The following is a 47,296-nucleotide window of genomic DNA, read 5'->3' as shown; positions in this document are numbered from 1 at the left end:
GTCCGTCCGGGCTGGACACGGACGTCTCCGCGGAGGACGTGCAGCTGTTCCTTCAACGCTCCCAGGCCGGGGATGTCGGGCTCGGGGACTGGGACCTCGGCCCGGCCGCCGATGCCGCCGGTGCCGTACCGTCCGGGCTGGACACGGACGTCTCCGCGGAGGACGTGCAGCTGTTCCTTCAACGCTCCCAGGCCGGGGATGTCGGGCTCGGGGACTGGGACCTCGCCCCGGCCGCCGATGCCGCCAGTGCCGTAGCGCAGACGGCGTTCGGCCAGGGGCGTGATCAGATGTCCTGGCAGGATGGCCTGTGGTCCGGGTACGGTCAGGACGGGCTGCCGGCAGGTTCGGGAGTGCAGCAGGCAACGGACCTGACGGGTGCCGGGCAGTGGTCATCGGGGGTTTTTCCCGACCCGGTGACCGTCACCACGGACGGTTTCGGATCCCTGTCGCTCACCAGCGGGCCGTACAGCGGCGGCGGACACGGCACGGCAGCAGAGCCGCTGCCGGTGATGCAGCCGACCGGCACACAGCAGACACAGGCGCAGCATGCCTTCTTCCAGGCAATGCCGGCCGGGGCCGCAGGGCAGGTTCCGCCGGCCTACGATCAGGCATTCCTCCCGTACCCGGCCAACCCGGCGACCTCACACACCCCGTCGGCGGCCTTCCAGCCCAACCAGTTTTCCGGCTGGGACCCCCGCGGTTCCCTCGCCAATCCCATCGCCACCCACGCCTGGAACCTGAGCGCAACCGACCCCTCCCGAACAAGTGGAGCAGGCAAGAGGAGAACAACACCACCAGCCCCTACATCCTCCAAACACCCCAAAAACCACAAACGGAAGTGACATAGACCCCCCGGACAGCGAGCGTTTTGAGCGGCACTGAGTGGGCGTTAAGTCCGATCTTCCTCGGTTCGTGATCGCTCGATCGTGGTACTGATCGCCGTACGAGCCGCCTGGTGGGCATGTCCATGTTGAGATGCGGGGTGTGAAGAGAGAGCCGTACCTCAGCGACTTATCGGACGGGCAGTGGCTGTTGATCGAGCCGATGATCACTGCCTGGAAGCAGGACCGGGTGGCGCGGTCGGCGACCGGCGATCCCGGGTCCTGTGACCTGAGGGAGGTCGTGAATGCGATCTTCTACCAGAACCGGACGGGCTGCCAGTGGCGCTGCCTGCCGCACGATCTACCGGCCTGGTCGGCGGTGTTCTACTGCTTCAGACTGTGGCGCGAGGACGGCCTCGACCAACGGATCCAGGAACTCCTGCGCTGCCAGGTGCGCGAGAGAGCCCGGCGATGAGAGGACCCGTCCCTCGTGATCCTCGACACCCGGTCCGTTCGCGCGGCCGCGGGTGTCCCGAAGACCACGACGGGGCTGGACGCCAGCAAGAAGGTGTCGGGGCGCAAGCGGGGACTGGCCGTCGACGTTCTGGGGCTGATCATCGGCGTCGTCGTTCTGGCTGCGTCTGCCCATGACAACGCCGCCGGCACCGCCCTGCTCGACCAGGCCGCCGAGCGGTGCGGGATGCGGCTGGAGAAGGCCCTGGTGGACCAGGGCTTCAAGGACGAAGTCGTCATCCACGGCGCGTTGATGGACATCGACGTCGAGGTCGTCCGCCGTAAACCCGGCCGACCAGGGCAAAGGCTTTGTCCCGCAGCCGAAGCGGTGGGTGGTGGAGCAGACGAACGGCACGCTGCTGCTGCACCGGCGTCTGGCCCGTGAGTACGACCACCGGCCCGACACCTCCGTCTCACGCGTCTGCCGGGCCTCCACCGCGAACATGACCCGCCGCCTCACCACACCGAGTCCCGCCTGGCGCGACACCCTCGGGCTGGCCGCGTGAACGTCGCCGAACTCCTCGCCGGCCTCCAGGCCCAGCACGACGAGGTCACCGCCCGAGCCGCAGAACTACGCGGTCAGATCGAACACTTGACCGCCGCCCTGGGTGAGACCGAGGCCCGGCTCGCGGACCTGGACACCGCCCGGAAGGTCATCGCGGAGGCCGCGCCGGCAGGAGCCGAACCCGACCCGCCCGAGACGAGCACCGCATACCAGACCATCGTCAACGCCTTCAACCAGCACCCCGGCCAGGTATTCAGAGCCCGTGAGCTGCACGAACTCCTCGGCATGCCCACCGACGAGGCAACCGTCAACGTCACCCGCAGCCGCCTCGGACGCCTCGTCCGCCAAGGCCTCCTCACCCAACCCGGACGAGGCCGCTACCAGAAACGGACTTAACGCCCACTCAGGCGATCTGGCTCGGTCCGATGCGGCGTCGGTAGGGTGTCAATGTGCCGTATCCGCATGCCGCTTCAAGTCAAAACCGCCCGGCTGACGCTGCGTCCGTGGACTGCTGCCGACGCCGACGACCATCGCGCGCTCGTTGCCGAACGGGGCGCTGGGATGCCGTCCATCGAGGACAACCGGCGGGTGATCGAGGCTCAGGTCGCTGCGCCGACGCTGACGGGGCTTTCCCGGCTGGTCATCAACCGTCACGACGTGGGCGATTTCATCGGGTAGTACGGGCTCACCGTGGGGCGGGCTTCCCTCGACGAGCCTGAGATTGCGTACGAGTTGTTCCGGCGTGCGCACGGACAGGGCTATGCGGCCGAGGCGGCCTCCGCGGTGCTCGACGCCGCGATCACGACCGGGCGTACGCGGCTCTGGGCGACGGTGCGTTCCTGGAACGCGCCGTCGTTTCGCGCCTCGTGGATCTCACACCAGCCGAAATCCGTCGTCTGCTGGCAGCTCAACCCCGCCGCAATGCTGCACGCCGCGACCACGCGGTGAACTGGTCCCGGCGGAGGCGTCGCCACCAGGCACGTGCCCGACGATGTCATTGCATGCGGCTCGGGTACCCGTTGGTGGGGCGGCCTGCCCAAGGCCGCCCCACCCATGTCCAACTCCCGCTGCGCTCCCCACCGCCAGGCCGTTGACCAGCAGAAATACAGAAGTCCGGCTGGATTACCAAGCAAGTTGGGGGTTAGCGCTTTTTTTGTTGTTTGGCGGGTCGGTGGGGTGGGCTTGAGGTTCGGGTGGTCGGTCGTGGGAGGGAGGCCGGTTGTCGGGATGTCGTCCAGGTGGGGGGCAGGTACTGGTCGGCGCCGGTGAGGACGGTGGGACGGTCGTCCTGGGAGGGCATGGGCGGGTTCGCTGTCGCGGGGGCGGGCCACATCACGACTTGCGTGTTCTGCCCCATCGGCGCCAGCGTGTCCCAGGGCCCCCAGCCGCTGAGCGCGTCCGTACCGGCATACACGTCAGCACCGGTACCGGTGGGAGGGGGCGGTGCTGATGTGTATGCCGTGGTCGCCGGTGGTGCCGAGGCGAGGGCATCAGCCGCAGCCGGCTGCCCGGACCGCAGGACCGGAACCGTATCCCCATTCTTCCAACTGCTCTCCCGCGGCACCGCCGGGTCGATGTGGGAACCGCCGCCCTGCGGCCGCGACCGCAAGGGAATCCCCGCATCCCTCAGGACCTTCTCCTCCGCAGCACTCGCCAGGTAACTAGGATTGCGGAGATCGTGCATCCGCCTCCGGGCTGAGTTCTCCCAGGCCTCCGCGCCCTTCCTGGATCGTGTTGGCAGCATGCCGCGAGGGACGAGGGGTGAGCTGCCCGGGACCAGGCCGTACAGCCTCGCGATGCTGGTCGCGACCTCAACCCGCGCGAACGCGGCAGCCTCACCAGCCTCCCGCGGCACCGCCGGGTCGATGTGGGAACCGCCGCCCTGCGGCCGCGACCGCAAGGGAATCCCCGCAGCCATCAGGACCTCCACATCCGCAGCACTCGCCAGGTTCTCAGGATCGAGGAGATGGTGCATCCGCTGCCGGGCTGAGTTCTCCCAGGCCTCCGCGCCCTTCCTGGATGATGTTGGCAGCATGCCGAGGGGGACGAGGGGTGAGCTGCCCGGGACCAGGCCGTACAGCCTCGCGATGCTGGTCGCGACCTCAACCCGCGCGAACGCGGCAGCCTTATTACTCACTCGCGGCACCGCCGGGTCGATGTGGGAACCGCCGCCCTGCGGCCGCGACCGCAAGGGAATCCCCGCAGCCATCAGGACCTCCACCTCAGCAGCACTCGCCAGGTTCCTAGGATCGAGGAGATCGTGCATCCGCCTCCGGGCTGAGTTCTCCCAGGCCTCCGCGCCCTTCCTGAATGATGTTGGCAGCATGCCGTAGGGGACCAGAGGGGGTGAATCTTCCGCCGGCCGCCTGTACAGGGCCCGGATCCTGTCCGCGGACAGGTCCGCACCAGTCTGCTGATCCATAGACTTCTACCTCACCTGGCTCCGGAACCGCACCGGACAACATCACGCCCAGCACTCCCCAGCCCACCCAACGCACCACACAACCCAACGGTTCACACGGACCGCACGACATTCGGGCTGTCGAACCGACGGGCCCCCACTCCGGTAGCCCCCGCCCGCCCGGCATTCGTGCCGCCGCCTCCTCTGCCACGGCAGCCGCAAACCTTGATCATTGAGAAGCCGTATCTCAACCGATCATGGAACGTGCAGATCGAACAGGTTTCCCGCCTGGGTGATCTTCCCGTTGTGCGTGAATGAAGGCAGGACCTCGCGGTAGCTCGGGGATGCGAATCGAACCGAGTACTGCCGAGAGGCCCTGGTGTCGTTGTTGTACGCGTCCGAGCCTGTCCAGTTCAACTCGGCTGCTCCATCGTGTGATTGCCTCGCGCATGTGTACGGTAATGCGGCCGATCATCCCGATCGGGTGCGCCGGCATCCGTCGGACATGACGGATGCGGAGTGGGCGGCCATCCGGCCGTTGCTGCCGGTGCCGGCCTGGCTTCAGGGGCGGGGCGGACAGCCCGGGGGCTACTGCCACCGGCAGATGCCGGACGCGATCCGGTATCTGGTCGCGGGCGGGATCTCGTGGCGGGCGATGCCCGTGGACTTCCCCGCCTGGGCCCGGGTTTACGCCTTTTTCCGCCGCTGGCGCGAGCACGGGCTGATCACCGAGTTCCACGACCGGCTACGCGGTCGGGTGCGTGAGCGCCAGGGCCGTGAGGCCGAGCCCACCGCGGGGATCATCGACGCGCAGTCGGTGCGGGCTGCGGCGACAGTCCCGGCCGCCTCACGTGGTTACGACGGCGGGAAGAAGGTGCCGGGCCGCAAACGGCACATCGTGACCGACACGCTTGGTCTGCTGCTGGTCGTCGCGGTCACCGCCGCGAACATCGCCGACCGGGACGCGGCGGCGGGCCTGCTGGAGCGGCTGCGCCGTCTGCACCGTGACATCACCCTCATCTGGGCCGACGGCGGTTGCACCGGCGACCTGGTCGACTGGTGCCGCCAGAAACTCGCCCTCTGCGGAGGGGCCGGCGTCTGGCACGGGCCGCCGGCCGACGCTGAACATTCCCGACGTCTCCTGCACGAGCCACCCGCGCTCCGCCAGACGCCTGGCCTTCGAGCGCGCCCCCTCGACCTTTGCCGGCACCGTCTCCAGACCCAGCTCCACCGCGATCTCCCGGGCCTTCAGCGGTCCCCTGCCCGCTGACTGCGCCTCCTCCAGCACCCCCAGAAGCCGCTGGCAGTCCGGCGCCGGCACCGTCACCGGCAGCCCGTCCCGCCAAGGCGGCACCGTCGAACCCGGCACGGGCGAGGGCGCGGGCTCCCGCCCCGCCCCGGCCTCGCTCACGGCAGTCGACCCGGCCGCGGAGACAGCCAGGGCCTCGACCAGCTCCTCCCTCGCGATCACCCGCCGGTCCAGCTTGATCTCCGCGGCCTCCAGGACCCCGGTCAGCCGCGCGACTTCCTCCCGCAGCCCTTCCACCCGCAGACGGCCGCGCAGGCACACACCAGCAAGAGCGCTGTCAGCGAGTACCACCGGCCCCGGCGTGAGCGCGGATCCGGAACCGATTCAAGGTAGGGGCGCAGGTCAGCGATCCGGTCCGCATCCAGCGGCCCCGGTTTCTCCAGCACGGCTGGGATAGAGGAAGATTCAACGGCAGGCACGGGACATCCTCGTAATCATCTGGCTTCGACACCACAATGATCACGAACCCCCGTGCCTGCTCTGCTATCCGCCCCTACCGCCCCGCAGGGACAGCTTTCGACGCCCTTGGCAGCCCCAACCCTCATGGGTGCAGCGATGCATAAAGTCCGGCTGTAGTACTGGGGCCCTGTTACAGGGATCGCGCCCGAGGGCGGCCAGGAACGCTAGCGCTGGTACGCGGCCCATACGACGAACTTGGAGTAGCCCCTCGTATTGCCGATTCCCTGGACCCGGGATACATTGCGGCCGCTCTAGCCACCACAAGACTTCCAAGAACATTTACGGGTTCAAGCTCTCCCGATCTTTTACCGACACTAATCTGGCGAACAGTCGGCAATCGAGGGTCCCGAGCCTCCCCTCGCATGGGATCAAGAGCAAGAGCTCCAACCTGTCGGTTATGCATAGGCAAGGCAGGGATGTAAGTGCCTACGTCTTGTGGGAGAAGTTCGGTTACGCCGACAGCGGCGCCTTGAATCAGCGAGCCAACCCCACCTGCCATGACAGCCGCCTCGGGACCCAGGGTATTGTCCAGCCAGCCGCCATCCGCAAGACCGTAGAGCGCCCCGCCAAGTACATTGACGGCTCCACCGGCAATTTTATACATGTTTGGCTTTTGATGAACCTTGTCCGGGTGTCGGTAGACCTGAATCCAGCGCCAGCCCTCCGTGCCGATGTGGTTAACCCCGGCTGCGGCTGCCGCCGCGCACCCGAATCCATAAAGCCCATTGAATTTGGCGAGTATACCGATTCCTTCACAGGTGCCGGACATTCCTTGAAGGATACCTTTCATTATTCGCTCGCGGTAAGAAGGTTCGCTCGTCACGTCTTTCACTCACTCCCTCTGTTGTGTTTCCATCTTTGATGACGTGAAGGAAGCCCATTCGGGTCTACATATTGACACCTTACGTACGGCTCAGGGGGTTTCCTTGACGGATTCCAAACCCTTGACCTCGATTCTTCCGAGGGCTGGCGGCGACGTGGCGGGCGGCTGGCTGCCCCATATGTCCCGTGCCGTGTCGGGGCGGGGCCGTCGCGTGACGCTGCGGGGGCGTCGGGTTCCACGGGCCCGAGGGTGTTGCGTCCTGTCCTTTCGGTGTCGTCGGGGTGGTGGCCGGCCGTCAGGTGCGGGTCGGAAGGTCGGTGGCCCGCTGCCGGGCGGTGGTGAACGCTGCCACCCAGGGCCAGGTCCGGTCCAGGTACAGAGCGCGCGTGCGGGCGTGGGCGGTGAGCCGGGCGGGCAGGTGGTACAGCTTCATCCGGATCGTCTCCGGATCGTCTCCGGATCGTCTCCGGATCGTCTCCGGTTCGGCGGCGGCGAGTGAGGGCTCGTCGTGCAGGAGGAGGAGCCGGGTCCAGGCGTCGAGGTCAGCGGCGAGGGTGGCGGCCAGCACCCAGGCGGCATTGAGTTGCCAGGACTTCGAAGGCAGCAGCCCCAGGCTGATCCGCTTGGCCGCTCTGACGCGCTCCTCGACCTCAGCGTGATCGCGGTGGAGGGCGTCGACGAACCACACGACCACAAGACGGTCTTGGCCGCCGCGCTGCGTGCCTGCACCTGTTGGATGCCTCTCCTCTGCAACGGTTTTGATCTAGGCAATCCAGATCATCGTTGGTGAGAGGCCCCTTCTTCTGTCGGTTCGTCAGGTCAACGCGGTAGCTGAATACATGAGGCTTGATCGACAGGCTTTGAAACCGGCCTGGCTCCTACCGGCTGATCGCCAACTCTCCACGCAATCAGGGACCTTGACGGAGCCCTGGCCCCGCGCAGCGTGCGGCTCCTGCGGCGCTATTCGGCGAGCATCGATCTTCGGGGCGCACAATTCGGCTCTGAAATCCCATGAATTCATTCCCGGCAAATGTACATCCAGTCCTCGAATTCCGCTGGGATTGCAAATGACAAGCAGGAAAGATATCCTTAATTCGGTGAAGGGAAAGAGGGTTTAGATAATGGGGAAATCGCGACTGGACTGGGGCCTGGCATCGGCCCGTCCTGGCATCCGGCAACTCGCCGCCGGGACCGGCGACAGCACCCCCGGATCATCAAGGACAGGGGCAAGGAGTCATACCGGCCCCGAAGGCCACGAACCCAAACCGGGCTCTACGAAGAAGATGATGGGCGCGAGCGATGGGACCGCTCGCGGTCGCCTGGCCAGTGCCCTGTAGGGGAGGGGTGGTCCTTGTGTTTCGGTAGTCGGGGAGTAGCTGCGCTACGCTACTGCCACGCGGCTGACCTGCGGCAACGGTCGCAGACTCCCCCCCGGGTGCAGGGGATGCGAAGCCCGACCCGCCTCAATGGACGTACGTAGCTCCAAGGTTCGTATTCCCCGCTTTCGCCGGCGAATCTGCTGCCGACGCCTGTCGCGGCTGCTCTGTGCGGGGCCGATTGCGGAACCAAGGGGAACGCCGGGGGAACAGAAGGACCGGGAAGGATCGAGAAGGACCCAGCAAGGGTGAGACGGCACACGCTTTCTGACCTGCTGAAACGTCATGGATCAAGCAGGATTGAGGAAGATCGTCAAGGGGCTCTTTCGACTTGTAATGCGTAGGTCTCGGGTTCGAATCCCGAAGGCGGCTCCGATCAAAACCCAGCTCAGACAGTGAGGTCTTTCAGCCGGGCCACTGAACGGGTGACGGAGTCGATGCCCGCAACGCACGAGGCTCCCGTGCCGTTGGGGGAGGTGTTCGAAGTCTCAGCCCACAGGCACAGGAGCCGCGTTGGTTCTGTATTCTGCCGCACTCGATCTGCCTCACGGCCTGGTCGAGTGGGTAACCATGCTCATCGTCACCCGCGAGGGTGACCGCCGCTGCAAACTACCACCGCACCAGCGTGCGCTCGTCGGCCTGGTGTACCTGCGCCGGCACGACACCCTCGCGCAGATCGCCGTCGGTTTCGGAATCTCCGTCGGCACCGCCCACGCTTACGCGGCGGCCATCATCGACCTGCTCGCCGACCGCGCACCCGGCCTATTGCGTGCCTTGCGCGAGGCGGATCCGGACTACGTCCTGCTGGACGGCACCCTGGCGGAGTGCGACAGGGTCGGCGACAGCCGGGCCGACTTCTCCCACAAGCACCGCCGGCACGGAGTGAACGTGCAGGTGGTGACCGACCCAGTCGGGCGGCTGCTGTGGATCTCGCCGACGCTGCTCGGCCGCGCCCACGATCTGACTGCGGCCCGCACCCACCGCATCATCCGGATCTGCGAACGCCAGGGCGTCCCCGTACTCGCCGACCGCGCCTACATGGGAGCCGGCCCATGGGTGACGACACCCCTCAGACGCCCACCAGGCCGCGACCTCACTCCGACCCAGCAGACCGTCAACCGCGGGCTGTCCGCGGCACGGGCGCCGGTCGAGCGTGGCGTCGCACGGCTCAAGTCATGGCGGATCTTCCGCAGGTCCCGGTGCAGCCCGAATCGAATGACGTCATCCATGAAGGGGCGGGGCCGGTCAAGTGCGGTGCTTGTCCGGGTTCTTCCTGCTGCTCGTTGGGATGAGGGCGTACTCGGCCAGGGGGACGGGCTGTTCCCGTTCCCCCGGGGGCGGGCTGTGGGCCCGCCCGGGGGCGGGCTGTTGTAGGGGTGTGCTCTTCACCAGTGTGATGCTGAGGTGGCGGCGCTCCGGCTGCCGGTCATCCATCCGCCGCGCCCGCGTCACGCATGGCGTGCGGGGCGGCATGGTGTGGTTCGGCACACGGCCGGCGGGATCAATCAATCGCGCGGCCTCGCCGCGGTGCGGGGGCCAGACGTCATAGCGATCGCGCGCCGGTCGTGGGTCCGGATGCTGCTCACACCGGGTCCCGGCGGGTCAGGCAGCGGACCTCGCCGTCGCGCAGCCCGTAGTAGACCAGGGTGAGCAGCTTGCGGGCCGCGGCAGCCTTGGCGATATTGCGTGCCCCGGCGCCGCGGCGGGCCTCGATGCGGTCCCTGTGGGCACGCATCGGGGTGCTCTCGGGGGCGTGCTGGACGGCCTCGACGGCCGCCCAGCGCACCAGCTTGGAGCCCTGCTTGGTCAGATGCCCGCGTCGGACCACCGTGTCCGACTCCCGGTGGCGCGGAGTGAGCCCGGCCCATGAGCACAGATGCTGCGGGTCGGGGAAACGGGTAACGTCGGCGATCTCGACGGTGAAGACCGCGGCCAGGACCGGACCGATACCGCCGATCTTCTGGATCGCGCGGTAGCCGGTGTCGCTGGCCGGGCGGGCGGCGATCTCCTTGTCCAGCATCCCGATCTGCTGGCCGAGTTCGTGCATCACCGCGCACAGCGCGCGCACCCGGGCCGCGTACCCGGCGGGCAGCGGCAGCTCGTCGAGGAACGCGGTGCCCGTGGTGCCGAACAGGTCGCTCATCGGCACCGCGATGCCCAGCTTGCCCATCACGCCGTGAGCCTGGTTGCGGCAGCTGGTCCGCAGACTGACCAGCTTGTGCCGGCCGCGCACCAGCTCCCGCAGTTCGCGGGTCTCGGGCGGGGCCAGCCAGGCTTCCGGCAGCCGTCCCAGCCGCAGCAGGTCGGCCAGGTCGGCGGCGTCCCTCTCGTCGTTCTTCACCCGCCGGTAGCTGAACGCCTTCACCCCCAGCGGATGGGCCAGGTGCACCTCGGCCCCGGCCTCGGCCAGCGCGTCGGCGGCCCAGTACCAGCCGAGCGTGGCCTCCAGCACCACCTTCGGCTGCGGCCCGGCCTTGGCAATCTCCCGCTTGAGCCGGGCCGGATCGTTGTTGAAGCGGACCATCTTGCCCAGCCGCTGCCCGTCCGCCGCCATCCGCACCAGGACCGAGCGGCGCCGGTGCAGGTCCATTCCCACCCACTGCACACCGTCATACGGTGAACTCATCGAGGGCCTCCCCGAGTTCGGAATCTCTGCCTGAGCCGAGCATCCTGCGCACCCGGCGGGAGCGGGAGGCCCCGCCCCTTCATCGCATCAATTGCCAAGGCCGTCCTCACTCTGGAGCGGCAACGCTGAAAAGGCTCAGTGTCTGAGCTGGGTTTTCTCGTTCAGCTGAAGCGGGGTCCCCCTTCCGCCGGTGGCTGCGGGCGGTCCCTGCCAGATGGTGATGTCGGCCTGTCTGGAGCTCCACCAGGTGCTGGACGAACTGGACCGTGCGGCAGGTCTGTTGACGGTGCCGTTGGTGAGGTCCCTGACGGCGATGCTGACGTGGGGAGTCCCTTCGCCGTCGTGCAGGGTGGCGCCCCTCGTTCGGTCCCATGTCGAACGTCTCCTCCCCTTGGCGGCCGACCGGTCCGGCGGGACGTTCCGGACACCAGGGGCGGCGTGACGGCCCGCACTTCCCGGACCGCGCCGGGGAAAAACTCCGGGGTGCGGCGCCGTCCGAACATACGGGCGGGTCTCGGGTTCGTCCGGCTCAGGGAAAAACCCTGTAAAAGGGCTGCAAACTAAATCGAAGTCAGGACTGCGGGGGCATCCGGGGCAACATCTTGGTGAACGGCGAGTGTCGCGCGGTCAGGGCGCGGGCGCCGCCGTCGGCCGGATGGGGTGAGGGGCATGGCGGAGCCGAGGCTCGCGGTTGCCGTGGTGACCATGGGGAACCGGCCCGACGAAGTCGACGCGCTGCTCAGGTCCGTCGCGAAGCAGGACCTCGCCCCGGCCCGCATCGTGATCGTCGGCAACGGCTGCCGGCTGCCCGAGTTCGCCCGCCGCCTCGACCTGCCCGGCGAGGTCACCACCGTCGACGTCGAGGAGAACCTCGGCTGCCCCGGCGGCCGCAACGTCGCCCTCGCCAGGCTGCGCGAGTACGGCGACGTGGACGTCGTCGTCGAACTGGACGACGACGGGCTGCTCGTCGACGTCGAGGTGCTCCGTCAGGTACGCGACCTGTTCGCCGCCGAACCCCGTCTCGGCATCGTCGGCTTCCGGATCGCGGACGAGCACGGCGAGACCCAGCGGCGGCACGTACCGCGCGTCGGCAACGCCGACCCGATGCGCGGGGGTTACGTCACCGGCTTCCTCGGCGGCGGGCACGCCCTGCGCATGGCCATGCTCGCGGAGACCGGCGACTGGCCCGCCGAGTTCTTCTTCGCCCACGAGGAGACCGACCTCGCCTGGCGGGCCGCCGACGCCGGCTGGCGGATCCGCTACGCGCCCGAGCTGCTCCTCCAGCACCCCCGGACCTCGCCCGCGCGGCACGCCGTCTACTTCCGGGTGACCGCCCGCAACCGGGTCTGGCTGACCCGCCGTCGGCTGCCCCTGTCGCTGATCCCGGTCCATCTGGCGGTGTGGACGCTGATCACCCTGCTGCGCACCCGTTCCACGGGCGGATTGCGGGCCTGGTTCGGAGGCTTCGCGGAGGGGATGCGCGAACCGGCGGGCGAGCGCAGGCCCATGCGCTGGCGCACGGTCTGGCGGCTCACCCGGCTCGGACGCCCGCCTGTCATCTGACCTGCGATCGTCGGATCCACGGGAAACGGGACGAGGGTTCCGGTCGTTCACCTCCGCCGACCGGAACCCTCTAGCGTCCCCGGATCCAGGCCTACGGCGACACTCCCCCGAGTTACGCGACACGCGCGCGCCGTCGGGCCCGATCCGATGCGAAGATCACATCAAGGCTCGCCAACGGATCGCTAACATGTGGCCAGTGGTTCTCCCGGAGGTTGCGAACCGGTTGGCGTGAAGCCGTCGTACGGTTCCGGGAACAGGCCGGAAACCCAGCGGATTCCGGCCCCGGCCGGCACAGAGAAGGTGGCGGGAATTCGTCCCCGGCAGGGCGGGATTCCGCCAGAAGCCAGGGACCGGCGGGACGCACCCGCCGTACGGCACGGCCCGTCACGGCCGTGCGGGGAGACGGTGGGCGGAGAGATGCGGCGGCACGAGCTGCGGTTCGGACTGCTGGGACCTCCGGTGCTGTATCTCCCCGGGGGCGAGGTCCGGCCCATCGGCAGCCCCAAGGTCCGCACGCTGCTCGCCGCGCTGCTCCTGGACGCCGGGCGGGTCGTCCCCGTCGCGTCGCTCAAGGACGCGCTGTGGGGCGGGGCGCCCCCGGTCTCCGCACAGGCCTCGCTGCACAACCATGTCACCCGGCTGCGCCGGCTCCTCGACGCCCCGGAGCGGCTTCGGGCCGTACCGCCGGGATATCTGCTGCGCGTCCACGACGGTGAGTTGGACGTCGACGTGTTCGACACCCGGGTGACGGAGGCGCGCGCGGCGCACGGGCGGCGGGAGTGGGCGCCGGTGCTGCGCGCCTGCGCCGACGCGCTCGCGCTCTGGCGCGGCACCCCGCTCGGCGGCCTCCCCGCCGACTTCGGCGGCTACGCATTCGTGCAGCGCCTGGAGGAGGCCCGGCTGTCCCTGCTCGAATGGCGCTACGACGCCGAACTGACCCTCGACGGAAACCGACTGGGCGGTGTCGTACCGGAACTCGCCGCGCTCGTCGCCGAGTACCCGCTCCGTGAGGCCTACCACCGCCAGTTGATGCTCGCGCTGCACCGGACGGGGCGGCAGGCGGAGGCGCTCGCCGTCCACCGGGATCTGCGCAACCGGCTGGTCGAGGAACTCGGTGTCGAGCCGGGGGCGGCGGTGCGCCTGGCCCATGTGGAGGTGCTGCGGGGGAGTGGCGCGGGTGGGGCGGACGGAACCGGGGCTGAAGGCGGTGGGGCGGGTGCGGGTTCGTCGGGGCTGGTCGCGCCCACGCGGCAGAGCCGCACAGGTGACAGCCCCGCGCCCCTCCGGGGCGCGTCAGCCGGCCGCCGGTCGACGGCCGAAGACGTCGATGCTCCGGCGGAGACCGCCCCGGTCGCAGGCCAACCCGTCGGTCCTGGTTCTACGCGCGACGACCCCCGTACCCCCCGCCCCGCCCAGCTCCCCCCACCTCCCGCCCACTTCACCGGCCGTACCGCCGTCCGTGGAGAGCTGGGCCGCGCGCTCACCCCGGCGGTTCCCGCCCCGGCCGTCGCCGTCGTCAGCGGGATGGCCGGGGTCGGCAAGAGCGCGCTCGCGCTGCACGTCGCCCATCAGCTGAGGGAACGTTTCCCCGACGGTCAGCTCCACGTCCACCTGCACGGCGCCACCCCCGGCGTACCCCCGCTCGCCCCCGCCCAGGCGCTCGCCGCGCTGCTGCGGGACCTCGGTGCCGACCCCCGGCACATCCCCGAACACCCGGACGCGGCCGCCGCGTTGCTGCGCTCCCTGCTCGCCCCCACCCGCACCCTGCTGCTGCTCGACGACGCCGAGAGCGCCGCCCAGGTACGGCCGTTGCTCCCCGGCGGGCCCGGCTGCGCGGTGATCGTCACCAGCCGTTCGCCGCTCACCGCGCTCGACGGCGCCCACCGTTTCCCGCTCGGGCCGCTGACCGGCGAGGACAGCGCGGCGCTGCTGCGTGCGGTCAGCGGGCGGGAGGAGATCGGCGCCGGTCACCCGCTCGTCGGCCTCACCGGCCGGCTTCCGCTCGCCCTGCGCGTGGTCGCCGCCCGGCTGGCCGCCCGCCGCGCGCTCACCCCCGAGACGCTGGCCGGTCAACTGGCCGCCGCGGCCAACAGACTGGACCACCTCGAATACGACGACCTGAGCGTCGGCCGATCCCTCGCCGTCGCCCATGACGCCCTCGCCGCCTCCGCCCGCGCCCCCGACCGGGACGCCGCCCTCGCCCTGCGCCACCTCGGCGCCCTCGACCTGCCCGCCTACGGCGCCCCGCTGATCGCCCGGCTCACCGGTACCGACGAGCGCCGCGCCGAGGCCGCCCTGGACCGGCTCGTCGACGTGGCCCTCCTGGAGGAGACCGCGTACGGCCGCTACACCCCCCACGACCTGGTACGGGACTTCGCCCGGGAGCTGGCCGAGCGGACGGACCCCATGGGCCGCAAAGAGGCCGCCCTCACCGCCCTGCGCTGGTTCGCCGCCAGCGCCGAACGCGCCCTCGTCGCCATCGTCGAACCCGGCCTCGACCGGGGCGACCGCCGCCGCCCCACCACCGCCCAGCCCCCGGAACACCAGCCGTACGCGGCCTCGTTGACGCCCTTCGAGCGGGTCGAGCACGCCTTCGCCTGGGGCGATCGGGAGCTGGAGAACATCGTCGCCCTGGTGGAGCGGTACGCCGACACGGCCGATCCGCTGATCAGCGCGTATGTGTCCACCCTCGTCCGGCTCCTCTTCCCGTACGTCCTGCGCAGGGGCCGGGTCGCCGAGATGGAGGTGCTCGGCACGGCCGCCCTGGCCGCCGCCCGGCGCCTCGGCGACGAGCCCGCCGAGGCCTACGCCCTGGGCGACCTCGCCGGGCTGCGCTTCCTCACCGGCCGCCAGCGGGAGGCCCTCGCCCTGACCGACCGGGCCCTCGCCATCTGGCGGCGGCTGGACGTGGCGTCCTGGATCCGGCGCAGCCTGAACAACCGGGGTCTGCTCCTTGAAGGCCTCGGGCGGTACGACGAGTCGGGCGAGGCACTGCGGCAGAGCCTGGACTACTCCCGCCAGCTGAACGACCCCTACGGCGAGGCCGTCACCCACAGCCACCTCGGCAACCTGTACGAGCACACCGACCCGCGCGCCGCCATCGAGCAGCACCGGCGCTCACTGGCGATCGGGGACGCGATCGGCGCCGTCATCGTGCAGCACTCGGCGCACTGCAACATCGGCTACGCCCATCTCACCCTCGGCGAACCGACTGCCGCCGCCGGGCACTTCGAGGAGAGCCTGCGCATCCTCGGCCGCCACGGCGACTGGCACGGCGAGTCCCAGACCCGGCTCGGTCTGGTCCGTGCCCTGCGCGGCCTCGGCCGCACCGAGCGCGCCCACCACGAGTGCACCGAGCTGCTGCGCCGGGCGGACACCCGCGCCGACCGCTACAGCGGCGGTCTCGCCCGCCACCAACTCGGTCTGCTCCTGCGGGAACAGGGGCGTACGAGCGAGGCGTACGACGTCTGGCGCGCGGCCCTGGCCGCTCTGGACGGCACGGACGAGCCGGACGTCCTCGCGGAGTTGCGCGAGCTGCTGGCACCCGGTGACTGATCACTTCGCGTCGGCATAGCACTCCACCACCGCCGTCGTGAACGGGAATCTGACCGGCGTCTCCCCGAACGTCAGCCGTCCCGCCAGGTCGGCCGCCTCCCGTATCGCCGCCACGACCGTCTCGGCCTCCTCCTCCGGACAGTGCACGATCACCTCGTCGTGCTGGAAGAAGACGAGCTCGGCCGCCATGTCCGCGCAGGTCCGGCGGAGCGCCGCGAGCATCAGCAGGGCCCAGTCGGCGGCGCTGCCCTGGACGACGAAGTTGCGTGCGAAGCGGCCTCTGGCACGGGAGTTGGTGGAGGCGTACCCCGGCACCCACCCGTCGTCGGCCGGCCCCTCCGGCTCGTCCTGGGGCATGCCCGCCTCCTCCGTGCCGTCGCCGGCCCCGGCCGCCGGCGGACAGGTCCGGCCCAGCCAGGTCCGCACCAGCCGGCCCTCCTCGCCCGCGCGGGCCGCGTCGTCGACGTACGCCACCGCCTTGGGGAAGCGGCGTCTGAGCGCGGCCAGGTTCTTCAGTCCGTCGCCGGAGGTCTGGCCGTAGACCGCGCCGAGGACGGCGATCTTGGCCTGCTGGCGGTCGCCGGAGAAGGCGCGGTCGGAGACCGACTGGTAGAGGTCGGTCTCCCGGCCCGCGACCTCCATCAGCCCGGGGTCGCGGGAGATCGCCGCGAGCACACGCGGCTCCATCTGGTCGGCGTCGGCGACGACCAGCCGCCAGCCGGGGTCGGCGACCGCGGCCCGCCGGATCACCTTGGGGATCTGCAGGGCGCCTCCGCCGTTGGTCACCCAGCGCCCGGTGACCGTGCCGCCCGCGTGGAACTCGGGCCGGAACCGGCCGTCGCGCACCCAGTCCTGGAGCCAGGTCCAGCCGTGGGCCACCCAGATCCGGTACAGCTTCTTGTATTCGAGGAGCGGTTCCACGGCCGGGTGGTCGACGGACGAGATCTCCCAGCGGCGGGTGGACTTCACCTTGATCCCGGCCTGGGTGAAGGCCTTGATCACATCGGCCGGCAGGTCCGGGCGCACCCGCCTGCCGAACGCGGCCGACACCTCGTCCGCCAGCTCGGCCAGCCGGCGCGGCTCGCCGCCGCCCGCGTACCGCTCGCCGAGCAGTTCGCGCAGCATCTCGCGGTGGACCTCGGCGCTCCAGGGCAGGCCCGCGCGGTTCATCTCGGCGGCGATCAGCATCCCCGCCGACTCGGAGGCGGTCAGCAGCCGCATCCGCTCCGGGTGTTCGGCCCGGTCGTGCCGGCGCTGCTGCTCGGCGTAGACCGTGAGGAGTTCGTCGAGCGTCAGGCGGGCGGTGCCCTCCGGCTCGAACAGCGGGGACTGCGCGCCGGGCTCGGCCGCGCGCTGCGGTGGATCGGGCGGTACGGGGCCGCCGCGGAGGCGGGCCAGGGCGGCGGCGGCCGAACGCGGCTCACCGGACCGTCCCTCGTGGCCCAGCAGGAGTGTCTCGGCGTCCTCGATGTCGTAGCACCGCTCCACTCGCACCCCCGTGGCGAGCAGACGCGGGTAGACCTCGGCGGTCGACCGCCACACCCAGCGCGTGACCTCCGGGCGGCCCCCGACCGCCGCGGCGAGATCGCTCTCCCGCCGCACCGGCCCTGCGGGCAGCCCGTCCGGACCGAGGGGGGCGACATCCACGCCGCCGTCCTCGGCCGGAGCGAGAGCCCACCGGTCGGTCATGCTGCGAGTGTGGCAGCCGGCACTGACAATCGGCTTGACCTGCGGGTTTGGTGATTCTGGCGAGTCAGCCCCGCCCTCAGCCCGCCCCGTTCTCCGCCGCCGCGTTCTTCTGTTCCGCCAGCAGGCCCAGCACCGTGGCGATGTACTCCTCGGTCGCCGGCTTGGTGATGCCCAGCTCGGCGAGGACGCCTTCGCCGTTCTCGTGTTCCAGGAGGGCCAGCAGCAGGTGTTCGGTGCCGATGTAGTTGTGGCCGAGGCGCAGGGCCTCGCGGAAGGTGAGTTCGAGGGCCTTCTTGGCCTCGGGGCCGTAGGGGACGAGGTCGGGGACGTCGTCCGCGGCGGGCGGGAGCGCGGCCGTCGCCGCCTGGCGCACGGTGTCCAGCAGGACGCCCTGCGCGAGGATCGCCTTCGCCGCGATGCCGTCCGGCTCGGCCAGCAGGCCGAGGACCAGGTGCTCGGGGCGGCCCTCGGGGTTGCGCGCCGCGAGCGCCTCGTTGTGGGCCGCCATGACCACGTTCCGCGCGCGTGGGGTGTAGCGGCTGAAGTCGCCGGGGTCGAGGTCGGCGGATTCCTTCGACACGAACCGCTTCTGCGCGGCCTGCCGGGTCACGCCCATGCTCTTGCCGATCTCGGTCCAGGACGCGCCCGAGCGCCGGGCCTGGTCGACGAAGTGCCCGATCAGATGGTCGGCCACGTCGCCCAGGTGGTCGGCTGCGATCACCGCGTCCTGGAGCTGGTCGAGAGGTTCGGGGTGCACCTTCTTGATCGCCGCGATGAGGTCGTCGAGGCGTACGGATGCCGTGATGTTCGGGTTGGTCGCCATGTGTCAACCGTAAGTTGACACCCCGATGATGTCAACCTTCGGTTGACACTCCTGCTTCGGGGTCGCCGCCAGCCGTACCGCCAGTCCCGCGAACACCGTCCCGCTGAAGTGGTCCAGCCCCCTGGCCACCCTCTGGGGGACGGTGGCGGGCGTTCCGGCGGGGCGCGGTCGCCGTGATGGGCGTCTTCGTCGACGGCTCGGTCGGACTGCTCTCCGGGAGGCTCGGCGCACTGTCGGCCCGCAGGGGTCCGCCGTACCGTCCGTCTCGACGGGCCCGCCGCTGCTGCGGAACGCCTTGACCGCCAGGTACAGCAGATAGGCCGCGCCCGCCCTGCAGCGTCGGCAGAGTGAGGAACAGTGCCGACAGGCCGAGAGCGGCGGCGACCGCGTGCACGAACATCGCGCACGCGACCCCTACGGCGGCGGTCGCCCCGGTCAGCGGGCCGCCCGGGCGCCCACCGCCACGATGAACATCATGTCGGGGCCGGGAGTGACGCAGAGCGCGAAGGCGGCGACGAGGAAGGCCGCGTAGAGAGACATGTCCACCATGCCGGCCATGCTCGGCGCCGCCTCGCGCGCGTGCGACCGGATTCCGGCACCTGAGACGGAGCGGTGCCGGACAGTTGTCCACAGGGTGTGGACGGCCGCCGCAGGTTGTCGGCGGCGCGTGGCACGATCGACCCGTGACCAGCAGTGAGCCCAGCACCGAACCCGGCCCTGACGCCGGCACCGGACCCAGCACCGTCGACCGGGCCTTCCGGACGGCTCTGTACGACGACACCGACTCCGGCCTCGACACGGGCGCGTCCCTCCTCGCGGCCGACTCCGGCGCGGACGCGGAACTCGCGCGCCGGGGCCGGGAGTTCGTCGCGGCGGCCTGGCGGCGCGGCTGGCAGCCCGCGGACGTCGTACGGCTGGTGCGGCGCGAGCTGGACGACTCGCACATCGGCCTCGCCGCCGGGCTGATCCGGGCGCAGATACCGGACGACCGGCCGCGCGGCCCGCGCTGGAAGGCCCAGCTCGACGCGCTGCCGGACGGCCACGCGCGCGTGGGCGACCGTTTCTCGCACGCCACCGCCGTCCTGGAGCTGTACCGGCTGCTGCTGCGGCTGCCGTCCCTGGAGCCCCTCGACGAACCCGGGCCCCGCGCGGACGCGCACCGGCCGGAGTCCCGGATGCTCACCCGGATCCGCGCGCTGCTCGCCAAGGCCGAGGCGACCGGCTACCCGGAGGAGGCGGAGGCGCTCAGCGCCAAGGCGCAGGAGCTGATGGCCCGGCACAGCGTCGACGAGGCGCTGCTCGCCGCGGGGGCGTCCGCGCCGGACGCGCCCGGGGCCTGCCGGATCGGGGTCGAGCCGCCCTACGAGCAGGCCAAGGCGGTGCTGCTGGACGCGGTCGCCACGGCCAACCACTGCCGGGCGGTGTGGAACGAGCCGCTGGCCTTCTCCACGGTCGTCGGCTTCGAGGCGGACCTGGAAGCGGTCGAGCTGCTCTACACCTCGCTGCTGGTGCAGGCCACGCACGCGATGACGAAGGCGGAGGCGGCGCAGCGAGCGGGCGGCCGCAGACGGACGAAGACCTTCCGCCAGTCCTTCCTGGCGGCCTACGCCCACCGCGTCGGCGACCGCCTGGCCGCCGCCGCGGAGTCGGCCGTGACCGAGACCGCGGCCGCGGCGGAGTTGCTTCCGGTCCTGGCGAGCAGGGAGACGGCCGTGACCGGCCGCATGGAGCAGATGTTCCCGGAGACGACCACGACGCGCCTGCGCGGGGTGACCGACGAGGCGGGCTGGACGGAGGGGACGAGAGCGGCGGACCAGGCCCAGGTGAGGTCGCGCGCGCGGCTTCCGTAAGGCGCGACGCGCAGCCCCGTCACGTCGGGGGCGCGTGATCAGTCCCCGGCCTGCTGGAACGCCCCCACCGTCGCGTTCGGCTTGTCCGCGGACCCCTTGCCCACCACCGGCCCGTACTTCCACGGGAAGCTCTGCGTCGCGTCGCTCCCCGGCAGGGACACCGTCAGCGACGTGGCCGCGAGGCTCGACGCGTCCCCGTCCTTGCCGCGCACGTAGCTGATCGAGAACGTCGCGGAATCGCCCTTGGCGAGCTTGAGCTTCTCGTTCTTCGCGCCCGACAGCGAGGAGAGGGACGCGGACGTACCGCCCGCCTTCAGCGTGACGCCGGCGAAGCCGTCCAGGGTGCACGGCGCGCTCTGGTTCGTGATGCTCACCGGCACCTCGCCGGTGTCCCCCGCGGCCGGCGCCACGCTCGCGGAGCCGACCTGGACGGACACCTTGCCGATCTCGCAGGCCGAGCTGTTCTTGTTGCTGGAGCCGGAGCCGCTGTTGTTGCAGGCGGTCAGGGCGAGGGCGGCGGCGAGAGCCGTGACGGTGAGCGGAATGGCGCGCATGAGCAGATCCCCATCGAGGTCGTGACGGTGTCCCAGCATCATCACGCCCCCGCCGGGGTCCCGCGCGCCCGCCCCCGCTCTTGACCGTTTCACGGCGTACTTTTACCGGTTCGCGCAGGCGGGTGCGACCGGGCGCAGGTCGCCTGATCCGGCACTACTGCCCAAGGCTCGCCGTCGGCAGCCCCGACGGCAGCTTGCCGCCCTCGGCCTTGGTGTAGGTCTCCTCGCCGGATTTTCCGGACCAGGTGACCTTCATACCGCTCTTGCTGACCGTGTCGACCATTCCGGTGACCCGGCCCTTGCTGCCGTTCGTGCAGGTGAGGTGGATCATCCGCATCCCGGCCTCCTCGCCGGCGGTCCCGCTGCACACGGCCCCGCCGGTCTCGAAGAGCCCGGCGGACTTGCCGGTGATCACCAGGGCGACGATCTTGCCGCCGCTGGTGGTGATCCAGCTGCCCTGCAGTGCGTCGGACGAGCCCGTGGCGCTGCCCGACCCGCCGTCGGCGGTCGCGGAGGACGTGGCCGACGGAGTGGCCGAGGAGTCGCTGCCGGACCCGCCGCCGCTGCTGCACGCGGTCAGCGCGAGCGCGCCCACCAGCCCCGCGGCAGCGGCCGCGACCCGCACGGCCGACCGCGCGGACGCCGGGGCCGATGCGCCGCGCGCCACAGCCGAAGCCGTCTCCGTACGCGTCGTAGCCGTACTCGCCGTAGCCGTAGCCGTAGTCACCGCAACGCTCCCAAGCTCTAGCCAGCTCTAGCCGGTCGGCCGCCCGGCTGCCCGAACGACAGCGGCAAGCTACCAGGACTCACCAGGAGGACTCGCGTACGCCGGCTAGGTATCCGCTGTGGGCCTGGTTCCGAGGATGCACGGGGGACGGACCGACCGCGCGGAAGCCACCGCTTGGGCGGCTGTCCGGCCGGGAGGGGGCGGGTACGTGCCTGGCGCTCGCGTCGCGCGGCTGCCGGTGCGGCTCACGCCGGGCGGAGCCCATAGGTAGGCGTTTCCCTACGCTTGACTCGTAGGGAAACGCCTACCTATTGTCGTACCCATGGAAACCACGCACCCCGCAGCCATGCACATCACCCACGCCTCGTTCGTCACCCTCCCCGTCGCCGACCAGGACCGTGCCCTGCGCTTCTACCGGGACGTCCTCGGCTTCGAGGTCACCGCCGACCTGGAGATGCCCCCGGGGCGCTGGCTCCAGGTCGCCCCCCGAGGTGCGCAGACCGTCTTCACGCTCTCCGGCCCCGGGATGGGTGATTTCGAGCCCGGCTCGGCTCGGGGGATCATGTTGGTGACGACCGATGTCGACGCCGACTGCGCGCGGCTCGCCGGGGCGGGCACCGACGTACAGGGCCCGGACGAGTTCCCCTGGGGCCGGATGGCCTCCTTCCGGGACCCGGACGGCAACGGTCTGATGCTGCTCACGGAGGCCGCTCAGGACTAGGAAGGGGCCGGGCATGACGACGACAGGCGCTGTCGAGGACCGGGTCTTCGCCGCGCTCGCCAATGCCACCCGGCGTGAGGTGCTGAGGCTGCTGCGCGACGGCGGGCCCCAGCCGGTCCAGGCCCTGGCCGACCACTTCGACATGCGCCGCCCCAGCCTCTCGGAACACCTCAGGGTGCTCCGGGAGGCCGGTCTCGTCTCCGAGCAGCGCTCCGGCCGGCAGCGCATCTACCGCCTGGAGGCGGCGCCCCTCGCCGACCTGCAGGACTGGCTCCACCCGTACGAGCGGTTCTGGCGCGACCGGTTGAAGGGGCTCGGCGCGCTGCTCGACCGTATGCCCGACGATGAGCAGCCATGACCGAATCGCTCCCTGGTGACGATGATCTCACCACCATCCGCGTGGACCAGTTCCTTCCGCATCCGCCCGCGAAGGTCTGGCGCGCCCTCACCGAGCCGGAACTGCTCGTGCAGTGGCAGATGCCCGGCGCGGAGAACTTCCGGCTCGAGGTCGGTCACCGGTACCGGATGACCTCGGTCCCGCGTCCCAACACCCGCTTCTCCGGCGTCGTCGACGTGCAGGTTCTCGCCTACGACCGGGAGCGGATGCTGTCCGTCCGATGGTCCGATCCCGATCCGGTCAATCTCGCCGACTGGACCATCACATGGACCCTGGAACACGAGGGCCGCGGTACGCGTCTGTTCCTAGTACATGAGGGGTTCGATCCGGACGATCCCGCGCAGCTGATGGCGCGCACGATCATGGACGGGGGCTGGCGGTCGCATGTCTTCGCAGCTCTGGGGCAGACGCTGGAACGGGTTGAGTAAAGCGGACGTCAAAGCTGTAACCGCAGGAACACCCCGCGTGCACGTGCATCTGCTCATGCATCTGCACATGAACAGGGTTATGATCCGGGTCAGTTGACCACGGCATCACTGGTCACATCAGCCAGTTAGTGCACCACCGGGGAGCGACCTGTGGACCTCGACGTTGACGGCGTGTACGGGGGGTTTGACGTGTACAACGGCATGGCTGCCACGCAGCTGGACGGAGTGGCCTGGCAGAAGAGCAGGCACAGCAACTCGCAGGGTTCCTGCGTGGAGTTCGCCCGGCTGCCGGGCGGCGATGTGGCGGTCCGCAACTCGCGCTTCCCGGACGGGCCGGCCCTCGTCTACACGCGCGCCGAGATCGAGGCGATGCTCCTCGGCGTCAAGGACGGCGAGTTCGACCACCTGATCGCGAGCTGACGGCGGCCCCGTCGGGGGCAACCCGGTGCATTCGTCGTACAAAGCACGGTAACGCGCGTAGAAACCCGGCGTCCGAAGACGCCGGGTCGGCTACTCGGCCGACTGGAGCTGGAACAGCGCCCATACGACCTTGCCGCTGAGGGCGCCGGCGAGCGGATGCCAGCCCCAGCTGTCGCTGAAGGAGTCGACCAGGAACAGCCCGCGGCCCGACTCCGCCGCGAAGTCGTCCGAGTCGCGGGGGACCGGAGTCTCGTGACTGGGGTCGCGCACCGCGCACACCAACCGCTCGGTCCATCGCATCAGGTGCAGCCGCACGGCCGGCGCCTGCGACGCGGCGAGGCAGTCGGTCTCTCCGGGCACCGCGTGCCGCAGCGCGTTGGTGACGAGCTCCGAGACGACGAGACAGACGTCGTCGAAGCGGTCGCCGACATCCCACTGGCCGAGCGTTCTGCGGGTGAACAGACGGGCTTCGCGCACGGCTTCGTAACGGGCGGGCAGAGCACAGGAGGCGGCGTTGGACACGGCCGCGGGATCAAGCGGCGGAAGGCCCTGCCGTAATGGCTTGAGCATGGTCGATCCATTCGTCCCCATGCGAGGCACTCCCGGGAAGACGCGGTCGTTGCGATGCAGCGGTGGCGCGGGACCATGGTTTCGGATGCGCACAGCAGATGCAAGGGCAGATGCACGTGCAGGAGACCGAATTGGACCCTCCCGTACCGCTTGTTGGCCATTTTTTCCGCCAACTTCCTGCTCTTGGCTCACTATCTGCTTGCCTCTTCCTGTGTCTAAACTTTGTCCTCTTTCCGTTTCCGTAACCGGACGAGTACTGCTCGAAGTGTTTTAGTGGCAGACTGCGGCCCCTGAAGACGGTTGGGGAGGCTGGCGAACGTGAGCGCGGGAGAGCCCGGATCGGTGGTGCGGCGGATGCTGCTCGGCTCGCAACTCAGGCGGCTGCGCGAGGCCCGGGGGATCACCCGCGAGGCTGCGGGGTACTCGATCCGCGCCTCCGAATCGAAGATCAGCCGTATGGAGCTGGGCCGGGTGAGCTTCAAGACCAGGGACGTGGAAGACCTGCTGACGCTGTACGGCATCACCGACGAGGCCGAGCGCGAGCAGCTCCTCTCCCTCGCCCGCGAGGCCAACGTGGCGGGCTGGTGGCACAGTTACTCCGACGTCCTGCCGACCTGGTTCCCCACCTATGTCGGCCTGGAGGGTGCGGCGCATCTGATCCGGGCGTACGAGGTGCAGTTCGTCCACGGCCTCCTCCAGACCGAGGACTACGCGCGAGCGGTGGTGCGCCGCGGTATGAAGGGTGCCAGTGAGGCGGATGTCGAACGCCGGGTCACCCTGCGCATGGAGCGGCAGAAGTACCTGGTGTCCGAAAACGCACCCGACTTCCACATCGTCCTCGACGAGGCCGCCCTGCGCCGGCCCTACGGCGACCGCGAGGTGATGCGCGGTCAGCTGCAGCACCTCGTCGAGATCTCCGAGCGGTCCAACGTACGGCTGCAGATCATGCCGTTCAGCTTCGGCGGGCACTCCGGGGAGGGCGGCTCCTTCACGGTCCTGAGCTTCCCCGAGTCCGACCTCTCCGACGTGGTCTACCTGGAACAGCTCACCAGCGCCCTGTACCTCGACAAGCGCGAGGACGTCGCCCAGTACGAGCAGGCGCTGAAGGAACTCCAGCAGGACAGCCCGGGTCCGGACGAGAGCCGAGACCTGCTGCGCGGGCTGTTGCAGCTGTCGTAGATATATCGATGCACCTGGGGTTTTCCCCAGATCATCGAACAGGTGCCCCAACTCCCCTGTGACGCAAGTACGATGACGCGTGATCAGAACGTGATGTGGATGTGGACCGGGTGTCCGCACCGACCGCCGTCGCAGCAGGGGATCGAGGGATCACATGTCGTCCTATTTCACCGACCTGGCCCAGCAGTACATCGACGGTGAGTGGCGCCCGGGGACCGGTTCCTGGGACATCATCGACTTCAACCCGTACGACGGCGAGAAGCTGGCGTCGATCACCATAGCCGCGGTCGAGGAGATAGATCAGGCCTACCAGGCCGCCGCGCGCGCCCAGAAGCAGTGGGCCGCCACCAACCCCTACGCCCGTCGTGCCGTCTTCGAGAAGGCCCTGCGCCTCATCGAGGAGCGCGAGGCGGAGATCACCGAGGCGATCATCGCCGAGCTCGGCGGCACCCATCTCAAGGCCGGTTTCGAACTGCACCTCGCCAAGGAGTTCCTGCGCGAGTCGATCCAGTGGGCGCTGCGCCCCGAGGGCAAGATCCTGCCCTCGCCGGTGGACGGCAAGGAGAACCGCGTCTACCGCGAGCCGGTCGGTGTCGTGGGCGTGATCAGCCCCTTCAACTTCCCCTTCCTGCTGTCGATCAAGTCCGTCGCCCCCGCCCTCGCGCTCGGCAACGGCGTGGTCCTCAAGCCGCACCAGAACACCCCGATCGTCGGCGGCACCCTGGTCGCGAAGATCTTCGAGGACGCGGGCCTGCCGGGCGGACTGCTCAACGTGGTCGTCACCGACATCGCGGAGATCGGCGACGCCTTCATCGAGCACCCGATCCCCAAGGTCATCTCCTTCACCGGCTCCGACAAGGTCGGCCGGCACGTGGCCACCGTCTGTGCCTCGCTCTTCAAGCGCTCGGTGCTCGAACTGGGCGGCAACAGCGCGATCGTGGTCCTCGACGACGCCGACATCGACTACGCGGTCGACGCGGCGGTCTTCAGCCGGTACGTCCACCAGGGCCAGGTCTGCATGGCCGCCAACCGGGTGCTGGTCGACCGTTCGATCGCCGACGCGTTCACCGAGAAGTTCGTCGCCAAGGTGAGGACCCTCAAGTCCGGCGACCCGCGCGACCCGGGGACCATCATCGGCCCGGTGATCAACTCCCAGCAGGCGGAGTCCCTTTCGGCCACCGTCGAGCAGGCCATCGCGGAGGGCGCCACGGCCCTGGTGCACGGCGCGACCACCGACAACCTGGTCGAGCCGTCCGTCCTCACCGGCGTGCCCGCCGACTCCGCCCTGCTCCGCCAGGAGGTCTTCGGGCCGGTCGCCTTCCTCATCCCGTTCGACGGCGAGGAGGAGGCCGTACGCATCGTCAACGACACCCCGTACGGCCTCAGCGGCGCGGTGCACACCGGGGACGTCGAGCGGGGCGTGGCCTTCGCCAAGCAGATCGACACCGGCATGTTCCACGTCAACGACGGCACCGTCCACGACGAGCCCCTCGTCCCCTTCGGCGGCGAGAAGCACTCCGGCATCGGCCGTCTGAACGGCGAGACGACCCTGGAGGCCTTCACCACCCTGAAGTGGATCTCGGTACAGCACGGCCGCAGCGGCTTCCCGTTCTGACCGGAACCTCGCTCGCCCCGGGCCCTTTAGGACGCGATCTGTCCTAAAGGGCCCGTAGCTTCGTCGGTGTCGGGGGAGAGACCCCGACGCGATCCGACGAAAGGCGGCCCGTCATGGTCACTCACGTTCCCGCGGAAGAGCAGGGCGACGAGCGCGGAGCACTGCTCTCCTTCATCGAGGAACAGCGCGGCGGTATCCGCCGGGCGCTGCTCGGCCTGACGGACGAGCAGGCGGCGACCAAGCCCAGCGCGAGCGAGCTGTCCCTGTCCGGCCTGCTCAAGCATGCCGCCGAGGTCGAGCAGAGCTGGATCGCCCGCGCCAGGCAGGAACCGCCGGCCATCGAGCGCGACCAGTCGAACTGGCACGAGACCTTCCAGCTGGTCGGCGACGAGACGGTGGCCTCCCAACTCGCCTACTGGGAGCAGGTCGCCGCCGAGACGGAGAAGTTCGTCCGCTCCGTCCCCAGCCTCGACGACACCTTCCCGCTCCCGGAGGCCCCCTGGTTCCCGAAGGGCAGCGTCTCCATGCGCTGGGTCTGCCTCCACCTGATCCGCGAGACCGCCCGGCACGCGGGCCACGCCGACATCATCCGCGAGTCCCTGGACGGCAGGACGGCCTTCGAGCTGGTGGACCTGGAGCGGACCGCCTCCTAGCCGCTCCTCGGCCACTGCTAGTGGTGGAAGCCCGTCGCCGCCTCCTTGTCCCTGGTCAGCGGATGCGGCTGGCGGCGCAGTTCGGGCAGCAGCCGGGTCAGGTCCTCGATGAACAGCTCGGCCAGGTCCTTCGAGAAGCCGTTGCGGCACACCACCCGCAGCACGGACAGGTCCTCCCGGTTCGCCGGGAAGGTGTACGCCGGCACCAGCCAGCCGTTCTCGCGCAGCCGCCGGGAGACGTCGAAGACGTCGTACGACGTCACGTGGTCGGCGGTGGTGAAGGCGAACACGGGCAGCTCGTCGCCCCTGGTCAGCAGCCGGAAGTCGCCGAGCGCCGCGATGCGTTCGGCGAGCTCGGTGGCCACGTCCCGCGAGCACTGCTGCACCGCGCGGTAGCCGTCCCGGCCGAGGCGCAGGAAGGTGTAGTACTGCGCGACCACCTGGGCGCCGGGGCGGGAGAAGTTGAGGGCGAAGGTGGGCATGTCGCCGCCCAGGTAGTTGACCCGGAAGACGAGCTCCTCGGGCAGCGCCTCCTTGTCCCGCCACAGCGCCCAGCCGACGCCCGGGTAGACCAGGCCGTACTTGTGCCCCGAGGTGTTGATCGAGGACACGCGCGGGAGGCGGAAGTCCCACACCAGGTCCTCGTCGAGGAAGGGCGCGATCATCCCGCCCGAGGCGCCGTCCACATGGACCGGGACATCGATGCCGGTGCGCTCCTGGAGCGCGTCCAGGGCGGCGCAGAGGTCGGCGATCGGCTCGTACGACCCGTCGAAGGTGGAGCCGAGGATGCCGACGACCCCGATGGTGTTCTCGTCGCACAGGTCGGCGGCGGCCTGCGGGTCCAGGTGGTAGCGGTCGCCCTCCATGGGGACGTACCGGGCCTCCACCTCCCAGAAGTTGCAGAACTTCTCCCAGCAGACCTGGACGTTGATGCCCATGATCAGGTTCGGGCGCGCGCTGCCCGGATAGCGGTCGGCGTTGCGCTGTGCCCAGCGGCGCTTCAGCGCCATCCCGGCCAGCATGCAGGCCTCGCTGGAGCCGGTCGTCGAACAGCCGATGGCGGCGGCCGGGTCCGGCGCGTTCCACAGGTCGGCGAGCATCACCACACAGCGCCGCTCCAGCTCGGCGGTGCGCGGGTACTCGTCCTTGTCGATCATGTTCTTGTCCGTGCACTCGGACATCAGGAGCCCGGCCTGCGGCTCCATCCAGGTGGTGACGAAGGTGGCCAGATTCAGCCGGGCGTTGCCGTCCAGCATCAGCTCGTCATGGACCAGCTGGTACGCGGTCGAGGGCGGCAGCGGGGTGTCCGGCAGCCGGTGCGTGGGCGGGGCCTCGGCCATGCCGCCGACCGGATTCGCCTCACCGAAGAACGGGTTGACGGACATCGGTCGTTCGCGGTGCTTCTCGGAACCTTTGTGGAGCGGCATGAAGGGTGCCTCCTGGGAGATGTCACAAGGGTCAGCGCAGGGCCGTACCGTCCGCCCGCAACTGCATCTTCGGCCGACCGGTCACCAGCAGCCAGGCCGGGAGCGACGCGACGCACATCAGGGCGAGGATCACCGGCGAGGCCACGAGCGCCGCGGCCGTGAACAGGCTCACCCAGCCCTGGCGGGTGACGGCCAACAGCATGCCCAGTACACCCGCCGCCACGCCCACCGAGGGCTGGACGGCGGGCACCAGGGCGTGGGCGCACAGCCCGAGGGCGGCGCCGATGAAAACCGAGGGAAAGATCCGGCCACCGCGGAAACCGCAGGCGGCGGCCACCAGCAGCGCGGCCAGTTTGACGACCGTCATCACGGCGTACTGCCCGGCCGTCCAGCCCTCCGGGTCCTTCGCCAGCTCCGCGACCTCGTCCAGCCCCTTGAAGAGCGTCAGTTGGCCGCCGAGCGCCCCCAGCAGGCCGAGGACGACCCCGCCGGCCGGAAGGGCCAGCATGGGGTGCCCGAGGTGCCGGAAGGCGCCGTGGACGTACGGGAAGGCGAGGACCGCGCACATGCCCAGCAGCGCGGCCACGGGGGCGATCACCAGGGCCGCCAGCAGATCGGGCCAGCGTGTCGACGTGAGCACGGGCAGCCCCAGGTCGAGGGTCGGACGGGCCACCAGGGCGGTCGTCATCGAGCCCGCGGCGGCGGCCGTCAGCGGACCGAAGAGGTTGTCCCACAGCGCCCCCTTCAGGGGTTTCCCGGCCAGCGCCTCGGAGATCACCAGGGCCGCCGCCACCGGCGTGCCGAACAGCGCGCCGAGCGTCGCCGCGTCGGCCAGCGCCGGCCACAGCGAGCCCGGCAGCCGCGGCATCGCGCGGCGCCCCAGCCACAGCGCGAGCCCGACGTTGACGGCGATGAGAGGGTTCTCCGGACCGAGGCTCGGCCCGCCCGCCAGCATCAGCACGGTCGCCAGCACCAGCCCCGGCAGCACGGCCGGCGGCAGCGCCACCGCCTCCAGGCCCAGGGTGGCCGGATCGGGCCCCGCGTGCCCGGGCACCTTCCACACCACCAGGCCCACCGCGATCCCGGTGGCCGTCAGCATGACCAGCATCCACAGCACCGAGTACCGCCCGATGCCCAGCGCGTCCGGCAGGTCGTTCCACAGCACGTGCTGCAGCCGCTCGGCCAGCGAGCTCACCAGCACGAACAGCAGGCTGCTGCCGACGCCGACGACGAGGGAGGGCAGGATCAGCGGCAGCAGGGCACGCGCGGGGGCCGCGGGCGGGGTGGGGAGCGCCTGCTGCGCGGTGTCCTGGGCCACGGGCTCACCATAAGCGGGCACAACCGACACAACATCCCGAAGTATTCCGAGCGGAACGGGCTTGCACCTCACGTGGCGGGAGGACCCAGGGTGGAGCGCGGAAAGGAGCGGAAGTGAGCTACACCAGCTATTCCGTAGGACAGGTCGCCGGATTCGCCGGCGTGACCGTGCGCACCCTGCACCACTACGACGAGATCGGCCTGCTGGTCCCGGGCGAACGCAGCACCGCGGGGCACCGGCGCTACGGCGACGCCGACCTCGACCGGCTCCAGCGGATCCTGTTCTACCGGGAGCTCGGCTTCCCGCTCGACGAGGTCGCGGCCCTGCTCGACGACCCGGAGGCGGACCCGCGCGCACACCTGCGCCGTCAGCACGAGCTGCTGACCGCCCGGATCGAGAAGCTGCAGAAGATGGCCGAGGCCGTGGAGCACGCCATGGAGGCACGCAGAATGGGCATCAACCTCACGCCCGAGGAACGCTTCGAGGTCTTCGGCGACAAGGACCCGGACCGGTACGCCGAGGAGGCGGAGCAGCGCTGGGGCGGCACCGAGGCCTACGCCGAGTCGCAGCGCCGCGCGGCCCGCTACAGCAAGGCCGACTGGCAGCGCATGAAGGCCGAGGTCGACGACTGGAGCGGACGTTACGCCGCCCTGGTGGCCGAGGCCGAGCCGCCGACCGGCGAACGGGCCATGGACCTGGCCGAGGAACACCGCCGGCACATCACGACATGGTTCTACGACTGCCCGTACGACATGCACCGCTGCCTCGGGGAGATGTACGTCGCCGACGAGCGCTTCAAGGCGTTCTACGACTCGATGGCACCGGGACTGGCCGAGCACCTGAAGGAGGCGATCGACGCGAACGCCGCGCGGCACACCGCGTGACCGCTCCTTCGTGACTACTCCTTGTCGAGGATGACGGCCGTGCCGTACGCGCACACCTCGGTCCCCGCGTCCGCCGCCTCGGTCACGTCGAACCGGAAGGCCAGCACGGCATTGGCACCACGCGCGCGTGCCTGCTCCACCAGCCGCTCCATGGCCTGGTTGCGGGTCTGCACGAGCGTTTTCGTCAGCCCCTTCAGCTCACCGCCGATCATCGACTTCAGGCCCGCGCCGATCTGACTGCCCAGGTGCCGGGAGCGCACGGTCAGCCCGAAGACCTCGCCGATGACCTCCCGCACCCGGTACCCGGGAACGTCGTTCGTGGTGACGACCAGCACATCGGACTGGGGTGCCTGGCCGCCGCCGTACTCTTCGATACCCATGTCCACAGGCTTTCCCCAGGCCGGGCACAGTGCATCCTGGATCCACCGGTGGAACCTGGGGCGGACACATTGCGTTGATAGTTTTGTGCGCCCGCACAAGGAACCCGTAGTGCCCTCACCCCTCAGGAGCCCGGAACCGTGACGACCGGAACCGCGATGACGCTCGCCCTCGGCCCGAGCTGGATGGATCCGAACACCCTGCTCGACCAGTTCGGCATCTGGGGCCTGCTCCTGGTCGTCTTCGCCGAGTCCGGCCTCCTGATCGGCTTCTTCCTCCCGGGCGACTCGCTGCTGTTCACCTGCGGCCTGCTGATCACCACGAACCAGCTGGACTTCCCGCTGGCGGGCGCCGTCGCCCTGATCTGCGTCGCCGCGGTCCTCGGCGACCAGGCGGGCTACATGTTCGGCAAGAAGGTCGGTCCGACGCTCTTCAACCGCCCGGACTCCCGCCTCTTCAAGCAGGAGAACGTCGCCAAGGCGCACGAGTTCTTCGAGAAGCACGGCCCGAAGTCCCTGATCCTGGCCCGCTTCGTGCCCGTGATCCGCACGTTCACGCCGATCATCGCCGGCGTCAGCGGCATGAAGTACCGCTCGTTCCTGACGTTCAACGTCATCGGCGGTGTCCTCTGGGGCGCCGGCGTCACCCTGCTCGGCTCCTGGCTCGGCAAGATCGACTTCGTCAAGAACAACATCGAGGCGATCCTGATCCTGATCGTCTTCGTCTCGGTGATCCCGATCGTCATCGAGTTCCTGCGGGCCCGCTCGAAGAACAAGAAGGCGGCGGCGGAGGAACCGGTTCAGCAGCAGTACCCGACGCACCCGGCGCCCCCGGTGATGGACGACGCGACGACACAACTGCGCAGGATCGAGCCGGCGTACGAGCAGCAGCAGTACACCCAGCAGCCCCAGCCGCAGCAGCAGTACGGCGGTTACAGCAATGGGCAGCAGCAGCCCTACTACGACCAGAACGGCTACTACGGCCAGCAGTACCCGTACAACGAGGAACAGCAGTACCGCCCCTAAGGGGCGCGAGGAACTGCGCGACAAGCCACAACGCACCCGCACCCGCCGTCCCGGCCGAGGCCTCTGCCCAGGGGGCGCTCAGAACCCCCTGGTCCGCTTCGCAGCCCTCCGCTTCCCCGCCGACCCCACCCGCAGGGTCAACCGGGAGATCTCCGACCCCAGATTGACCCCGATGGCGATCGCCATGGCCAGGGACGCCGCCTTGGCCAGCGACACCAGACCCTTGTCGACCTCGTTCTGAGCCATCGACAACAGCCCGAAGTACGTCGCCGACCCGGGCAGCAGCGGCCCGATCGCCGCCGTCGTGTACGGCAGCGCGGAAGCGAACCGGTACCGGGACAGCAGCTGCCCGAACAAGCCCACCAGGCCCGCCGCGACGGCCGTGGAGGCCACCGGTGAGATACCCCCCGCGTAGTGCATCGCACCGTAGACCGACCACGCCACACCTCCGTTGAGGGTCACGGCCAGCACGGTGGATCGTTCCTGCTGCAGCAGTACCGCGAAGGTCAGCGACAGCACCATCGACGCGCCGATCTGCAGCAGCGGCCGCTCGGAGACGCCGAGCGCCACGTCTGGATTGAGCCGCCCGCCGAACTTCACGCCGAAGTACAGGATCGTCAGCACTCCGATGACGATGCCGACGAAGAAGTACATGACCTCGAGCAGCCGCGCGGACGCGGTGATGTAGAAGCCGGTCAGCCCGTCCTGGACGCCCGCGACGAGCGCCCGCCCGGGCAGCAGCGCGAACAGTCCGCCGGTGACGACCGCGGACGCGGCGACATCGACGTGGGCGAGCGCGAACCCGACCCCCATCGCGGCCGGCGGCATCGCGGCGATCATGAACTGGTAGAACTCCGGCAGTCCCCGCCCCGCGCACAGCCACGCCAGCCGGTCGCCGAGCATCGCGCCGACCGCGGCCGCCACGAACACCAGGAAGTCACCGCCGACCAGCACGGAGGCGGCCCCGGCGAGCAGCCCGCTCGCGGCGGTCAGCGCCCAGCCGGGGTAGGGGTGCCGGTTGCGGCGGATCTCCGCGAGCCGCCGGTAGGCCTCCTCCAGGGAGACATGGGTCTCGGGGTCGGTGAGATCGTCCACGAGCCGGAAGACGGCCGCGAGGCGCGTGTAGTCGGTCCCGCGCCGCCGTACCGTGCGGGACGCGGTCACGGGGTCGTCGACGAGCGACGGCTGGTAGGAGATCGCCAGCAGTGTGAAGGTGACGTTCGGCTCGCACCGGTCGAGGCCGTAGGACCGGCAGACCGCGAACATCGCGGCCTCCACGTCCTCCGCGCCCTCGCCGCCCGCCAGCAGCAACTCTCCGATACGCAGGGTCAGGTCGAGCACGCGCGGGACGGCGGGACCGCCCTCCTCCGCCTTCTGCACCGGCTCCGGTGCGGGCCGCTCGGCCACCGGCATGCGCAGCATCGTGCGCATCCGGTCCTGCCAGGGCGCGTCCTTGACCAGGCTGACCGTGGGGAACCCCGAGGCGGGGGTGAAGGCCGACGGGGCTTCTTGGGCGCTGTAGGTGCTCGGCGTGCTGAACGCCGATCCCTCCGGCTCGCCGCCGGCCGGCGGCGGCGCCTGGAGGCCGTCCGGCACGGCGAACTCGGACGTCGTCTCCGGCTCGGCGGCGGCCTCGGGGACCGCGATGCCCGCCGGGACGGCGAACTCGGACGTGATCTCCGGGTCGTAGCGTGCCTCGTCCGACCGGGGCTTGCGGTCCTCCGCCTCCGTCACCGTCGTAACGCTCCCTGAACGACTTCCTTACGTAAGCCTCAGTATGCGCATGGCCGCGCGGCGGACACGAAAAACGGGCCCCACGCGTGCGTGCGGCCCGTTTCCCGGTTACGTCCTGCCGGGCTGGTCTCAGTGACCGCCCTGCTCCTTGAAGCGCTTGTACGACCGCTCGATCTCGACCTCGGCGTCGGTGCGGCCGACCCAGTTGGCGCCCTCGACGGACTTGCCGGGCTCCAGGTCCTTGTAGACCTCGAAGAAGTGCTGGATCTCCAGGCGGTCGAACTCCGACACGTGGTGGATGTCGCGCAGGTGCTCCACGCGCGGGTCCGTCGCCGGAACGCACAGCAGCTTGTCGTCGCCGCCGGCCTCGTCGGTCATCCGGAACATGCCGATCGCGCGGCACTTGATGAGACAGCCCGGGAAGGTGGGCTCGTCCAGGATGACCAGCGCGTCCAGCGGGTCGCCGTCCTCGCCGAGGGTGTTCTCGACGAAGCCGTAGTCGGTCGGGTAGGCGGTCGAGGTGAAGAGACGACGGTCCAGGCGGATCCGACCGGTCTCGTGGTCCACCTCGTACTTGTTCCGCGAACCCTTCGGGATCTCGATCGTGACGTCGAACTCCACCGGTGGCTCCTCCATGATCAACACATAGTTCTGGTGGTTAAGTGTCCCTCACGCAGGTGTGTGATCGCGAAAGGGGCTGGTGGTCGTGCCAGAGCTGAGGCCTTGGCAGGCCGCGAAACCGCGTGTGCGGGAGATCGCGGGTGCCGTGCGACCCCGTCTGGCCCGCCTGGCGACCGCTGTGAAACCGCAGGTCACGCGGTTGAGTCGGGCGGTGGGACCGCAGCTCGCACGCGTCACGCGCGCGACGGGACCCCGGCTGGTCACCCTGGTGCGCCCCTCTCGTGTCCCCCGTCCTCGGACCCTCAGGACCTGGCAGTACACCGCGGGCGCCGCCACGGCGGGGCTCGCGCTGGCCGCCGGTGTGGTGACCGCGGCGGGCCCCTGGGACGCCAACGGTCAGCGTACGGCCGAGCGGGACCGGGCAGCCGCCCTGGAACGGACGGGTGGTGCAGATCACGGCTCCGGTGCGGACTCCGTCACAGCCGACGGCGAGCCCAGCCCCGCCCCCAGCGCCGGATCCGTCCTGACGGGCCTGGGCGCCGCCGTGAACACCGTGAAGTCGGCCCCCGCCGGAAAGCCCGCAGGGATCTCCGCAACGGCCCTCACGGACGCCCTGGGGCCCCTTCTGGACGTTCCGGCGCTCGGCGGCACCCACGCCGGTGTCGTGGTCGACGTGGCCACCGGCAAGCGCCTCTACGGCACCGGCGCCGACACGGCCCTCACCCCCGCCTCCACCACCAAGATCGCCACCGCCGTCGCCGCCCTCTCCGCCCTCGGCCCCGACCACCGCTTCACCACGCGCGTGGCCCTGGAACCCGGCACCAGGGAGGTCGTCCTGATCGGCGCCGGCGACCCCACCCTGACCGCCCGCAAGGACGCGCAGGGCTGGGCCAGTCTGCGCACCCTCGCCACCGCGACCGCCAAGTCGCTGACCGCGCGGGGCGTCAAACAGATCACGCTCTCGTACGACACCACGCTCTACACCGGCCCCGACCTGCACCCCATCGGCGTCAACGACAACCTCGCGCGCGTGAGCCCCCTCATGGCCGACGAGGGCCGCACCGACGACTCCAGCAACGGCCCGGCGGCCCGGGTGAGCGACCCGGCGGCCGACGCGGCGGCGAAGTTCGCCCGCTTCCTGGCGGACGCCGGCATCAAGACCTCGTCCCCCGGCACCTCCAAGGCGAGCAGCCGGGCCGCCACGCTCGCCACCGTCTCCTCGCCGCCGCTGTCCTCGATCGTCGAACGCATGCTGACCAACAGCGACAACGACATCGCCGAGGCCCTGGCCCGCCAGACGGCACTGGCGAGCGGCCGCCCGGGGAGCTTCGACGGGGGAGCGGCCGCGATCGGCGCCCGGCTGGCCGGGCTGGGCCTGCCGATGACCGGCGCCTCCTTCCACGACGGCAGCGGCCTCAACCGCGACGACCGGCTCACGGCGAACCTCCTCACCGCCCTCCTCGTCAAGGCCGCCGACACGGACCGGCCGGGCCTGCGCCCGGTCCTCACCGGCCTCCCCGTGGCCGGCTTCACGGGCACCCTGACCAGCCGTTACACGGACGGCGCGGCAGGCGTCGTACGCGCGAAGACCGGCACCCTGACCGGCGTCAACACCCTGGCGGGCACGGTCGTCGACAAGGACGGCCGCCTGCTGGCCTTCGCCTTCCTCGCGTCGGACACGACGAGCCCGGAGGAGGCCCAGGAGGCACTGGACCGGACGGCCACCGCGCTGGCGGGGCTGTAACCCGCGGTACGGCACCGGGCGCGGCCCGAGCGGCGCCCGGTCCTGCCGACGCGAGCACCCCCGACCCCGCTCCACGACACACGTCACGCGAACCCCACCAACCTCCACGGCCTGCCCGAAGGGACACCGCTCACGTACGGTTGACGCATGACGAGCATCGGTGGCGCTGCTTCTTCTGGGATGGTCGACTGGAATCTCGCGGTGGCGACCGCGACGCGGCTCGTGCGGCCGGGCCCCGAGGTGAGCCGTGACGAGGCCCGGGTCATCGTCGCGGAGCTGCGGCGGCACGCGAAGGCCTCGGAGGAGCACGTCCGGGCCTTCACCCGGATGGGGACCGGCGACATCCACGACACCCCCGTCCTGGTGGTGGACCGCCCCGGCTGGGTGAAGGCCAACGTCGCCGGGTTCCGCGAACTCCTCAAGCCGCTGCTCGACAAGATGCAGGAGCGGCGGGCCGGCACCCCGGGCGGCGCAGTCCTCGGCGCGGTCGGCGGCAAGGTCACCGGCGTGGAACTCGGCATGCTGCTGTCGTTCCTGTCCTCCCGGGTCCTCGGCCAGTACGAGACCTTCGCCCCCGCCTCCCGCGACCTCCCGGCGGACGCGAACGGCGGCGGCCGACTGCTGCTCGTCGCCCCGAACATCGTCCACGTGGAGCGCGAACTCGACGTACAGCCGCACGACTTCCGGCTGTGGGTGTGCCTGCACGAGGAGACGCACCGCACCCAGTTCTCGGCGGTGCCCTGGCTGCGCGCCCACCTGGAGGGCGAGATCCAGTCGTTCCTGCAGGAGACCGACGTCGACCCGATGACCGTCCTCGAACGCATCCGCGACGCCGCCCAGTCCCTCGCCGGAGGCCGCCCCGAGGCCGAGGAGGACGACGGCGGACGGTCGTTCGTCGAACTGGTGCAGACCCCCGCCCAGCGCGAGATCCTCGGCCGGCTCACCGCCGTCATGTCCCTCCTGGAGGGCCACGCCGACTTCGTCATGGACGGCGTGGGGCCCGCGGTCGTACCGACCGTCGCCGAGATCCGCGAGAAGTTCCAGCAGCGCCGTGCCAAGGGCGCCTCCCGGCTGGACATGACCCTGCGCAAGCTGCTCGGCCTGGACGCCAAACTCCGCCAGTACCGGGACGGCGAACGCTTTGTGCGGGCCGTCGTCGACCAGGTCGGCATGGACGGCTTCAACCGGGTGTGGACCTCCCCGAACACCCTGCCGACCAAGGCGGAGATCGCCAAACCGGCGGACTGGGTCGCGCGGGTGCACCGCAAGGCCGAGTCGTGAACCGGTCGAACTGTGGTGGAACGTAATCCGGTATACGGCAGGAGAACGCCCCTCCAATCACCCGTCCGAGGGACCGTGAGGGATGGGTAGGCGTGCAATGCTCGGGGAACGGCCCGTTTCTGTCACCATCTACACACTCTGAGTGACCGATCTCGGGCTCACCCCCCGAAAACTTCATGAAGGGAACCGGACATGGGTCCCCATCCTGCGGTCGCGGCGATACGCCTGGCGGTCCGCCGCGCCCTGCACGACATCCTGACCGACCACAGCCGTCACAGCCGCACCACCGGTGGACGCGCTTTCGGGCACGCCGGTGCACGTCTCGTGCGCCCCGTCGGAGACATCCCGGAGCAGACACCGAACGAGCGGACCCCCTCCCCGCTCGTGCTCGTGGCGTGCTCCGGCGGCGCCGACTCCATGGCGCTCGCCTCCGCCCTCGCCTTCGAAGCCCCCAAGCTCGGCGTCCGCGCGGGCGGCATCACCGTCGACCACGGCCTGCAGCCCGGTTCCGGCCTGCGCGCCGAGGAGGTCGTCCTGCGGCTGCGCGACCTGGGCCTCGATCCGGTCGAGTCGATCACCGTGACCGTCGGCCGCGACGGCGGACCCGAGGCGGCCGCCCGCGACGCCCGCTACGCCGCCCTGGACGCCGCCCTCGAACGGCACGGCGGCACCGCGATCCTGCTCGGCCACACCAGGGACGACCAGGCCGAAACCGTCCTGCTCGGCCTCGCCCGCGGCTCCGGCATCCGCTCCCTGTCCGGAATGGCCGCGGTCTCGGGGGCCGGCGGCCGTTACCGCCGCCCCTTCCTCCAGCTGGACCGGCAGACCGCCCGCAAGGCCTGCATGGTCCAGGCCCTGCCCGTTTGGGACGATCCTCACAACGCGGACCCGGCCTACACCCGCTCGCGGCTCCGCCACGAGGGCCTGCCCGCCCTGGAGAAAGCCCTGGGCAAGGGCGTCGTCGAGGCCCTCGCCCGCACCGCCCAACTCTCCCGCGACGACGCCGACGCCCTCGACACCTGGGCCAGCCAAGCGGAGGCCTCCGTACGGGACGCCGCGGGCCTGCTGGAGTGCGCCAAGCTCTACGCCCTGCCGCCCGCCGTACGCCGCCGGATCCTGCGCCGCGCCGCCATCGAGGCGGGCGCGCCGGCCGGTTCCCTGTTCGCCCGGCACATCGAGGAAGTCGACCGGCTGATCACCGGCTGGCGCGGTCAGGGAGCCATCAATCTCCCCGGCAAAGTCGTCGCCCAGCGGCAGGGTGGCAGACTGGTGATTCGGCAAGGCTGAATCCCGACCTCCCGGAGGGCTCCTCCGAAGGGGTGGGTAGGCCGGTGGGACGACCGACCGAAAGTGATGCGGGTGGACGCGAAAGACATGGGTGCCGACCTCCAGGCGGTGCTCATCACCAAGGAAGAGATCGACGCGAAGCTGGTCGAGCTGGCCGCGAAGATCGACGCGGAGTACGCGGGCAAGGACCTGCTCATCGTCGGCGTCCTCAAGGGCGCCGTGATGGTCATGGCGGACCTCGCCCGGGCGCTGTCCACCCCCGTCACCATGGACTGGATGGCCGTGTCCTCCTACGGCGCGGGCACCCAGTCCTCCGGTGTGGTGCGGATCCTCAAGGACCTCGACACCGACATCAAGGGCAAGCACGTCCTGATCGTCGAGGACATCATCGACTCCGGCCTGACCCTGTCCTGGCTGATCAACAACCTCGGCTCCCGCGAGCCCGAGTCCCTGAAGATCTGCACCCTGCTGCGCAAGCCCGACGCGGCCAAGGTGGCCATCGACGTCGAGTGGGTCGGCTTCGACATCCCCAACGAGTTCGTCGTCGGCTACGGCCTCGACTACGCCGAGAAGTACCGCAATCTCCCGTTCGTCGGTACGCTCGCGCCTCACGTCTACGGCGGCTGACCCCCCGGCTGATACGCCGGAGGGTCCACTTACGTAAGACGATCGGGAACCCCAGCGGGTTTCGCGCCGTTGGAGCATGCAGAGACGGGATTGCCAGCCGTCCGAGCCGCTCCGTGCGGCTTTGGGTAACAAAGCTGGGGTACCGTCAGAAGAACTGTCTTATCAAACTCACTATGGCAGGAGGGACGGGGCGACACCGCTCCGTATGGATGGACGTGAAGCGATACTTCCGTGGGCCGGTCATGTGGATCGTGCTGGCCGTCCTTGCCGTGGTCGTGTTGATGCAGGTCGTCGGCTCGTCCGGCGGCTACAAGACGGTGGACACCGGCCAGGTCGTGGCGGCGATCAACGACAACAGGGTGGCATCGGCGAAGCTGACCACCGGTGACGAGCAGACCATCAAGGTCACGCTCAAGAACGGCGAGAAGGTCGACGGCAGCTCGAAGATCCAGGCGAGCTACATCGGCGACCAGGGCGTGACCATCGCCAACACGCTGCAGACCAAGTACCAGGACAAGCAGATCCCCGACGGTTACACCGTCTCGCCGACCAAGCAGAACGCTTTCGTCGGTGTCCTGCTCTCCCTGCTCCCCTTCGTCCTCATCGTGGTCGTCTTCCTGTTCCTGATGAATCAGATGCAGGGCGGCGGCTCCCGGGTCATGAACTTCGGCAAGTCCAAGGCGAAGCTCATCACCAAGGACACCCCGAAGACGACCTTCGCGGACGTCGCGGGCTGTGACGAGGCCGTCGAGGAGCTCCACGAGATCAAGGAGTTCCTCCAGGAGCCGGCGAAGTTCCAGGCCGTCGGCGCCAAGATCCCCAAGGGCGTGCTCCTCTACGGCCGTCCCGGTACCGGCAAGACGCTCCTCGCGCGTGCCGTGGCCGGCGAGGCCGGGGTGCCGTTCTACTCGATCTCGGGTTCCGACTTCGTCGAGATGTTCGTCGGTGTCGGTGCCTCCCGTGTCCGCGACCTCTTCGAGCAGGCCAAGGCGAACGCCCCGGCGATCGTCTTCGTCGACGAGATCGACGCGGTCGGCCGCCACCGCGGCGCCGGCCTCGGCGGCGGTCACGACGAGCGCGAGCAGACCCTGAACCAGCTGCTCGTCGAGATGGACGGCTTCGACGTCAAGGGCGGCGTGATCCTGATCGCCGCGACGAACCGGCCCGACATCCTCGACCCGGCGCTGCTGCGCCCCGGCCGCTTCGACCGCCAGATCGCGGTCGACCCGCCGGACCTGCAGGGCCGTCTGGAGATCCTCAAGGTCCACCAGAAGGGCAAGCCGGTCGCGCCCGACGTCGACCTCGCGGCGGTCGCCCGCCGCACGCCGGGCTTCACCGGCGCGGACCTGTCGAACGTGCTGAACGAGGCGGCGCTGCTCACGGCCCGCAGCGACCGCAAGCTCATCGACAACCAGATGCTCGACGAGGCGATCGACCGTGTGGTCGCGGGCCCGCAGAAGCGGACCCGGATCATGTCGGACAAGGAGAAGAAGATCACCGCGTACCACGAGGGCGGACACGCCCTGGTCGCGGCGGCCTCCCCGAACTCCGACCCGGTCCACAAGATCACGATCCTGTCCCGTGGGCGTGCCCTCGGCTACACGATGGTCCTGCCGGACGAGGACAAGTACTCGACCACGCGCAACGAGATGCTCGACCAGCTCGCCTACATGCTGGGCGGCCGCGCGGCCGAGGAACTGGTCTTCCACGACCCGACCACCGGTGCCGCCAACGACATCGAGAAGGCCACCACCACGGCCCGCGCGATGGTCACGCAGTACGGCATGACCGAGCGTCTCGGCGCGATCAAGTTCGGTGGCGACAACACCGAGCCCTTCCTCGGACGTGAGATGTCTCACCAGCGCGACTACTCGGAAGAGGTCGCCGCCCTGGTGGACGAGGAAGTAAAGAAACTCATCGAGAACGCTCATAACGAAGCCTGGGAGATCCTGGTCGAGAACCGCGACGTCCTCGACAACCTGGTGCTCCAGCTCCTGGAGAAGGAGACCCTGGGCAAGGAGGAGATCGCCGAGATCTTCGCGGCGATCCACAAGCGGCCCGCGCGGCCCGCGTGGACCGGTTCCTCCCGCCGTACGCCGTCCACCCGCCCGCCGGTGCTCTCCCCGAAGGAGCTCGCACTGACCAACGGGGCGAACGGCTCGACGCCGGCGATCAGCACCGTGAAGTCCACGGCGGCCGAGTCCGCCCCGGCGGTCGAGAAGGCCCCGGAGGACCGTCCGGAGAGCTGACCACACCGGCCTCACCGGGCCCGGAATGGATGCCGCGCCCCCCAGGATCTAGCCTGGGGGGCGCGGCATTTCGGTATGCCCGCAGATGAGGCGTGTGGCCCACATGCGCCCACCCCAAGGAACGAGGCACCCCAGATGACCGACCCCGTGACCCTGGACGGAGAGGGCACCATCGGCGAGTTCGACGAGAAACGCGCCGAGAACGCCGTACGCGAACTGCTGATCGCGGTCGGCGAGGACCCGGACCGCGAGGGGCTCCGGGAGACTCCGGCGCGGGTGGCACGGGCGTATCGCGAGCTGTTGGCCGGGAACTACCAGGAACCCGAAGAGGTCCTGACGACGACCTTCGACCTCGGCCATGACGAGATGGTCCTGGTCAAGGACATCGAGATCGTGTCCTTGTGTGAGCATCACATGCTGCCGTTCCACGGCGTGGCCCACGTCGGCTACATCCCGGCGGAGACCGGCAAGATCACCGGTCTCTCGAAGCTCGCCCGCCTGGTCGAGGTGTTCGCTCGGCGTCTGCAGGTGCAGGAACGACTCACCACGCAGATCGCGGACTCGCTGATGCGGATCCTCGAAGCCCGGGGTGTGATCGTCGTGGTCGAGGCCGAGCACATGTGCATGTCGGTGCGCGGGATCCGCAAGCCGGGCGCCAAGACGACGACGTCGGCGGTGCGCGGCCAGCTCAGGGACGCCACGACGCGTGCCGAGGCGATGAGCCTGATACTGGCGCGCTGACGCCCCAGGGGGCTCAGGCGACCGGTTCGGCCCCGCTGTGGTTGTGGTCGTCGTCCTCCGGGAGCTTGCACACCCGCTCCAGGAACATCGCCGCCGCTATGACGCCGATGCCGGCCAGGACCGAGAAGGCGGCGTACAGGGCCTGGTCGCGGCGGGTGGGGATGTCGAGGAGCTCCAGGAGGAAGACGCCCGTGCCGCCGTACATGCCGGCGACCAGGGCCGCGACCAGGGCGCTGGCCTGGCCGAAGACCACGGCGCGGGCGGCCATCAGCGGGTCGACGCCCTTGGCGCCGGGGCGGCGCTCGCGCTGGGCCTTGAGGCGGGCGCGCAGCGAGAGCGCCGTGGAGAGCAGGACCACGGCGATCAGAGCCAGCACGATCGGGGCGGCCACCGGGACATTGGGCAGGGTCCCCACCGAGTTCCACAGGCGGGCGGCCGCCCAGGACAGCACCCCGGCCACGACGAACACGCCGGCCAGCACCCTGATCCGCAGCTCTTTCACTGTGTTCCTTCAGCTCCCCCGCAGCGATGTGGTCGTGTCGACCTTAACGACTACTCGGGCAGTCGGAGTTCCAGGTCCGCACGCGCTTGCACACCGTGCCGCGTGACCAGTGCCAGCAGTTCCGCCACCGCGCCGCGGCCGGGCAGCTGGGCCTCGGGGTCGACGTCGTACCAGGGCGCGAGCACGAAGGCGCGCTCGTGGGCCCGCGGGTGCGGGAGGGTGAGCTGCGGGTCGTGGGAGATGACGTCGGCGTACGCGACGATGTCGACGTCGAGGGTGCGCGGGCCCCAGTGCTCGTCCCGCACCCGGTTGAACGCCTCCTCGACCGCGTGCGCCCGCTCCAGCAGGGAGGACGGCGGGAGGGTGGTCTTCAGCACCACGACCGCGTTGTAGTACGTCGGCTGGCTGCCGGGCTCGACGCCCCACGGCTCCGTCTCGTACACCGGCGACACGGCCTTGATGCGGACGCCGGGGGTGTCCTCCAGGGCGTCGATGGCGCCCTGGAGGGTCTCCAGGCGGTTGCCGAGGTTGGAGCCGAGGGCGACCACGGCGCGTTTGGGGTTGGACAGGGTGGTGTCGGCGGCGTCGACCTGCTCGACGACGGAGGCGGGCACCGGCTGTACGGTCGGGTCGCTGGGACCCCGCGTGAAGGAAGCGGTCATACTCGGCTCCGGGTGATGGTGACGGTGACGTCGTCGAAGGGGACGGTGATGGGCGCGTCGGGCTTGTGGACGCGGACCTCGACCTCTTGTACCCCCTCGTGCTTCAGGCAGGCCTGGGCGATCCGCTCGGCGAGCGTCTCGATCAGGTTCACCGGCTCCCCCTCGACCACGGCCACGACCTCCTCGGCCACGACGCCGTAGTGCACGGTCTTCGCGAGGTCGTCGTCGGCCGCCGCGGGCCGGGTGTCCAGGCCGAGGACGAGGTCCACGATGAAGGTCTGGCCCTCCTCGCGCTCCTTGGGGAAGACACCGTGGTGCCCGCGGGCCTTGAGGCCGCGCAGCGCGACACGATCCACGCGAATCACTCCTGCAATCGTCGGTAACGGCGGGGTCGCACCGCGTGCGGGCGATGGACCGGCCTCAGACGAATCTACCTGCGGGCACTGACAGAGCCGGGTCACGAGGCGCGGGCCCTCGCCGGGGTCGACAGGGTTCATCGCGCGTTTCCCCTGGAGAACCCGGCAGCTTCATGGGCTGGTAGCCGGACCTACCCGCCAGTTCGTGATTCCAACCACTTCTTGCTCCGCGAGGGGCGGCCCGAGCTCAGGAGGGCGTTTCCTCGTCCTCGTCCTCGTCGGTCTCGGACAGCACGGGGGAGGCGTGGTGGGACCAGAGCTTCCAGCCGTCCGGGGTGCGCATGAACACGTTCGTGGCGACGACCAGCTGCCCCACCAGGGGGCCCAGCTCCTGCCCGCCCGCGGGGGCCGGGCCGCCGCTGAGGATGTTCTCCGTGCAGGTCACCAGGGCGGTGTCGCCGGTCACGGACACGTGCACATCGGTGAGGAAGAACTGGATGTAGTCGGTGTTCGCCATGATCAGCGCGTACGACCTCAGGACCTCGCCCCGGCCGGTCAGCACCGGCCAGCCCGGGTGCACGCAGGAGATCACGCCGGAGTCCGCCGGGTCGTGGTACTCCTCGTCGACGCCCAGGTCGGCGGGTGTGAGCCAGAGGCCGGACACCGCCTCGAAGTCGCCGCGCTCCAACGCCTCGTAGAAGGCGGTGTTGGCGGCCTCGACCTGTTCCACGTCGGTATGGGGGGCGCTCACCGGGCTCCTTCTGCGCCGTGCGATGTGGTGCGCGCGCCTGGTGTGCCGCCTTCTCCACGTGCCCCCTCTATGGCGCGTGCGACCCGTACGGCGTCCGCCGTGGCGCGTACCTCGTGCACGCGCACCGCCCATGCGCCGGCGTGCGCTGCGAGCGCGGAGACGGCGGCCGTCGCCGCGTCGCGCTCCCGGGCCGGCGGGGGCGCCCCCTCGGGTCCGGCCAGGACCCGGCCGAGGAACCGCTTGCGGGAGGCGGCGACGAGCAGCGGGTGGCCCAGGGCGTGCAGCCGGTCGAGGTGGGAGAGGAGGGTCAGGTCGTGCTCGGAGTCCTTGGAGAAGCCGAGGCCGGGGTCGACGACGATCCGGTCGGGGGCGATGCCGCCGGCGAGAACGGCGTCCACGCGCGCGTGCAGCTCGTCGAGGACTTCGGCGACGACGTCGTCGTACACGCCCTTGACGTTGCCGCCCTCCAGGAAGCCCCGCCAGTGCATGACGACGAAGGGGGCGCCGGACTCCGCCACGACGGGGATCATGTCGGGGTCGGCGAGGCCGCCGCTGACGTCGTTGACGAGGGCCGCGCCGGAGGCGAGGGCCTGCCGGGCGACGGAGGCGCGCATCGTGTCCACGGAGACGACGACGCCTTCGGAGGCGAGGCCGCGCACGACGGGGATGACACGGCGCAGCTCCTCGGCCTCGTCGACGCGGGTGGCGCCGGGACGGGTGGACTCGCCGCCGACGTCGACCAGGTCGGCGCCCTCGGCGACGAGGTCCAGGCCGTGCTTGACGGCGATCGTCGTGTCGAACCAGCGGCCGCCGTCGGAGAAGGAGTCGGGGGTGACGTTCACGACCCCCATGACCGCGCACCGGTCCCATCCCGGAAGCCCTGTCACCTGGCCACGTCCGCTGTGGTTGCTCATACGTTCAGCGTAGGCCCCGGGCGGAGCACCGATGCCGTGCGGCCCGAGCGGAGCCCCCCGGCCGGAAGGGGAGGGGCGTCCGCTCGGGTCCGCCGGCGGGTCAGGCCGCCCGTACCTCGTGCTCGGTCACGTGGTGCGGGCAGGGGCGGGCGGCAGGGGCGCTACGGCGCAGGAAGCGCGGGAGCGGGAGGGCGAGGTTGACGAAGCCCTCGGCCTGCATGGCGGCCAGGCCGATGCGCGGGAGGTCGCCGGAGGCCCGGTAGACCACGAAGCGCGGCTCCCAGCGGGGCTGGAACTTGGCGTTGAACTTGTACAGCGACTCGATCTGGAACCAGCGGGACAGGAAGACCAGCAGTCCGCGCCAGGCGCGCAGCACCGGGCCCGCGCCGATCTTCTCGCCCCGTGCGAGCGCCGAGCGGAACATCGCGAAGTTGAGGGAGATCCTGGTGATGCCGAGCTTCGGGGCGGCCTGGAGGGCGGCCACGATGAGCAGTTCGTTCATGCCGGGGTCGGCGGAGCGGTCGCGGCGCATCAGGTCGAGGGAGACGCCGTCGGTGCCCCAGGGCACGAAGTGCAGGATGGCCTTGAGGTCGCCGTAGGGTCCGGGCTGGTCGTCGGCCTTGTGGGCGGTGGCGATCAGGCAGTCGCCGTCGTTGGGGTCGCCGATGCGGCCCAGGGCCATCGAGAAGCCGCGTTCGGTGTCGGTGCCGCGCCAGTCCTCGGCGGCCCGCCGGATGCGGTCCAGTTCGGCCTCGCCGAGGTCACGGATACGCCGTACCCGGGTTTCGTAGCCGGCCCGCTCGATGCGCTTGACCATCTGGCGCACGTTGCGCATCGCGCGTCCGGCGAGTGAGAAATCCGCTACGTCCACCACCGCCTCGTCGCCCAGTTCGAGCGCGTCCAGCCCGGTCTCGCGGGTCCAGACCTCGCCGCCGGTCTCGGAGCAGCCCATGACGGCGGGGGTCCAGGAGTGGGCCTTGGCCTCGTCCATGAAGCGTTCGATGGCGCCGGGCCAGGCCTCGACGTCGCCGATGGGGTCGCCGCTGGCGAGCATCACGCCGGAGACGACGCGGTAGGTGACCGCGGCCTTGCCGCTGGGGGAGAAGACGACGGCCTTGTCGCGGCGGAGCGCGAAGTGGCCGAGGGAGTCGCGGGCGCCGTGCTTCTCCAGCAGGGCGCGCAGCTGGGTCTCGTCCTCCTCGGTGAGCTGTGCGGCGG

At 70.3% G+C, this 47,296-nt stretch carries 42 protein-coding genes and 3 pseudogenes (1 of these 45 only partly in view); 26 read left to right on the top strand and 19 right to left on the bottom strand.

Going from position 1 to position 47,296, the window contains the following annotated elements; all coding sequences use genetic code 11:
- Positions 1–38: 38 nt before the first annotated feature.
- From AB0D85_RS42675 to AB0D85_RS42645, 7 genes and pseudogenes are all read left to right on the top strand, one after another.
- The gene (locus AB0D85_RS42675; RefSeq protein ID WP_362333369.1) at positions 39–842 is read left to right on the top strand and encodes a hypothetical protein; all 804 of its coding nucleotides are present in this window, start codon (positions 39–41) and stop codon (positions 840–842) included.
- Positions 843–984: 142 nt separating this feature from the next.
- Positions 985–1,840, top strand: a pseudogene (locus AB0D85_RS42670) (IS5 family transposase).
- Positions 1,837–2,235, top strand: a complete 399-nt coding sequence (locus AB0D85_RS42665; RefSeq protein ID WP_362333366.1) for a hypothetical protein — start codon at positions 1,837–1,839, stop codon at positions 2,233–2,235. Before AB0D85_RS42670 ends, AB0D85_RS42665 begins: the two are co-directional and overlap by 4 nt.
- Before the next feature lie 66 nt (positions 2,236–2,301).
- Positions 2,302–2,517, top strand: coding sequence for a hypothetical protein (locus AB0D85_RS42660; protein ID WP_362333363.1), 216 nt, complete (start codon positions 2,302–2,304; stop codon positions 2,515–2,517).
- 12 nt (positions 2,518–2,529) lie between these two features.
- Positions 2,530–2,787: a GNAT family N-acetyltransferase gene (locus tag AB0D85_RS42655; protein WP_362333360.1), complete on the top strand. Its 258-nt coding sequence runs from the start codon at positions 2,530–2,532 to the stop codon at positions 2,785–2,787.
- A 1,958-nt stretch (positions 2,788–4,745) separates the two neighbouring features.
- Entirely contained in the window at positions 4,746–5,510 is a 765-nt protein-coding gene (locus AB0D85_RS42650; RefSeq protein ID WP_362333357.1) for an IS5 family transposase, read from the top strand.
- A 931-nt stretch (positions 5,511–6,441) separates the two neighbouring features.
- Entirely contained in the window at positions 6,442–6,870 is a 429-nt protein-coding gene (locus tag AB0D85_RS42645; RefSeq protein WP_362333354.1) for a hypothetical protein, read from the top strand.
- A gap of 256 nt (positions 6,871–7,126) precedes the next feature.
- Here AB0D85_RS42645 and AB0D85_RS42640 read toward each other — a convergent pair whose 3' ends face one another.
- A complete protein-coding gene (locus tag AB0D85_RS42640) occupies positions 7,127–7,519 on the bottom strand; it encodes a transposase (protein ID WP_362333351.1) in 393 nt (130 codons plus the stop codon).
- 1,201 nt (positions 7,520–8,720) lie between these two features.
- On the opposite strand from AB0D85_RS42640, the pseudogene AB0D85_RS42635 reads away from it, so the two are divergent.
- Positions 8,721–9,428, top strand: a pseudogene (locus AB0D85_RS42635) (transposase family protein); the annotation flags it as partial.
- 361 nt (positions 9,429–9,789) lie between these two features.
- Here the strand turns inward: AB0D85_RS42635 and AB0D85_RS42630 are convergent.
- Positions 9,790–10,833, bottom strand: a complete 1,044-nt coding sequence (locus tag AB0D85_RS42630; protein ID WP_362333348.1) for an IS110 family transposase — start codon at positions 10,831–10,833, stop codon at positions 9,790–9,792.
- 669 nt (positions 10,834–11,502) lie between these two features.
- On the opposite strand from AB0D85_RS42630, the gene AB0D85_RS42625 reads away from it, so the two are divergent.
- On the top strand, positions 11,503–12,396 hold the full coding sequence (locus AB0D85_RS42625; protein WP_362333345.1) for a glycosyltransferase: 894 nt from the start codon (positions 11,503–11,505) through the stop codon (positions 12,394–12,396).
- A 417-nt stretch (positions 12,397–12,813) separates the two neighbouring features.
- Positions 12,814–15,951 (top strand): BTAD domain-containing putative transcriptional regulator, encoded by a 3,138-nt coding sequence (locus AB0D85_RS42620; protein WP_362333342.1) that lies wholly within the window; start codon positions 12,814–12,816, stop codon positions 15,949–15,951.
- Here the strand turns inward: AB0D85_RS42620 and AB0D85_RS42615 are convergent, their stop codons facing one another.
- From AB0D85_RS42615 to AB0D85_RS42605, 3 genes and pseudogenes are all read right to left on the bottom strand, one after another.
- Positions 15,952–17,640, bottom strand: a complete 1,689-nt coding sequence (locus AB0D85_RS42615; protein ID WP_362333339.1) for a bifunctional 3'-5' exonuclease/DNA polymerase — start codon at positions 17,638–17,640, stop codon at positions 15,952–15,954. It lies immediately after the preceding gene.
- Positions 17,641–17,716: 76 nt separating this feature from the next.
- On the bottom strand, positions 17,717–18,463 hold the full coding sequence (locus tag AB0D85_RS42610; RefSeq protein ID WP_362333336.1) for a Clp protease N-terminal domain-containing protein: 747 nt from the start codon (positions 18,461–18,463) through the stop codon (positions 17,717–17,719).
- 3 nt (positions 18,464–18,466) lie between these two features.
- A pseudogene (locus AB0D85_RS42605) lies at positions 18,467–19,012 on the bottom strand (LysE family translocator).
- A 134-nt stretch (positions 19,013–19,146) separates the two neighbouring features.
- Here AB0D85_RS42605 and AB0D85_RS42600 point away from each other — a divergent pair.
- Positions 19,147–20,313, top strand: coding sequence for a DUF2786 domain-containing protein (locus AB0D85_RS42600; protein WP_362333333.1), 1,167 nt, complete (start codon positions 19,147–19,149; stop codon positions 20,311–20,313).
- Positions 20,314–20,351: 38 nt separating this feature from the next.
- Here AB0D85_RS42600 and AB0D85_RS42595 read toward each other — a convergent pair whose 3' ends face one another.
- Both AB0D85_RS42595 and AB0D85_RS42590 read right to left on the bottom strand, forming a co-directional pair.
- On the bottom strand, positions 20,352–20,867 hold the full coding sequence (locus tag AB0D85_RS42595; RefSeq protein ID WP_362333330.1) for a DUF4232 domain-containing protein: 516 nt from the start codon (positions 20,865–20,867) through the stop codon (positions 20,352–20,354).
- Positions 20,868–21,021: 154 nt separating this feature from the next.
- Positions 21,022–21,534: a hypothetical protein gene (locus AB0D85_RS42590; RefSeq protein WP_362333327.1), complete on the bottom strand. Its 513-nt coding sequence runs from the start codon at positions 21,532–21,534 to the stop codon at positions 21,022–21,024.
- A 406-nt stretch (positions 21,535–21,940) separates the two neighbouring features.
- Between AB0D85_RS42590 and AB0D85_RS42585 the strand changes: the two genes are divergently transcribed.
- From AB0D85_RS42585 to AB0D85_RS42570, 4 genes are all read left to right on the top strand, one after another.
- Positions 21,941–22,315: a VOC family protein gene (locus AB0D85_RS42585; RefSeq protein WP_362333470.1), complete on the top strand. Its 375-nt coding sequence runs from the start codon at positions 21,941–21,943 to the stop codon at positions 22,313–22,315.
- Positions 22,316–22,328: 13 nt separating this feature from the next.
- Positions 22,329–22,673, top strand: a complete 345-nt coding sequence (locus AB0D85_RS42580) for a metalloregulator ArsR/SmtB family transcription factor (RefSeq protein WP_362333324.1) — start codon at positions 22,329–22,331, stop codon at positions 22,671–22,673.
- Positions 22,670–23,140 carry an SRPBCC domain-containing protein gene (locus AB0D85_RS42575; protein WP_362333321.1) on the top strand — a complete coding sequence of 157 codons (471 nt, stop codon included), beginning with the start codon at positions 22,670–22,672 and terminating at the stop codon, positions 23,138–23,140. Before AB0D85_RS42580 ends, AB0D85_RS42575 begins: the two co-directional genes overlap by 4 nt.
- Before the next feature lie 150 nt (positions 23,141–23,290).
- Positions 23,291–23,560, top strand: a complete 270-nt coding sequence (locus AB0D85_RS42570; RefSeq protein ID WP_352225752.1) for a DUF397 domain-containing protein — start codon at positions 23,291–23,293, stop codon at positions 23,558–23,560.
- A 90-nt stretch (positions 23,561–23,650) separates the two neighbouring features.
- Here AB0D85_RS42570 and AB0D85_RS42565 read toward each other — a convergent pair whose 3' ends face one another.
- Positions 23,651–24,130, bottom strand: a complete 480-nt coding sequence (locus AB0D85_RS42565) for an ATP-binding protein (protein ID WP_362333317.1) — start codon at positions 24,128–24,130, stop codon at positions 23,651–23,653.
- Positions 24,131–24,484: 354 nt separating this feature from the next.
- On the opposite strand from AB0D85_RS42565, the gene AB0D85_RS42560 reads away from it, so the two are divergent.
- From AB0D85_RS42560 to AB0D85_RS42550, 3 genes are all read left to right on the top strand, one after another.
- Positions 24,485–25,309, top strand: a complete 825-nt coding sequence (locus AB0D85_RS42560) for a helix-turn-helix transcriptional regulator (RefSeq protein WP_362333467.1) — start codon at positions 24,485–24,487, stop codon at positions 25,307–25,309.
- Between the two features lie 154 nt (positions 25,310–25,463).
- On the top strand, positions 25,464–26,924 hold the full coding sequence (locus AB0D85_RS42555) for an aldehyde dehydrogenase family protein (RefSeq protein WP_362333314.1): 1,461 nt from the start codon (positions 25,464–25,466) through the stop codon (positions 26,922–26,924).
- Between the two features lie 113 nt (positions 26,925–27,037).
- Positions 27,038–27,577, top strand: coding sequence for a DinB family protein (locus tag AB0D85_RS42550; protein WP_362333311.1), 540 nt, complete (start codon positions 27,038–27,040; stop codon positions 27,575–27,577).
- 17 nt (positions 27,578–27,594) lie between these two features.
- On the opposite strand, the gene AB0D85_RS42545 is transcribed toward AB0D85_RS42550, so the two are convergent.
- Positions 27,595–29,004 carry a glutamate decarboxylase gene (locus AB0D85_RS42545; RefSeq protein ID WP_362333308.1) on the bottom strand — a complete coding sequence of 470 codons (1,410 nt, stop codon included), beginning with the start codon at positions 29,002–29,004 and terminating at the stop codon, positions 27,595–27,597.
- A 31-nt stretch (positions 29,005–29,035) separates the two neighbouring features.
- Entirely contained in the window at positions 29,036–30,322 is a 1,287-nt protein-coding gene (locus AB0D85_RS42540) for an ion channel protein (protein ID WP_362333305.1), read from the bottom strand.
- Between the two features lie 113 nt (positions 30,323–30,435).
- On the opposite strand from AB0D85_RS42540, the gene AB0D85_RS42535 reads away from it, so the two are divergent.
- The gene (locus AB0D85_RS42535) at positions 30,436–31,206 is read left to right on the top strand and encodes a MerR family transcriptional regulator (protein WP_362333302.1); all 771 of its coding nucleotides are present in this window, start codon (positions 30,436–30,438) and stop codon (positions 31,204–31,206) included.
- A 14-nt stretch (positions 31,207–31,220) separates the two neighbouring features.
- Here AB0D85_RS42535 and AB0D85_RS42530 read toward each other — a convergent pair whose 3' ends face one another.
- A complete protein-coding gene (locus tag AB0D85_RS42530) occupies positions 31,221–31,586 on the bottom strand; it encodes a YbjQ family protein (protein ID WP_362333299.1) in 366 nt (121 codons plus the stop codon).
- A gap of 156 nt (positions 31,587–31,742) precedes the next feature.
- Between AB0D85_RS42530 and AB0D85_RS42525 the strand changes: the two genes are divergently transcribed.
- Positions 31,743–32,609, top strand: a complete 867-nt coding sequence (locus AB0D85_RS42525; protein WP_362333464.1) for a VTT domain-containing protein — start codon at positions 31,743–31,745, stop codon at positions 32,607–32,609.
- A gap of 78 nt (positions 32,610–32,687) precedes the next feature.
- Here AB0D85_RS42525 and AB0D85_RS42520 read toward each other — a convergent pair whose 3' ends face one another.
- Positions 32,688–34,343, bottom strand: coding sequence for a threonine/serine exporter family protein (locus tag AB0D85_RS42520; protein ID WP_362333296.1), 1,656 nt, complete (start codon positions 34,341–34,343; stop codon positions 32,688–32,690).
- 129 nt (positions 34,344–34,472) lie between these two features.
- On the bottom strand, positions 34,473–34,964 hold the full coding sequence (locus AB0D85_RS42515; RefSeq protein ID WP_046730908.1) for an inorganic diphosphatase: 492 nt from the start codon (positions 34,962–34,964) through the stop codon (positions 34,473–34,475).
- Positions 34,965–35,043: 79 nt separating this feature from the next.
- Here AB0D85_RS42515 and dacB point away from each other — a divergent pair, with 79 nt between their 5' ends.
- The 6 genes from dacB to folE all read left to right on the top strand — a co-directional run bounded on the left by dacB (position 35,044) and on the right by folE (position 42,893).
- Positions 35,044–36,708: a D-alanyl-D-alanine carboxypeptidase/D-alanyl-D-alanine-endopeptidase gene (gene dacB, locus AB0D85_RS42510; RefSeq protein WP_362333292.1), complete on the top strand. Its 1,665-nt coding sequence runs from the start codon at positions 35,044–35,046 to the stop codon at positions 36,706–36,708.
- A 147-nt stretch (positions 36,709–36,855) separates the two neighbouring features.
- Positions 36,856–37,989, top strand: a complete 1,134-nt coding sequence (locus AB0D85_RS42505) for a zinc-dependent metalloprotease (protein ID WP_362333289.1) — start codon at positions 36,856–36,858, stop codon at positions 37,987–37,989.
- A 192-nt stretch (positions 37,990–38,181) separates the two neighbouring features.
- Positions 38,182–39,276 (top strand): tRNA lysidine(34) synthetase TilS, encoded by a 1,095-nt coding sequence (gene tilS / locus AB0D85_RS42500; protein WP_362333286.1) that lies wholly within the window; start codon positions 38,182–38,184, stop codon positions 39,274–39,276.
- 66 nt (positions 39,277–39,342) lie between these two features.
- Entirely contained in the window at positions 39,343–39,903 is a 561-nt protein-coding gene (gene hpt, locus AB0D85_RS42495; protein WP_362333461.1) for a hypoxanthine phosphoribosyltransferase, read from the top strand.
- 209 nt (positions 39,904–40,112) lie between these two features.
- Positions 40,113–42,152, top strand: coding sequence for an ATP-dependent zinc metalloprotease FtsH (gene ftsH / locus AB0D85_RS42490; protein WP_362333283.1), 2,040 nt, complete (start codon positions 40,113–40,115; stop codon positions 42,150–42,152).
- 135 nt (positions 42,153–42,287) lie between these two features.
- Positions 42,288–42,893 (top strand): GTP cyclohydrolase I FolE, encoded by a 606-nt coding sequence (gene folE, locus AB0D85_RS42485; protein WP_362333280.1) that lies wholly within the window; start codon positions 42,288–42,290, stop codon positions 42,891–42,893.
- Positions 42,894–42,906: 13 nt separating this feature from the next.
- Here the strand turns inward: folE and AB0D85_RS42480 are convergent, their stop codons facing one another.
- From AB0D85_RS42480 to AB0D85_RS42455, 6 genes are all read right to left on the bottom strand, one after another.
- Complete coding sequence (locus AB0D85_RS42480) at positions 42,907–43,395, bottom strand: DUF3180 domain-containing protein (protein WP_362333277.1); 489 nt, start codon at positions 43,393–43,395, stop codon at positions 42,907–42,909.
- A 50-nt stretch (positions 43,396–43,445) separates the two neighbouring features.
- Positions 43,446–44,057, bottom strand: a complete 612-nt coding sequence (folK, locus tag AB0D85_RS42475; RefSeq protein ID WP_362333275.1) for a 2-amino-4-hydroxy-6-hydroxymethyldihydropteridine diphosphokinase — start codon at positions 44,055–44,057, stop codon at positions 43,446–43,448.
- The gene (folB, locus tag AB0D85_RS42470; protein ID WP_362333272.1) at positions 44,054–44,413 is read right to left on the bottom strand and encodes a dihydroneopterin aldolase; all 360 of its coding nucleotides are present in this window, start codon (positions 44,411–44,413) and stop codon (positions 44,054–44,056) included. Before folB ends, folK begins: the two co-directional genes overlap by 4 nt.
- Before the next feature lie 247 nt (positions 44,414–44,660).
- Positions 44,661–45,164, bottom strand: a complete 504-nt coding sequence (locus AB0D85_RS42465; protein WP_362333269.1) for a nuclear transport factor 2 family protein — start codon at positions 45,162–45,164, stop codon at positions 44,661–44,663.
- On the bottom strand, positions 45,161–46,078 hold the full coding sequence (gene folP, locus AB0D85_RS42460) for a dihydropteroate synthase (RefSeq protein WP_362333266.1): 918 nt from the start codon (positions 46,076–46,078) through the stop codon (positions 45,161–45,163). Before folP ends, AB0D85_RS42465 begins: the two co-directional genes overlap by 4 nt.
- A 100-nt stretch (positions 46,079–46,178) precedes the next feature.
- Positions 46,179–47,296 carry the 3' portion of a phosphatidylglycerol lysyltransferase domain-containing protein gene (locus AB0D85_RS42455; RefSeq protein ID WP_362333262.1) on the bottom strand. Its footprint extends 694 nt past the window's final position, so only the last 1,118 of its 1,812 coding nucleotides appear in the window; its start codon lies off the right edge, out of view — the gene reads right to left on this strand; it ends in the stop codon at positions 46,179–46,181.

Origin of the sequence: Streptomyces sp. NPDC048277 (genome assembly GCF_040652235.1) — a bacterium.
Lineage (GTDB): Bacteria > Actinomycetota > Actinomycetes > Streptomycetales > Streptomycetaceae > Streptomyces.
This window is presented reverse-complemented; position numbering and strand designations above follow the sequence as displayed.

What these genes read in the sequence shown, in the direction of transcription:
- AB0D85_RS42560 (WP_362333467.1), top strand. Translation starts at nt 24,485, where the DNA reads ATGCTGCTCGGCTCGCAACTCAGGCGGCTGCGCGAGGCCCGGGGGATC.
- folE (WP_362333280.1), top strand. Translation starts at nt 42,288, where the DNA reads ATGACCGACCCCGTGACCCTGGACGGAGAGGGCACCATCGGCGAGTTC.
- AB0D85_RS42550 (WP_362333311.1), top strand. Translation starts at nt 27,038, where the DNA reads ATGGTCACTCACGTTCCCGCGGAAGAGCAGGGCGACGAGCGCGGAGCA.
- AB0D85_RS42660 (WP_362333363.1), top strand. Translation starts at nt 2,302, where the DNA reads ATGCCGCTTCAAGTCAAAACCGCCCGGCTGACGCTGCGTCCGTGGACT.
- AB0D85_RS42580 (WP_362333324.1), top strand. Translation starts at nt 22,329, where the DNA reads ATGACGACGACAGGCGCTGTCGAGGACCGGGTCTTCGCCGCGCTCGCC.
- AB0D85_RS42630 (WP_362333348.1), bottom strand. Translation starts at nt 10,833, where the DNA reads ATGAGTTCACCGTATGACGGTGTGCAGTGGGTGGGAATGGACCTGCAC.
- AB0D85_RS42555 (WP_362333314.1), top strand. Translation starts at nt 25,464, where the DNA reads ATGTCGTCCTATTTCACCGACCTGGCCCAGCAGTACATCGACGGTGAG.
- folK (WP_362333275.1), bottom strand. Translation starts at nt 44,057, where the DNA reads ATGACCGCTTCCTTCACGCGGGGTCCCAGCGACCCGACCGTACAGCCG.
- AB0D85_RS42525 (WP_362333464.1), top strand. Translation starts at nt 31,743, where the DNA reads ATGACGCTCGCCCTCGGCCCGAGCTGGATGGATCCGAACACCCTGCTC.
- AB0D85_RS42505 (WP_362333289.1), top strand. Translation starts at nt 36,856, where the DNA reads ATGACGAGCATCGGTGGCGCTGCTTCTTCTGGGATGGTCGACTGGAAT.
- AB0D85_RS42585 (WP_362333470.1), top strand. Translation starts at nt 21,941, where the DNA reads ATGCACATCACCCACGCCTCGTTCGTCACCCTCCCCGTCGCCGACCAG.
- AB0D85_RS42610 (WP_362333336.1), bottom strand. Translation starts at nt 18,463, where the DNA reads ATGGCGACCAACCCGAACATCACGGCATCCGTACGCCTCGACGACCTC.
- AB0D85_RS42650 (WP_362333357.1), top strand. Translation starts at nt 4,746, where the DNA reads ATGACGGATGCGGAGTGGGCGGCCATCCGGCCGTTGCTGCCGGTGCCG.
- AB0D85_RS42615 (WP_362333339.1), bottom strand. Translation starts at nt 17,640, where the DNA reads ATGACCGACCGGTGGGCTCTCGCTCCGGCCGAGGACGGCGGCGTGGAT.
- AB0D85_RS42530 (WP_362333299.1), bottom strand. Translation starts at nt 31,586, where the DNA reads ATGGGTATCGAAGAGTACGGCGGCGGCCAGGCACCCCAGTCCGATGTG.
- hpt (WP_362333461.1), top strand. Translation starts at nt 39,343, where the DNA reads ATGCGGGTGGACGCGAAAGACATGGGTGCCGACCTCCAGGCGGTGCTC.
- AB0D85_RS42625 (WP_362333345.1), top strand. Translation starts at nt 11,503, where the DNA reads ATGGCGGAGCCGAGGCTCGCGGTTGCCGTGGTGACCATGGGGAACCGG.
- folP (WP_362333266.1), bottom strand. Translation starts at nt 46,078, where the DNA reads ATGAGCAACCACAGCGGACGTGGCCAGGTGACAGGGCTTCCGGGATGG.
- ftsH (WP_362333283.1), top strand. Translation starts at nt 40,113, where the DNA reads ATGGACGTGAAGCGATACTTCCGTGGGCCGGTCATGTGGATCGTGCTG.
- AB0D85_RS42575 (WP_362333321.1), top strand. Translation starts at nt 22,670, where the DNA reads ATGACCGAATCGCTCCCTGGTGACGATGATCTCACCACCATCCGCGTG.
- AB0D85_RS42565 (WP_362333317.1), bottom strand. Translation starts at nt 24,130, where the DNA reads ATGCTCAAGCCATTACGGCAGGGCCTTCCGCCGCTTGATCCCGCGGCC.
- AB0D85_RS42545 (WP_362333308.1), bottom strand. Translation starts at nt 29,004, where the DNA reads ATGCCGCTCCACAAAGGTTCCGAGAAGCACCGCGAACGACCGATGTCC.
- tilS (WP_362333286.1), top strand. Translation starts at nt 38,182, where the DNA reads ATGGGTCCCCATCCTGCGGTCGCGGCGATACGCCTGGCGGTCCGCCGC.
- AB0D85_RS42595 (WP_362333330.1), bottom strand. Translation starts at nt 20,867, where the DNA reads ATGCGCGCCATTCCGCTCACCGTCACGGCTCTCGCCGCCGCCCTCGCC.
- AB0D85_RS42620 (WP_362333342.1), top strand. Translation starts at nt 12,814, where the DNA reads ATGCGGCGGCACGAGCTGCGGTTCGGACTGCTGGGACCTCCGGTGCTG.